We start from the raw sequence: 56,544 nt of genomic DNA, 5'->3' as shown, positions 1-56,544 counted from the left end.
CTTCAGAATACCGGCATATGTTTTCAATTGTTCAATAGCGCCAATTCTGTAAGTGTCTGTAGTGATAAAACCAATCGTTTTGCCTTTGTTCAGCGCAGCATCTGCAGCCAGTTTAGCAAGTGTTGTTGTTTTTCCGACCCCGGTAGGTCCAACTAAGCAAATGAATTTCTTTTTATAAGAAATTCCTCCGTAGGAAAGATGGCTGATACGCTGTAAAAGCTCCTGCCTTACATTGTCACTGCTCATTCCACGATATGCGTCTATTCCCAGTGCCTCTTGAAGCAGTGCTGCAGCTTTTGGAGCTTCTCCGGCTCCGAGCAGAATATCATCAGCAGGGCAGTTTTCTGAATTCTCCTCTATTTCTAATGATTTTATTGATTTTAAAAGACCTTTGACCTGCTGTACTTCATGAAGCAGCTCCATATGTGCTGTATGTTGTGAGTCAGCTGGCGGCGAGTCTATCGAAATTTTTTGCTTTGAATCTGCAAAGGAAGGTGCTTCCTTGTCCAGAGCGGCCACTACCTCTAAGTTTTTCTTCATGAAAAACCCCAGAAACCCGCCCCTATAAACATCCTTGGAATGCAGAATGACGGCATCGTCTCCAAGTTCTGAACGGATTTTCCGCATAGCGTCTGCCATGGAAGGAGCAATAAATTTTTTTACTCTCATGATATATTCACCACCCCGACGCTTTGAATTTCAATAGTAGATTCCAGCTCGTTATATGAAAGAACGGGAAGCTGGGGAAAATATCTTTCAACCAGCTGCCGGACGTACATTCTGACAGCAGGAGAACAGAGAAGAATCGGCGACTGTTCCTGAAGCGAAACCTGCTCAATTTCCCTTGCAACAGATTCAATAATTGACTGAGATACATCAGGGTCAAGAGACAGATAGTTTCCGTGTTCAGTCTGCTGAATACCTTCTGCGATCATTTTTTCAACTTTGCCCGACACTGTAACCACCTTCATGGAAGAACCGTCCTGTGTGTATTGATCCGTAATTTGCTTTGCAAGCGCCTGTCTTGCATATTCAGCTAATACATCTGAGTCTGTTGTCATCTTTCCGTAATCTGCCAGCGTTTCAAAGATGATAGGCAGATTCCTGATTGAAACTCTTTCTTTGAGGAGTTTAGCCATAACCTTCTGTATATCACCGACAGAAAGAGGGGCAGGCGTTACCTCTTCCACCAATATTGGATAGCTCTCTTTCAGATGGTCAATCAGCTGTTTTGTCTCCTGCCTGCCCAGCAATTCATGGGCGCTGTTCTTGATGCATTCTGTAATGTGTGTAGAAACAACCGACGGCGGATCAACTACTGTATAGCCGGACATTTCTGCTGAATCTTTCATATCCTCGCCAATCCATTTTGCCGGAAGGCCGAACGAGGGCTCAATTGTATCTATTCCTTCAATAGAATCATCCTCGATGCCTGGTGACATCGCGAGATAATGGTCCAGAAGAATTTCACCTCTGGCAGCCTCGCTGCCTTTAATTTTCAGCCTGTATTCATTGGGCTGAAGCTGAATATTGTCTCTAATTCTGACTACTGGAATGACTAAGCCGAGTTCAAGAGCAAGCTGCCGCCTGATCATCACGATCCGATCCAGTAAATCTCCCCCCTGATTGGTATCTGCAAGGGGTATCAAGCCATAACCGAATTCAAATTCAATTGGATCTATGCCAAGCAGGTTCACTACACTTTCAGGACTCTTCATCTCATCCACAACAACTTCTTCTTCCAGCGCTTCTTCTGTTTCAATTTCCCTGTTTTTATTTTTCGAGATGATATAGCCCCCCGCACCCAGCAATGCTGCAATCGGCAATGTTAAAAGGGGCCCGATCGGCGTACCGATGCCGAGAAGCAGTATCGTTCCGCCTGCAACATACAGCATGCTCGGATAAGCAAACAGCTGTGAAGTAATGTCAGATCCTAAGTTGCCATCAGAGGCAGCTCTGGTGACCACAATGCCTGTTGCTGTAGAGATAAGCAAAGCAGGAATCTGGCTGACAATTCCATCTCCGACAGTCAGCAGGGTATACAGGGAAGCAGAATCTCCGAAACTTAACCCCTGCTGCATCATTCCAATTACAATGCCAAAGATCATGTTGATTAAAACAATGATAATTCCAGCGATGGCATCACCCTTAACAAATTTGCTTGCGCCATCCATTGCACCGTAAAAATCAGCCTCTCTTGAGACCTTCTCCCTTCTTTCACGGGCTTGCTGCTCAGAGATCATCCCAGCGTTCAAGTCAGCATCAATACTCATTTGTTTACCTGGCATGGCATCAAGTGTAAATCGCGCTGCAACTTCAGATACACGTTCGGCACCCTTTGTAATAACTACAAACTGGATAATAATTAATATAAGAAAAACGACGAATCCAACTAAAACATTGCCTCCGACTACGAAGGTTCCGAATGTTTCAACAACCTTGCCTGCTTCTCCATTAGAAAGAATGCTTCTCGTTGTTGATACATTCAGACCAAGGCGGAACAATGTCAAAAGCAGCAGCAGAGACGGAAAGATAGAAAATTGAAGAGGCTCCTGCATGTTCATGGATGTTAACAGTACCATCAGAGCGAGCGAAATATTGGTAATGAGCAGCAGGCTCAAAAGCCATGACGGCAGGGGTATAACAAGCATTGCAACGATAGATACAACACTTAACAGTACGGTAAAATCTCTTGCTGACATAAATTTTCCTCTCCTTACAGCTTTACATCTTAAAGTCTCTCTGCTTTTTGGTCCATGCTGTATACATAGGCCAGAATTTCGGCAACTGCTTTAAAATATTCCTCAGGTATGGCCGATCCTATTTCAACTTGATCATACATGGCGCGTGCCAGGGGCCGGTTTTCTACCATAGCAACAGAGTGTTCATTTGCAGTTTGTTTTATCTTTTGAGCAACAAAATCTACTCCTTTAGCTACCACATAAGGAGCATCCATTTTAGCGTCATCATATTTTAGAGCAATCGCAAAGTGAGTAGGATTTGTGATAATGACATCAGCTTTCGGCACATCCTGCATCATCCTTCTCATCGCAACTTCTCTTTGCTTTTGCTTAATTTTTGATTTTATCAGGGGATCGCCCTCTGTTTTTTTGTATTCATCTTTTATATCCTGTTTAGACATTCTGATATTTTTTTCAAAATCATATTTTTGATATAAATAATCCAGCAGTGACAAAAACAACAATGCTGCGGAAGCAAACAACCCCATTTGGACAGTTAGCTTGCCTAAAAAGACGGCAGCCTGAGAAACCTTTAAATGCGGCAGTCTTAGTATTTGATCCAGCTGAAACCAGATCACACCGAAAGTGACTGCTCCTACAAATGTGATTTTTAACAGAGACTTGCAAAGTTCAACAATTGCCCTGATGGAAAATATTCTTTTAAAGCCTTTAATAGGATCGATTTTTTCAAGCTTTGGCTGAATGGCCTGTGTTGAAAATAAGAAGCCAACCTGAAGATAATTCGCTAGAACACCTGCTGCCAGGGCAACAGCCATAATGGGCGCAATCAAAATTGCAGCTTCAAATGCCATGGTGACAAAAATGGTGTGAAGGCTTGCAGAACTGAAATCTATGAGCAGATAATCTTGAAAAGTCATTTTTAAAATACCGAGAGATCTGTCCCTCAAATGGGTGCCGATAAATAAAAAGGATAAAAATACAAGCAGCAGAATAATAGCAGTGTTCACATCAGCACTTTTAGCCACCTGGCCTTTTTTTCTGGAATCCAGCCTCTTTTTCGGTGTGGCTTTTTCTGTTTTTTCACCTGCAAAATATTGAAGATTCAGCCTTAACAGTCTAGGTTGGACCATTATCAGCACCTCCGAGTAATTCCATCAATGCCCTCATGGTATAAAGCATCGTTTCAAAGAGCTGCTGCATCAGCATAAACAGCGCAGCCATAACGAGAATGAGCATGATAAAACTGACTGCGATTTTGAGCGGAATTCCTACTACAAAGATATTCAGCTGCGGAACCGTCCGGGCTACTATACCAAGGGCGATATCAACAAGGAATAAGGATCCTACAACTGGGATGCTCATCTGAAAAGCAATCACAAACATCTTGTTAAAAGAAGTCACTGCAAAGTGAATGACGTTTTCGTTCCCAAGCGGAAGAAACGGCTGATCCAAAGGAATGAATTGAAAGCTGTAAAACACACCGTCCAAAAGCAGATGATGGGCATTCAGGCTCAGCATCAGCAGAAAAGCAAATGTGTAAAGAAATTGTCCTATCAATGGACTTTGCACGCCGGTCTGCGGATCAATGACATTTGCGATCGCAAATCCCATTTGAAAATCAATAAATCCTCCCGCAATCTGAATCGCAGATAAGATAATGTAAGCCATGAGTCCGATCAGCAAGCCTGCCAGTACCTCTTTTAAAACAAGCATGAAATAGCTGCCATTTATGTTTACAGCCGGCACATCAATTGAAATAAATACAATCCATGACAGGAAAAAAGCGAATCCTGCTTTATGTGAAGCTGGAATATTTCGATAAGAGAATAAAGGCAGCGTTATAAAAAATGCTGAAATTCGTGCAAGCACCAACAAAAATGCAGGATAGTTCTGTAAGATATCCGCCATTATTTATCCTATAAACCTATTAAGGTTTCCAAATATATCCTGAGCGTAGGAAAGCATTGTTGATAGCATCCACGGCCCAAAAAATACCAAACCGACAAGTACAGCAATAATTTTTGGAATAAACGCCAATGTTTGTTCCTGTATTTGAGTTGTAGCCTGAAAAATACTGACTGCCAAACCGACCACCAGGGCCAGCACAAGGAGCGGACCGCAAATAATCAACGTTGTGTAGATGGCTTTTTCAGCTACAGATATGACAAACTCAGAATTCATTTACTCACCCTCTAAAAGCTTTGCAGCAATGATTTAATAACAAGATACCAGCCGTCTACCAGCACAAACAGCAGAATCTTAAAAGGAAGGGAGATCATAACAGGCGGAAGCATCATCATTCCCATCGACATCAGTACACTGGCTACAACCATATCAATGACAAGAAAAGGTATAAAAATCATAAATCCAATTTGAAATGCAGTTTTTATTTCACTGATAGCGAATGCTGGAACCAATGCAGTGAGCGGAATGTCTTCAATTGTCTGAGGCCTTTCAATCCCCGCATAATTTAAAAATAGCGCCAGATCTTTCTGCCTGGTGTGTTTACTCATAAATTGCTTAAAGGGAAGTTCAGCTCTGCTGTATGCTTCTTCCAACGTGATCTCCTCATTAAAAAGCGGAGTTAACGCCTGCTCATTCACCTGGCTCAACGTAGGAGTCATCACGAAGAAAGTAAGAAACAGCGCGATTCCTATCAAAACCTGGTTGGGAGGCATCTGCTGAGTTGCAAGGCTCGTCCGCACAAAAGACAGTACAATAATGATTCTTGTAAAACATGTCATCAGAATAAGAATGCTTGGAGCCAATGACAAAACCGTTAATAACAGCAGAAGTTTAATGGAAGTGCTGACATTCTCAGGTGTGCTGTTATTAAAGAATTCCACAAATTCATTCATGGCTGTCTTTCCCTTCTTTACGATAGCCTTTTAATCTCTCTGCCTTTTGTTCTTGAAAACTGGATAGCTGACTTTTAAAGTTAGCAGAAAACGACTCACTTTCTCTAAGAGTTTCTTTTTTTGCAAATAGTGTTGCCCTGACGGTTTCCGCAGCCTTGGAAGCATCCAATCCTCCGCTGTTTCTTCCTTCCAGTATGAATTGCACTTCTTCTTCACTGTCTATTTCTTTCAGCAGCTGAATGGATTCACCAACACCCAGGATGAGTACTTTTCCGCCTGCCCTGACCAGCTGAACAGATTTATTTTGTCCTAAGCTAGTTCCGCCAAGGTTTTCCAGATATCCTTTCGAACCCTGAAAAGCCTGGCGTCTGCCTACTGTTTTTAGCAGAAAGTAAATGATAAAAAGAACAAAGCCTGTTGCAGCGATCATTTTAAAGAAATCAAAGGCAGTGATGGATTGATTTTCCTGAATAACACCCTCATCTCCTGCAGGATCTGTTTGGGGCTCATCAGGAGAAAGAGGATCTGTCTGCACGCTTTTTAAATAGTCATCTACGCTGTTGTTATTTTGTCCTGCCGCCGCATAATCAGTGTGTATTGGGATAAAAAGCAGGAGTAAGAGGACTATGAAAAAAAACCAAGACCTGTATGTCTGTAAGTACAACGAATATACACCCTTTAACTTAATGTTTTGTTTATTGCTTCAAGGACGCGGTCTGCCTGGAATGGTTTTACAATAAAATCCCGGGCTCCTGCCTGAATGGCATCAATGACCATAGACTGCTGTCCCATTGCTGAGCACATGATAACCTTTGCTCCCGGGTTAATAGCTTTGATTTCTTTTAACGCAGCAATGCCGTCCATTTCCGGCATGGTGATATCCATTGTGACAAGATCCGGCTGAGTTTCTTTATACTTTTCAACTGCCTGTTTTCCATCAGCTGCCTCACCCACTACATCAAATCCATTTTTCGATAAAATATCTTTAATCATCATTCTCATAAACGCTGCATCATCTACTATTAAAATTTTATGCGCCATCATATTCACTCCTATAATTATCTCAATTTATTTAAACGTTCTTTTTGGCTTACAATGTCCGTTACTCTTACACCAAAGTTTTCATCAATGACAACAACTTCTCCCACCGCTACAATCTTACTGTTGACGAGAATATCCACCGGCTCTCCTGCAAGCTTATCAAGTTCAATAATGGAACCCGAAGACAGCTCGAGAATCTCTTTGATCGATCTTTTTGTTCTGCCCAGTTCAACAGTAACCTGAAGAGGAATATCAAGCAGCATCTCAAGATTGCCAGTTTCCACGGGGTGCCCCTGCTGATTGCTGAACGCAGCAAACTCGACTGGCTTTACTTCATATTCTTGTGGAGAGGGAGCACTTGTCTTTACTTGTGCAGGAGCTGATTTTGGTTCTTCGTATATCGGCATTTCAGCTGCCGGTTCAGCAGCCGCTATTTCTGACTGAGGGTTCAGCAGCTCAGAAATTAAATCTCTTGCAAACTGCAGTGGCAGCAATTGCATAATATTTGAATCAATCAGCTGGCCAATTTTAAGCCTGAAAGAAACCTGAATATAAAGCGTTTCATCTTTGTCTTCCGAAACACCCTGCTGATTTGCATCCAGAAGCTCAATAGTTGGAGGAGATATATCCACCCTCTTATTAAAAACAGTGGACATCGAAGTGGCTGCAGATCCCATCATTTGATTCATTGCTTCCTGCACAGCGCTAAGCTGTATTTCATCAAGCATTTCACCGGGATTTTTACCGTCTCCGCCAATCATCAAATCTGCTATGATGGCAGCATCATGCTGTTTAATAATTAAAAGGTTGCTTCCTGTAAAGCCCTCCGTATAATCGACTTCAATCCCCACATACGGATAAGGAAATTCTTCGGCAAGATCGCATTTTAAAATTACAGATACTGTTGGTGTTGTGATTTCTACTTTCTGATTCAGTAATGAAGATAATGCTGTTGCCGAGCTTCCGAAAGAGATATTGCCGATTTCTCCGATTGCATCTTCCTCCATAGGAGACAAATAGTCCCCAATTTGAAGTGCTCCAGTTTCCTCAGAAGCAGGAGCACCTCTTAGTAAAGCGTCTATTTCATCTTGAGATAACATTCCATTACTCACCATCTTCTTCACCCCTTGCTAAGTGGTCTATTACCTGGACCGCTATTTTTCTGTTAAGTATTCCGGGCTGTGCCGTAAACTTTGCTCTTTGCCCCACTTTCAGCACAAGCGGACTTTCAACCGAAGAATCCAGCTGAATCACATCGCCAATTTGCATCTGCATAAAATCCTGAATGGTTACCTCTGCCGAACCCAGTTCGGCAATCACAGGCACTTGAGCAAGGTGTATGCTCTGCTGCAGCAATTTCTGTTCACTGGGCTTAGGATCCTTCCGATCAGACTGCATCCAGTAATGTGCGGATAGCTTTGGAATAATAGGTTCTAATACCACGTAAGGAATGCATAAATTGATCATTCCGCTTGTGCCGCCGATTTGCGTGTTCAGGGAAATCACGATAACTGTTTCATTAGGTGAAACCATTTGGATAAATTGCGGATTCACCTCAAAATTAGCCATTTCTGTTTCAATATCAACAATCGTGCTCCACGCTTCTTTATAATTTTCCAGTGACTTTTCAAAAAGGTTTGACATAATCTTTGTTTCGATTTCAGTTAAACCGTCGGCCTTTCCCCCGCCAAAACCATGGCCTCCCATCAGCCGGTCCATCATGGCAAATGCGATGTGAGGGTTAATCTCCATCAGGACATTTCCTTCAAGAGGCTGCACCTGAAATACATTAAGCACCGTCATTTTCGGTATAGATCTGACAAATTCTTCGTAGGGCAGCTGATCGACAGATGCCACATTGATATGAATATAGGTACGCAGCTGTGCTGAATAAAAGGTTGTCAACAGCCTCGCAAAGTTATCATGTATTCTAGTTAAGCTCCTGATTTGGTCTTTGGAGAACCTGAGAGCCCGCTTAAAGTCATAAACCTTTACCTTTCTTTCTGCTTCTTCTTTTTTAAGCTCCTCAGCATCCATCTCTCCTGTTGACAGGGCAGACAGTAAAGCGTCTATTTCATTCTGGGATAATATTTCTCCGGACAAGCCGTCACCTCCCTTTTTTCACTATTCTGTTTATTGAAGAATGAAGGAAGTTACATATACTTGCTTCACCTTGCCGTCCTTCATCAATTCATTCACTTTAGCTGTTATCAGCTTTTTAAATTCTTCTCTGCCTTCCTTGCCTTCCAGTTCATCAGCTGAAACACCGGAAAGTTCGCTGATCACAATATCTTTCACCTGAAATTCGCGTTTTTGAAGCTCTTCCCTTGCTTTCTTTGAATCTGTTTCGAACTTCAATGTTAATCTGACAATGTTATCACTTGAAAGATTAGTAGTAATCTCAGGGAGATCCACAGAGTACTCTATTACTTTATCAATGGAAGGTGCAGCAGAAGCCGTTTCTGTATTCATATATTTCATTACTACTACGATTGCCGTAACTCCTATAAGCGAAATGGAGGTTACAATGACCAGCATGATAGATAATAGCTTTTTATTCATTTTCCGCAGCCTCCACTTCAGCTATTAATCTTAGTACCTGAATTTGCTGATAATACTCGGTAATCAGCATTCGAACAGTTTTTTCATCTTCCTTCACAATGAACTTTTTCCCGTTCAACAAAGTGATGGTAGTATCCGGAAATGCTTCTACCTGCTCTATAAAAGCAGCATTGAGCTGAAATTCTTTACCATTTAATTTTGTAACATATATCATTTTCAGGGGCTTAAGCCCTTACCCCTCCCTGCTTATCGCTTAAGATTAACCAATTCTTGAAGAATTTCATCAGAAGTGGATATAATCTTCGTGTTAGACTGAAATCCCCGCTGAGCAACAATCATGTCTGTGAATTCTTCTGATAAGTCTACATTTGACATTTCCAGCGCTCCTGAAGCAATCGTTGCTGCTCCATTAGATCCAGGTATAAGCAGTTCACTCAACTGTATTCCATCGTTATTTTGATCAATTCTCCCTGAATTGACAGATTCACGAAATAAATTTCCGCCTGCTTTTTCTAATCCACCCGGATTTGAAAAAGTTGCAATTCTAATTTGGCCGGCTACCTGCAGGTTACCATTCTCACTTACAAAAGTAACTTTTCCATCCTGGCCGATGCTGAAGCTCTTAGCCGTAAGCGGAACTTGAATTAAGCCTGCCTGTCCGCTGAGGGTGTCAGTCCACTGAGGATTAGCCCCTTGTGTTTTAGTTCCAGTTTCCCCGATCAAGTAGTAGCCTTCAGCAGTAACGAGGTAACCCTTATCATCCATATAGAAATTACCTGCTCTTGTATAATTCAAGTCCACTGCATCATTGATGTTGCCTGCTATTCTGTTATTGCCAAATGCAGTGCCTGCGTCGAGGCTGACGCTGCCCGGATTTTTTATCGTCGCCACTGGGAAGAATCCATCACCAGCCAACGCCAGATCCAATGTTCGCCCTGTTGTTTGCAGGGAGCCTGTTGTATGAATGGTATCTATTGTTGAAAGCGTTGATCCGAGTCCAACCTGCTGTGGATTTACACCGCTGTTCGTCAGCGAGGGACCGCTCGCACCTGCAACTTGCTGACTCATTAAATCTTTGAATGTTGTTCTTCCTTTTTTAAATCCGTACGTATTGACGTTTGCGATATTGTTCCCGATCACATCCAGCTTTGTTTGGAAGTTCTTCATTCCGCTGATTCCTGAATACATTGATCTTAACATTGTGTTCATCTCCTTATTTTTTCAGCCTGTAAATTAATTTTTATTGCTCTTAAACTATTATTCAGCCCAGGTTACTTAGTAGTTTCGCTGCCTGGGCTGCTGCTCAGCTTTTTGACAGAAAGCGCATCTATTCTTGTTCCATCAGACAATTCCAAAACAGCAGAGCCCGATTGCATAAGGACTGCCGCTACAGTTCCGTTATTTTTCAAGTTCTGCTGCGCAGGATCATCCCACTCCACTTCTTTGCCGATAAGATCAGCATATTGCAGCAGGCTGTTTCCTTTTTGAAACTGAAGAAATTGCTCCAGTGATCTATTCATGTTTGTCATTTGCTCCAAAGAAGAAAAGTTGGCCATCTGAGAAATAAATTCCTTGTCTTCCATTGGCTTTAAAGGGTCCTGATTGCGCAGCTGTGTAATCAGTATTTTTAAGAAATCGTCTTTGCCCAGAGTTGAGCTGCCGGTATTTCTCTGGGAGGCAGTACTCGAGAGCATCAAGCTGGGATCAATAGAAATGTCAGTCATCATTCTCCTCCTATGTACTTTTATCCAGGAACTCAGTCAGCATGGTTGAAAAATCAGCAGGGTCATCTTCCTCTTGAGATTCCATCAAGTTTGAAGCGTTTCTTTCCCTTTTATCTTCTTCTTGCTCCTCTTTTTGCAGCTGGTATTCATTTGATTCAGTACCTATCTGCTCAAACCTGTCAATTTGAAGCTGTGATTGCGGCAAAAGAGCTTTCAAGTGGTGAAGACTTTTCTCCAGCAATTCCTGTGCTTTGCTCGTTGAAGAGATAATTTTTATAATCGTTTCTCCATGAGATTGAGAGACTTTGATGGTTAGATGACCTAAGTGAACAGGATTGAGTTTGATGGTTAAAGTCCCTGTATGTGCAAAACTGTTTCTCGTTTTTTTAAGAGCTTCATAGATTTGATTGGCAAATTCTTGTCTTGATTCTGGAGCTCTATCCAGTTTTATCAGTGCTGTCTGCTCTGCTTTTTCAGCTGCTGGAACAAGACTGGAGATATTCATTTCAATATGGCTTTGCCTGAGATTATCTACGGAACGAAGCTTTTGAACAACCGACGGATCCTTTATAATTGCATAACCGAAATCACTTTTGCTCTTGGCGTTTTCTGCCGGTTCACCCTCAAGCTTTTTTAATAGTTCCGAGATGATTTCTGAATAGCTTTTTTGTGGCTGCGGTTTTTCATTTAAGGAAATTTCGCTCCTATTATCATTGGATTCTTTTATAGAATACTGTTTCACTTTCCATTCATGAGGGTATAATATCTCCAGTCCTTTTGCAGCATTATTAAGTATGGAGGGATTTGGATCTTCTTTTGCCAAAAATAAAAATACCAACAGTACTGCTGCAAGCTCTTCTTCAGTCTCTAATTCTCCAGAGTGGAGCAGTATTTCGTCTACAGTTGCTGACTGCTGAAGAAGTTCCGTCAGTGTTTCTCTTAATAAGTGCGGCATAGCATTTAGCGCTTCAGCCATTTCGTTGTTAAACTCTGTTAGAAAATTTTCGTTGATATACCCTTTATACACTGGCAGCTGCTCTGCTATACCTTCCATAGTATCTAAAAAATTCTTTTTGTTTTCAGTTGTATCAGTGTAATCAGACTCTGCATTTTCTGTATGTTCATCAAGTTCCTGAATTTGTTCGGTGAGATTCCGATTCAGCAAAGAAGAAAACAATTCTTTGGTATTCTGAACTTCACTACCCTCTCCTGCCTGTATACTTGGTTCTGCATGTGCGCCGAGCAAAAACATATTAAGTTCTATCCTGTTCACCCCCTCAACGAATTGTGTTACTCATTACTGTTAGTGAGCAATGCAGTGAATTTAGCTGCTTCTTCTGTACTCATTTTCCCCAGTACTCCTGCAAGCTGGGTGTCACTCATCGAGTTTAGAATCCTCAGTGCTTCATCATTATTCAACTGTGGCAGAATTTCAGCCGCCTTTTTGCTGGACATTTTACTGTATACTTTGGAAATATCCTTGCTTTGTCCCTCTTTTTCCTCTTCTTTTTGCAAAAGGAGCTGTTCTAACGATGAATTCTCCTGCTTTAGCCTGGCGACTTCTTTCTCGCCTTTCTGCTTGTCATTCTCTAAGATTTGCAGATCCAATTTCAAAGCTGAAACTTCCTCAGACAACCGGTCATTTTCACTCTGCAGTTTTACCTGCTTCTTTTCCAATGCATCAGCAGAATTGTCCCCCGCGGCATCATTTCCCTCGCCACTGGTCAACAGCGGAATTTCCTTAAATGTTTTCCCGGCTTTCCCAGCCACATCAAAACCTGCTACCGAAAGAATGATGAGGACGAGTACTCCTGTGAAGAGCATTGGAATGATAATGACAAAAAACAGCCATTGCAATTTCCCATATTCTTTTTCATTGTTTTCCATCTCCATCACCTAACTTTGATTTGCAACATAAGCCTGAATAGAAAGATCATCCATTTGTTTGCTGTCCATAGCTTTCTGCTCCGCTATATACTGCTGATACTGTCTGTCCTTTATTGTAGAATATTTTTTTAATTCAATGCTTCTTTCTATCAAAGCTGACTGCTTCTCATTCATCCTGCTCCTGCTTGCCATGACCAGGCTTTGATAATGCTGAATTGTTTTTTCAAGATTAACAGCAAAGTTTTGATAGTGTCGAAATTCCTGAATCGGCAGGCCCTTGAGAATTTTTCTTTCCTTTTCTTCTTCCAATACTTCTTTCTTTTTTAAGTATCCATACAGCTGTTCTGCAGCTTGTTCAAATTCCTTTACTGACTGGTTATAGTCTGCCAAAGCTGAATTTTTTTCTTTTTCTCTAAAATCCATTACTTTTTGTAGTTTAAAAACATGTGTCATCAAAAATCACCTGTTCCGATTAATTCTTTCAGCTGAGAGATACTGTTTTCAAAAGTTATTTTTTCATCTGTCTCCTGCTTTAAAAAACGGAGAATTTTGGGATAGTACTGTACAGCTAAATCTATATCTGGAGAAGCTCCCCTTTTATAGGCTCCTATATTAATGAGATCTTCTGCTTCAAGATAGGCAGTCAGAAGCTCTCTCAGCCTTGAAGCGGATTTCCTATGCTCAGAATCTGCAATGTGGTTCATCACCCTGCTGATGCTTTTGTTCACATTGATTGCAGGAAACTGCCCTTTGTGGGCAAGCTGCCTGTCCAGGACAATATGGCCGTCAAGTATTCCTCTTACAGTATCAGCAATAGGTTCGTTCATATCGTCGCCGTCCACCAGTACTGTATAAAAAGAAGTGATCGTACCCTTCTTATTTGTACCGGTTCTTTCAAGCAGCTTAGGAAGAATGGCGAAAACGGACGGGGTATATCCTTTAGTGGTAGGCGGCTCTCCGACTGCCAGCCCTATTTCCCTTTGCGCCATAGCAACTCTTGTGACAGAATCCATCATGAACATGACGTTTGCTCCTTTATCCCTGAAGAATTCTGCTATTGCTGTAGCGGTATAAGCAGCCTTTAATCTCATCAGAGCGGGCTGATCTGAAGTTGCAGCTACAATAATTGAATTGCGAAGTCCTCTTGGGCCCAAGTCTCTGTCTACAAATTCTTTTATTTCCCTGCCCCGTTCTCCTACCAGCGCTATCACATTAATATCCGCATTGGTGTTTCTTGCAATCATCCCCATAAGGGTGCTTTTACCAACACCGCTTCCTGCAAAAATACCGACACGCTGCCCTTTTCCGACTGTCAGCAATGAATCTATAACTCTTACGCCGACCTCCATCGGTTCTTCAATAGTGGGCCGTTCCATCGGATTTGGAGGTGGAGGGTCAGATGGCACAGGCGTTAGTCCTGCAGGAAGACCTTCCATGTTCATTGGTTCCCCGAATGCGTTCAGCACTTTACCGATTAATTCAGGCCCGGCTTTTACAGTCATAGGTTCGGATGTTGATTCAACTATGCTGCCTGGTGAGATTTCCGTCACAGGAGAAAAAGGCATTAGCAAAATATTTTCATCCTTAAAACCAACAACCTCTGCTGGAATTCTTCTATCCATTTTTACGCCGGGATAAATATAGCAAAGCTCGCCTATAGAACTTTTTGGACCTCTTGACTCAATCATCAATCCAATTACCCTCGCCACTTTTCCATATCGCTTAAAGGAATCAAGCTGGTCAATCAGGTCGATCATCTTGCTAGTTTCCATTCTATTTCTCCTTTAAGAGCTGAAACAGCTGTATTTTTAATTCATTCAGCTGGGTATCTATACCGGCATCTATTTTCCCATATGGCGATTCTACGATGCATCCTCCAGGAGAAATACTGTCATCCAGGTAAACAAACAGCTCAGCATCACTCATTAATGATGATTTAAGTTCTGAGACGGAAGAAGAAACCAGCTCATAATCATGCAGACTCACGTATACCTTGATCTTTTCACTCTCCCTTACTTCCTTTAATGCGTTTGCTACCAGTGAAAGAAACAGCTTCGGTTCTTCTGAAAGCTGATGGGCCAGAATTTTTCGTGCCGTCTTCAGTCCAAGAGCAAGAATCGTATCTTCCGCTTCTTCAATTCTTTTCAAATAATGAACTTGAGAAAGTTCAGCAAGGCTGTTTATTTCCTGCAGTTTATCTTCATAATCCTCTATAGCTTGTTTCTTTCCTTGATCATAGCCGGCTGCATATCCTTCTTCACGGGCCTGTGAAACGAGAATCTCTCTTTGGGATAGCCATTCTTCCTTTTCCGCTGAAATGTGGAGGTAAGCTTCTTCCATAACCCGCGAAGCTTCTTCCTTCATCCTCTTCGTTTCTTCCTTGACAAGGAACAAAGCAGCTTCAGCATCTTCCATTCTGCTGTTTTCTTCATCAATATGATTGGCAGATGATATTTTCTTCAAAGGTAACATCTTTGCATCATAATCCTTGTTGAGTGCCAGATGGGATTTTATCAGCCTAGACAATAATATCGTCTCCTCCGCCGCGGGCAACAACGATTTCCCCTGCATCCTCAAGCCTTCTGATAATGCTCACAATTCGGGATTGAGCTTCCTCAACATCTCTAAGCCTGACAGGTCCCATAAATTCCATTTCTTCTTTAAAAGTTTCAACCATTCGCTGAGACATATTTTTAAAGACAATCTCTTTTACTTCTTCGCTTGCTACCTTAAGTGAAAGCATCAGATCCTCATTTTCCACATCTCTGATTACCCTCTGAATAGCACGGTTGTCCAATGTAACAATATCTTCAAATACAAACATCCGCTTTTTAATTTCTTCAGCAAGTGAAGGATCCTGTATTTCCAGAACATCTAAAATGGTTTTTTCAGTACTTCGGTCAACGCTGTTCAGCACTTCAACTACTGATTCTACCCCGCCGGTCTGCGTATAATCCTGTGTAAAGGTCGAAGACAGCTTTCTTTCAAGCACTTGTTCAACCTCACTTATTACTTCAGGTGACGTGCGGTCCATAAGAGCTATTCTTCTTGCTATATCAGCTTGAACTTCCTGAGGAAGTTCAGAAAGAATTTGCCCTGACTGAACAGGATCCAGGTAAGAAAGAATAAGCGCAATGGTTTGCGGGTGCTCGCTCTGGATAAAATTAAGAATCTGGGAAGGATCCGCTTTTCTGGCAAAATCAAATGGTTTCACCTGAAGCGTGGTTGTAAGCCTGTGAATGATATTGTTTGCTTTTTCCTCCCCCAAAGCCTGTTCCAGAATCTGCTTTGCGTATGCGATACCGCCTTGCGAAATAAAATCCTGTGCTATGGCGATTTGATGAAATTCTTCTATAATCTCTTCCTTTTTAGAAGCGTCAACAGATCTGACGCCAGATATCTCTAATGTTAGTTTTTCTATCTCTTCTTCTGATAAATGTTTGTAAATAGATGCGGACACTTCAGGTCCTAAGGAAATTAATAGAATAGCTGCTTTTTGTCTGCCTGTTATTCTAGTTCCTCTATCTGTTCTAGCCATCTATGCATCACCCCTGGTCTTCTGTTATCCACGATCTGAGCAGCTTCGCAAATTCTTCCGGTTTTTCTCTTGCCAGCTTTTCAAGCTGCTTCTTTCTCGCTGTTCCTTCATTTTCTGTTTCGTCATTTACATCTGGTACTGAAACCAGTTTTCTTTCTTCAAACTCTTCTTCAATTTCATATTCATCTTCTGACCTGCGGTTTCTTACCAGCAGGGTAATCAGGATAATAATAATAATGAATAGTGCTCCCCCGACAGCAAAAATCCAGCCAGGTATAGATGATCCTGCTTCTCCTTCTAAAGCTTGCTTGCCATCGAATGGCTGAACTGAAACAACGATTTTATCAGCAATTTCTTGATCTCCAACGGGCTCAGCACCACTTTCTTTGTAGATAGAAGTTTTTACAATGGTTGAAAGAATTTGCTGTATATCATCTATTCTCTGCTGAGGAAATGCCTGCCCATTTTCATTATTAGGAGGCTCCACCATTACTTGAATACCGATATCTCGAATTTTATAAGGACTTTCAACAATTTCTTTTTTCACTCTATTCACTTCATTATTAATTCTTTCTTCAATTCTTTCATAGTCCCCGCCGTCTCCGGTTTCTGCTTGGGTGTAACCTGGAATGTCAGTTTCATTTGCTCCGGGAACTCCGCCAGCAGCTCTCCCTCCGCTGCCGCTAAAGGTTTCGGTTACTCTTTCTGCACTGATTGCGATACCTTCCATATTTTCTTCATCAACCGGCTCAACTAGGTTTTCTTCTCTGTTTTCTTGGGTAAAGTCTATATCAGTGCTAACTGAAACAACTACTTTATCCTGACCCATCATTGTGCCGAGCATTTTTTGCACTTCTCTTTGAATATCTCTTTCTATTTGTTTTTTAATTTCATACTGATTTGAAAAATCAGCCACAAGCGGTATATTATTTTTTAAGTCGAAGTACTGGAAATTTTGGTCCATGATTACGATATTATCAGTAGGCAGATTAGGAATACTTTTTGCTGCCAGGTGATACAGTCCATTCACCTTGGACTGATCAAGCTGATTTCCAGGTTTCATGTGAATCACGATGGATGCTGAGGACAATTCACCTGCGTCTCCTACAAAAACAGACTGCTTTGGAAGGTTAATCATTACCTTCGCATCCTGGACGCCATCAATACCTTTAATGAGGTTAGCTAGTTCTGTTTGTGTAGCTTTCAGCTTCAGGACATCAAATTCATTGTCTGTCATACCGAAGCCGACATTCTGTCCGAAGAATGAATAGTCTATATTCCCGCTATCCGGAATTCCCTGCGCTGCCAGTTCCACCTTTAAGGAGTCGGTAAGCTCTTCAGGCACTCTAATAGTGGTTCCATTATCAGTAATTTCTGACTTAATCCCTTTTGAATCCAGTGTTTCCTTTATTTGGCCTGTTTCTTGAACGGACAGATTTTTATATAAAGGAACGAACTTTGTATTAGAAACTGCTATAGATATACCCGCTATTAGGATAAAAAGCAGCAGTACTCCTCCTCCGATGAGACCTTTTTGTACTGGAGGTCTTTCTGACCAAAAATGTGAAGTTTTGTTTTTTAACTCTATCAGTTTTTGATTCATATTGGCGCTTCCCCCGGTTAAGATGGTATTCTTTTTCAGCTATCATTAACCGATTCTACAATTGTTACATTTGCATTCTCGATATTTCCTGATATGCTTCTACAGCTTTGTTTCTTATTTCAATCGTTGTAAGCATCATAACGCTGGCTTTTTCTGCGGCTATCATCACATCATGCAGCTCAACTTTTCTCCCGGAAGCCAACGCTTCTGTCATTGAATCTGAAGCTCCCTGTGCCTTGTTTACTTCATTTAATGACTGCTTAAGCAGTTCAGAAAAGGAAACATTGTTTGTTTGTACCTTTGACAGGGATTCCATCTTACCGACAGGGCTCATCAGTGAAGGGGAAATTTTATCAATCATTCTACATACCTACTTTCCTAGCTCTAAAGACTTGAGCAGCATAGATTTTGATGCATTAAAAACTGTTACGTTTGCTTCATACGACCTGGTGCTGCCCATTAAGTCCACCATTTCCTTGAGCGGATCTACATTCGGCATATTGACGAATCCGTCCGGCCCTGCATCAGGGTGCCCTGGATCAAAAACTTTTTTAAATGGTGCAGAATCTTCTTTTACTGCAGAAACCACAACCCCGGCTGCAGGATTTGCCTGACCGCCTCTTGCATGATGCAGCATAGAAGAAAAGCTTTGTCCCTTCGGCTCCAAAACCGCCATTTTTCGCCTGTATGGCTCCCATTGGCCTTCCTCATTGATTACTCCCCGGGTTGTTTCAACATTTGCCATATTGGATGAAATAATATCCATTCTTAATCTTTGTGCTGTCAAGGCCGAAGCAGTTGTATTTAAGCTTGAGAAGATACTCATTTCTATTTGCCTCCTCTAACAACTGTTTTTAACGAATTGAATTTTCCATTTAACCGGTCCATCACTGCGCTGTGAAAAATTTGATTTTCAGCAAGCAGAGCCATTTCTTTATCAATGTCAACATTATTGCCGTTATGGTTGTAGTTTGAGGCTAAAGCCCCATCAGTGACTTTCCGCCTATCGCCGCCTGAAAACTGTATGTGTTTATGATCTGTCACATGAGCCTGCAGAGTTTTTGTCTCTTTTTTTAAAAAGGAACTGAAGCTGGCATGTTGCGTTTTATAATTTGGCGTGTCTACATTGGCAATGTTGTTGGCAATCATTTTTTGATTTTGTGAGGAATATTGGATTCCTTTTTCTAGTACATCAAATGTTCCTGAGAAAATTTTCATATTTACCCCCAAAAATACCATAGTTAGTACGAATTACTATAAGTGTCGAAATTTGTTTAAAAGCTTAATGTAATTGTAAGAAATATAAGAAATAAAGTCTATGTAACAGATGTAAAAAAAAGTCGTAATTTCTGGTCCTCTCTAACTGATTATATAGTTATAAATAAATGGGATTTTATTACTTATAATAGTTCTTATGAATCATATAAATTTCTTAACATGTATCAATTTAAGTAAAATGTATGAAAAAAAGGCACTTCAGTAGGTCTGAAGTGCCTTTTTTTATTCTAATTATTTTTAGTTTGACTTTAATTTTTCAAGCTCATATAGGAATTTAGTATTTAGCACCTTGATATATGTGCCTTTCATCCCAAGAGAACGGGATTCAATTACACCGGCGCTTTCCAGTTTTCTCAAAGCATTTACGATGACAGAACGTGTAATGCCTACTCTGTCTGCTATTTTACTGGCAACAAGCAGCCCTTCATTTCCATTCAGCTCTTCAAATATATGCTCAATCGCTTCCAGTTCACTATAGGATAATGAACTGATTGCCATTTGCACAACCGCTTTACTGCGAGCTTCTTCTTCAATTTCTTCGGATTTTTCGCGGAGAATTTCCATTCCTACAACTGTTGCACCATACTCAGCCAGAATCAAATCATCATCTTGGAACTGCTCCTGAAGTCTCGCAAGAATCAGTGTACCAAGACGTTCACCGCCTCCAATGATCGGTACAATAGTAGTCAGGCCATTTTCAAACAGCTCTCTGTTTTCCACTGGAAAAGCAGTATACTCACTGTAGACGTCAAGATTTGATGACGTTTCTGAAATGTTAAACAAATTTTTTGTATATTCTTCAGGAAACTGGCGGTCTTCCAGCATCTTGATCATGCGCTCATTTTCAATTTGCTGATTAATTGCATAACCAAGCAGTTTTCCTCTTCTGCTCACTACAAAAATGTTAGCTTCAATAACTTCAGATAATGTTTCAGACATTTCTTTAAAATTTACCGGTTTTCCCGCTGCTTTTTGCAGCATGGAGTTAATGATTCTTGTTCTTTCTAATAATGCCATTTTCATGCTTCCTCCTAAAAATCCTTATAAAATAAATTGGCTTAAATCCTTGTTTTTCGCTATTTTGCCCAGCTTATCTTCTACATACTGCGGCGTGATATCCACCCGTTCCATATTAATATCAGGGGCTTCAAACAGCAAATCTTCTAGAAGCCGTTCCATAATGGTATGTAGCCTTCTTGCTCCAATATTATCAGTATCCTGGTTCACTTGAAAAGCTACTTCTGCAATTCTACGAATAGCATCGTCAGAAAATTCAAGATGTATACCTTCTGTTTCCAATAAACCCTTGTACTGCTTTAATAAAGCATTGTCCGGTTCCACAAGGATGCGGATGAAATCATCAACGCTCAGTTTTGTTAGTTCCACACGGATTGGAAGTCTCCCCTGAAGTTCAGGGATCAGATCAGAAGGCTTGGCGATATGAAAAGCGCCCGCGGCAATAAACAAAACATGGTCTGTTTTTACGGATCCATATTTTGTCACAACAGTGGAGCCTTCTATAATCGGAAGGATGTCTCTTTGTACTCCTTCTCTCGATACGTCAGCATTGCTGCCACCCTGGCTTTTCCTGGCAATTTTATCAATTTCATCTATAAAGATAATACCGGTCTGTTCAGCTCTTATAACCGCTTCCTGAGCTACTTCGTCCAGGTCAATAAGCTTTTGAGCCTCTTCATTCGTCAGTACCTTGCGTGCTTCTCTTACCGTTAATTTGCGTTTTTTCTTCTTCTTCGGCATTAGACTTCCCAATGCATCCTGCATGTTCATTCCCATTTGTTCCATACCCGAACCCTGAAGCATATCAAACATAGAAGCCTGCTGCTCCTCAACCTCTACTGTTACGTAATGATCTTCCAATTCCCCTAGTGCAAGCTGATGAGCAGCTTTGCGTCTTTTTTCCTCAAGATTTGTTTCTTCTGAGGACTGTTCAGGCTCTTGCTGCTGATTTCCTCCAAACAGCATTTCAAACGGGTTTTTCATATTAGTTTGTTTTTTTGCACCAGGAACCAAAAGTTCTACAAGCCTCCTGTTTGCATTTTCCTCTGCCGTTCCGCGCACTTCCACCATTTTTTCTTCTTTAACAAGCCTGACGGAAGTTTCCGCAAGATCTCTGACCATTGATTCTACATCCCGGCCTACGTACCCTACCTCGGTGAACTTTGTTGCCTCAACTTTAATAAAAGGAGCACCGACGAGCTTTGCGATTCTTCTTGCTATTTCTGTTTTACCTACTCCTGTGGGCCCGATCATCAAGATGTTTTTCGGAACTACTTCATCCCGAAGATCTTCCTTCAGCCTGCTTCTGCGATACCGGTTCCTTAAAGCCACTGCGACAGCCTTTTTAGCATCTTTCTGTCCGACGATGTACTGATCAAGACGTTCTACAATTTGGCGAGGTGTAAGCTGCTGATTCATGAATTCCCCTCCTCTTATAATTCTTCCACAATGATATTTTGGTTTGTATATACACAGATCTCTCCTGCAATGTTAAGAGCAGCTTCTGCTATTTCTCTTGCGGTCAGATGGTCAGCTGCAAATCTTTTCAAGGATCTTCCTGCAGCCAGGGCAAAGTTACCGCCGGACCCTATCGCAAGTATTCCATCGTCAGGCTCGATCACTTCTCCTGTTCCAGAGATAAGCAGCATCTGTTCCCTGTCCATGACGATCAGCATTGCTTCTAACTTTCTCAGAACTTTATCGCTCCGCCATTCTTTTGCAATTTCAACCGCCGCTCTCTGAAGGTTGCCATTATACTCCTCCAGTTTGGTCTCAAACAATTCAAAAAGCGTAAAAGCATCCGCCACAGAGCCGGCAAATCCTGCAAGCACCTTTCCGTTGAATATTTTACGGACTTTCCGCGCCGTATGTTTCATGACAACTGCATTTCCAAAGGTTACCTGTCCGTCTCCGGACATGGCAGCTTTGCCGTTATGATGAACCGCGAAAATTGTTGTTGCATGAAATTGTTGTTGTGACATCGTAATCAGCCTCCTGTAATTTCCTCTATGCGCGAGGGTGGTGAGACATGTAAGTTTTGCGCAATTGTTCTTTGGAAACGTGTGTATACACTTGTGTGGAAGAGAGATGGGCATGGCCCAGCAATTCCTGTACGCTCCTTAAATCTGCCCCTTCGTTAAGTAAATGCGTTGCGAAAGTATGTCTGAACATATGAGGATGAATATGAAAAATCGTTGATGTTTGTGTAATCATTTTATCCAGGATATATCGGACCCCGCGTTCCGTCAGGGGTGTCCCTTTGGCATTTAGAAACAAAAACTCATTCCGCGCTGATGACTTTTTTTCAAGCTCAGCCCGCCCTGCCGACAGATATTCCTGCAGTGCCGCATTAGCATAGCTTCCAAAAGGGACATATCTCTGCTTATTTCCTTTTCCCGTTACGAGCAGAATGTCCGTGGATAAATCAACATCAGAAATCTTAAGCTGACAGCATTCGCTTACCCGTATCCCGGTTGCATAAAGAACTTCAAGCAGTGCCTGATTTCTTTTTCCTGCAGGGGTTGAAGTATCCGAAGCAGAAAAAAGAGCGTCTATGTCGCTTTCATAGAAAAATGAAGGAATTCTTTGTTCCTTTTTAGGCAGCGATGCCAGAGCAAACGGATTTTCTTCCGTGTACTTTTCTCTCACAAGAAATTTAAAAAAACTTCTAAGAGAAGAAATTTTTCTGGAGATGTACTTTCTCGAGTAGTTTTTTGTATGTAATCCGGTTAAGAATAACCTTGTATCCTGATAAGTCACTTCTGAAATTTCTGTTATTCCCTCTTCTGTCATGAAGGCCAGCAAATCCTCAATATCGCGGACATAATTCACAATAGTATATTGTGAATAATTTTTCTCGATTTGTAAATATTCCACAAATAAATTTAAAAAATTCTTAACATTTTCCACTTTAACACCTCACAAGGGCTACTAAATGGTATCACAACATCAGCAGCCCTTGCAATTACTTTCCCTATAAACTTTTCGAAATTTTTTGAATACTTTCTATTGCTCGATTTGCGTACTGCTCATAGCGTTCTTTTTTGTTTTTAACCCTTTCAGGAAGCTCAGGGAAAAGCCCAAAGTTCACGTTCATCGGCTGAAAGTTTTCCGGATTGGCTGTTGTTATATACTTTGCCATGCTCCCCATAGCCGTTTCCGGAGGAAGAGTAATGAGTTCTTTTCCGAGAACATAATGAGCCGCATTAATTCCAGCCAGCAGGCCGGAAGCCGCTGATTCTACATATCCTTCAACTCCGGTCATCTGCCCGGCAAAGAAGAGATCTTCCCTGTCTTTGTATTGATACGTTGCTTTTAGCAGTCTTGGAGAATTGATGAACGTATTTCGGTGCATCACGCCGTATCTGACAATTTCAGCATTTTCCAAGCCTGGTATTAATTGAAGAACTTCTTTTTGCGGACCCCATTTTAAATGTGTTTGAAATCCAACAAGGTTGTAAAGTGTGCCGGCTGCATCATCCTGTCTTAGCTGAACCACCGCAAAAGGACGTTTTCCAGTTTTAGGGTCTTCCAGGCCTACCGGCTTCATTGGTCCGAACAGCATTGTTTTCCTGCCGCGCTTGGCCATTACTTCTATTGGCATGCACCCTTCAAAAAAGATTTCTTTTTCAAACTCTTTTAAAGGAACAGTTTCCGCACTTGTCAGTGCATCATAAAAAACGTCAAATTCTTCTTCCGTCATCGGGCAGTTCAAATACGCTGCTTCTCCTTTATCATACCTGGACTTTAAATATACTTTATCCATATCTATGCTGTCTTTTTCTATAATCGGAGCAGCTGCATCATAAAAATAGAGATAATCCTCACCAGTCAGAGTTCTGAGCTGTTCTGACAGATGTTTCGATGTAAGGGGGCCAGTCGCAATAATTGTTGGTCCTTCAAGTATCTTCGTTGCTTCTTCGGTAATGACCGTGACATTGGGATGGTTTTTTACCCGTTCCGTTACAAGCCCGGCAAATTCGTGTCTATCAACTGCAAGTGCTCCTCCTGCGGGAACAGAGCAATCATCCGCAGATTGAATAATGACTGAATCCAATGTTCTCATTTCTTCTTTGAGGACACCAACCGCGTTAGTAAGGTTATTTGCCCTGAGAGAGTTGGAGCAGACAAGCTCTGCAAATTTATCAGTATGGTGAGCAGGTGTCTGGACAACCGGCCTCATTTCATAAAGGTTTACTTCTACACCTCTTTTAGCAAGCTGCCAGGCTGCTTCGCTTCCTGCAAGTCCAGCTCCTATTACATTTACTTTTACACCATTTGTTGTCATATCATAATCCTCCAATTTCTGCTTCAAACTAAAAAAGAAGGTGAGCCAGGCCTGCTCACCAGAAAATTACTTTTGCTGACTTTCTTTATAATCGCAATTTATACACTGAACCTGAACGCCTTTTTTCAGTTTTTTCTCGACAAGCATATGATCGCATTTCGGACAGTTTCTTGCTATCGGCTTATCCCAGGAAAGGAAGTCGCATTCAGGGTATTGATCGCAGCCATAGAAGATCCGTCGTTTTTTTGATTTTCTTTCCACTATATTGCCTTTTTCACATTTCGGGCATGTAACACCAATATCTTTTACAATAGGTTTGGTGTTGCGGCAGTCAGGAAAGTTCGAGCATGCCATGAATTTTCCGTAACGTCCCATTTTGAATACCATTGGGTTTGAGCAGAGCTCACAGTCAACGCCAGCTGGTTCATCCTTAATCTCAACAGATTCCATCTCGTTTTCTGCTCTGATAATTCTTTTTTCAAACTCTTTATAAAATTCCCTGATAATGCTGACCCACTGCATTTTCCCATCTTCAACTTCATCAAGGCTGTTTTCCATATCCACTGTAAATTCAACGTTGATAATTTCCGGGAAAAATTCCATCACCAGTTCAAGGACGATCTCTCCAAGTTCTGTTGGAATGAACCGCTTATTATCAAGGGCCACATACCCTCTTTTTTGGATGGTATCCAAAGTTGGAGCATATGTGGAAGGGCGCCCGATCCCAAGCTCTTCCAGCGTCCTTACCAGTCGTGCTTCCGTATAGCGCGGCGGCGGCTGGGTGAAATGCTGAGAAGGTTCAATATCTTTGGAAACAACCCTATCTCCTTCTTTCAAGTCGGGAAGCATACGGTCTTTTTCCTCTACCTGATCGTCATTTCCTTCTACGTACACTTTCATAAATCCGGAAAATTTTATTTTTGAACCGGTAGATCTGAACAAAACTCCGTTATTTTCAAGATCCACGCTCATGGTATCGAGGATGGCCGGAGCCATTTGGCTGGCTACAAACCTCTCCCAGATGAGCTTGTATAATCTAAGCTGATCCCTGCTTAAAAATTCTTTTAATGAACCTGGATCTCTAAGAGTAGAAGTAGGCCGGATTGCTTCATGAGCATCCTGGGACTTTGCGTTCTTTTTTTCCGCCTTTTTGTCCTGTGCGAGAAACTCTTTTCCGTAAGTCTCCTGAATATATCCTGCAGCCTCATTTTGGGCAGTCTCGGAAATACGGGTGGAATCTGTTCTCATATACGTTATAAGTCCAATTGTTCCATCTTTGCCTAAATCCATTCCCTCATAAAGCTGCTGTGCAATCATCATGGTCTTTTTCGCCCGGAAATTCAGCTTTCTTGCCGCTTCCTGCTGCAGGGTGGAGGTAATAAAAGGGACTGCAGGATTGCGTTTTCGTTCCTTTTTCGTTACATTGGCCACCGTAAACTTGCTGCCTTTTATCGAATTTGTTACCTGCTTCACATCTTCTTCTGAATGAAGCTCTGTCCTTTTACCGCCAACTCCGTAGAAGGCTCCCTCGAACTTTTCGTTGCCTTTTAGAAAATCAGCATCAATTTTCCAATATTCTTCCGGTAAAAATTCTTTAATTTCTTTTTCTCGATCAATTACTAATCGTAAAGCAACTGACTGAACCCGGCCGGCACTAAGGCCTTTCTTAACTTTTTTCCAGAGAATCGGGCTGATTTTATAGCCTACAAGCCTGTCCAGCACCCTTCTTGCCTGCTGAGCATCAACAAGATCCATGTTAATGGCACGCGGATGTTTGAAGGACTCTTGGATTGCATCTTTTGTTATTTCATTAAAAACAACTCTGCAGTCGGAATGTACATCAAGCTCCAGTGTGTTGGCCAGATGCCACGCAATTGCTTCCCCTTCTCTGTCGGGGTCAGCTGCGAGGTAAACTTTCTTCGCTTTTTTTGCCGCTGTTTTTAATTCTTTCAGAACCGGACCTTTACCGCGTATTGTAATATATTTTGGTTCAAAGTCGCTTTCAACATTTACCCCAATTTGACTCTTTGGCAAATCCCGTACATGTCCCATAGATGCTTTCACTTTATATTTCTTCCCTAGATAACGTTCAATCGTCTTCGCTTTGGCAGGCGACTCAACGATTACCAAGTAATCTGACATTTTTAGTCCCCCTCGGAGGTATTCTCTCTCTTTTATTGTAAAAATTCCCGTAATTTATACATACAAATTTTTTTTTATTAGAAATAGCATTGAAAAATTTACTGCTGTATCCGTTTTATTAAATCTCCACTATTATTAAATATTAAATCAGGGTTTGTCAAACAGTATTTATTACGCATTCAGTTTCCTACAGTGTGTAACATACCATAATGATGGGCATCAGGCATACAAATATGATAGCTCTTCAGTGATATCTTCTGCTGTCATGACCAGTTTTGCACCCTGCTGAATCAAGCGGTTAGTGCCTTTTGCGGTATCCTGAAGTATGTTTCCCGGAACGGCAAATACTTCTCTCCCTTCGTTCAGGGCAGCACTGGCAGTAATCAGCGACCCGCTCTTTTCCTTGGCCTCTACCACTAATGTTCCCATGCTCAAACCGCTGATAATTCTGTTTCTGAGAGGAAATTGCCACTTTTTAGGCCTGGTATCAGGGGGATATTCTGACAGTATCAGATGCTCCTTTGCCATGATGGCTGCAAGTTCTTTATTACTACTGGGATAAATGTGTCTGTGCCCTCCTGCAATGACCCCAATTGTCTTTCCTGACTGCCGGATTGCCTCTTGATGTGCCAGTGCATCAATTCCTTCAGCAAGACCGCTGATCATAACCCAGCCGTCCTTCAGCAAAGGAGAGAGAAGACTGCTAATCATATTCTTTCCATATGAGGAAGGTGTTCTGGTTCCCACCACACTCAAAGAACGGATACCCAGAAGGTCCGTGTTTCCTTTGCAGTAAAGGAGAGCGGGAGGGTCATAGATTTCTTTCAGCAAAGGCGGATATTTGTCATCTAAAATCGTAATAAGCTCGATATTTTGCTGTTTACATTGCTGAAGGAGATTGTCTGCAGGGTGTTGGGAGATTTCTTTGAGGAGGTGACTCAGCCTGCTGTTATCAAGCGGAGAGGCAGGCCCTGAATCTTGAAGAAGAGAGAGTGTTGGATTCTTTATGAATAGCTGAGAAATGGTTTTTGAGCTCACTTTTCCTGAAGCACACATTTTAATTAAATTTAACCTTGTTTCTTCCATATATAATACTCCTTTTTTAGGTTTAATTCTAATAGAAAGGACCGCTGTAAGCGGCCCTGAATTGTTTAATGAGTTTTACACTTATCAAGCATATTTTTTTCCTTTAAAACACTGATGAGCGTTTCACCAATTACAGATGGTGTATCTGCTACTTGTATACCGCATTCATTCATCGTTTTAATCTTTTCCGCAGCAGTACCCTTACCGCCTGAGATTATGGCTCCAGCATGGCCCATACGCTTCCCTGGAGGTGCAGTCTGTCCGCCGATAAAGCCTACTACAGGCTTTTTCATATTGTCGCGGACCCACTCTGCAGCTTCTTCTTCCGCTGTACCGCCGATTTCCCCAATCATGATTACAGCATAAGTGTCGTCATCTTCATTGAATGCTTTTAACACATCAATAAAATTGGTTCCATTAACCGGATCTCCGCCGATTCCAACAGCAGTAGACTGGCCGATGCCGGCTTGTGTCAGCTGATGGACTGCTTCATAGGTTAATGTTCCTGAACGGGATACAACCCCTACATGGCCTTTTGTATGAATATATCCAGGCATAATCCCGATTTTGCACTCATCCGGCGTAATGACACCCGGGCAGTTTGGTCCAACCAGGCGAGTCTTTTTGCCTTCCATAAAGCGCTTTACCTTCACCATATCCAGAACAGGAATATGCTCAGTAATACAGATAACCATGTCCAGTTCTGCATCAACAGCCTCAATAATCGCGTCCGCAGCAAACGGGGCAGGCACGTAGATGACAGATGCATTCGCACCGGTTTCCTTTACTGCATCCTCCACTGTATTAAATACCGGGACTCCTTCAGCTTCCGTACCGCCTTTGCCGGGAGTGACGCCTCCGACAATCTTGGTTCCGTACTCAAGCATCTGCTTTGTATGGAATAGAGCGGTTGAACCAGTTATCCCTTGTACAATGACTTTTGTGTCCTTATTAATGAATACACTCATTCCGATCCCCTGCCTTCCTTATCCTACTAATGAAACGATTTTTTGAGCGCCGTCTGCCATTGAATCTGCCGATGTGATATTCAGCCCGGACTCATTAAGAATTTTCTTGCCGATTTCCACGTTCGTACCTTCAAGCCGCACAACAAGCGGTACTTCAAGTCCGACCTGCTTCGTTGCTTCTACCACACCTTCAGCAATTACATCACACTTCATAATGCCTCCGAAAATGTTAACAAAAATACCTTTCACATTTTGGTCTGAAAGAATGATTTTAAAGGCCTCGGTTACTTTTTCAGCAGTCGCACCGCCCCCAACATCCAGGAAGTTGGCAGGGTCGCCGCCATAATATTTGATAATATCCATCGTAGCCATAGCAAGACCTGCACCGTTTACCATACAGCCGATATTACCTTCGAGAGAAATATAGCTTAAATCATATTTTGAAGCTTCAATTTCCTTAGCATCCTCTTCATCCAAATCTCTCAGCTCCAAAATATTCTTGCGTCGGTAAAGAGCATTGGAATCAAAGTTCAGTTTTGCATCAAGTGCAATCACATTGGAATCGCCAGTGATGACAAGAGGATTAATTTCCGCAATTGAGCAGTCATTTTCAACAAAAGCATTGTAAAGGCCGTTCATAAACTTTACTGTTTTGCCGATAAGCTCTCTTGGAATATTAATATTGAAAGCTATTCTTCTCGCCTGATAGCCTTGAAGACCAATGGCCGGATCAATATACTCCTTAAAGATTTTTTCAGGAGTTTCCTCTGCCACTTCTTCAATTTCAGTTCCGCCTTCTTCAGAAGCCATTAACACAATTTTTGAAGTAGCACGATCAAGCACAAGTCCAACATAGTATTCTTTTTTGATATCGCAGCCTTCTTCAATAAGCAGGCGTTTAACCTCTTTGCCTTCAGGTCCTGTTTGATGAGTTACCAGCACTTTGCCGAGTATTTCTTCCGCATATGTACGAACCTCATCTATATTCTTTGCAACTTTTACCCCGCCAGCTTTTCCTCGTCCTCCGGCATGGATTTGCGCTTTTACTACCGCTATTTCTGTTCCCAGTTCCTTAGCGGCTTCCACAGCTTCTTCCACAGTAAAAGCAACTTTGCCATTCGGCACGTTAACCCCATATTTTCTGAGGATTTCTTTACCCTGGTACTCATGTATATTCATTTCCCATCCTCCTAACATATGTACAACTAAAATAGACTGCGCTTTCATTTTATATAATAGTTGTTTCATTGTCTAGCATTCCACACAAAATAGTAGAATCCTTCATAAAATTCTAAATTTTTATAGCAATATATTTTTTTAATAATATAAAAATATTACTTTCTATTGCTATTTTTCTTTTATATTGCTGTCTACTCGGTGGACAAATGCAAAAATTTCCGCAACGGCTTCATACAGTTCTTCTGGTATTTGCTGATGAATTTCCAGGGTGCTCAGCAGGGAAACAAGCGCAGGATCTTCATGCACTGCTACTCCGTGTTTATTTGCTTCCGACAATATGTTATCTGCAATCAGGCCGTTCCCCTTTGCAGTTATCCTTGGAGCAGAGTTCACTGATTCGTCATAGGACAAAGCTACCGCTTTATGACGTTTTTCAACTTGGTTCATATTTTCAAATCAACTCCTCTATAAAAAGGGCGTGATACCTTAGTTAAGCTATGTAAGAGTCCTGCTTCCAATTCTTTTCCTCTGCCAGAAGTTTTTACCGAAGTCAGCACATAGCCAAGCTCCTGCAGACCCTGCTTCAGTTCTTCTTTATAATTGCTGTAATCAGGCTCGGCAGATGCTCCATGATGTATAAAAATAGAGACTGCTTTGTTTTGAATTTGAACATCTATCATGGTTTCTTTCAGCGAAGGCAGATTCACCAGAAAAAGAATTCTGCAGTAGGAAGGATCTATCTGTTTGTTGTCCTTCCTGCTTCCTGTCCATTGAATGGTTGCATCTCCTTGAAAGCCCTGATAAGAAAGGGGTATCTGCAAAAGACTGTATTGCAGATGACCATTTTCCTGAGAAAGAAGGGCCTGACCTGCCAGCTTAAATAACAGATGATCTGCCAGATTTCCTGCTCCTGTGCCCAGCTGCTCTTTTGCGAATGCATGCAGCAGCATCTTTACATGCTCTGCATCTCTTTGCACATACTCCTGCTTTCCAAGCATTTTCAGCCACTGCGCTTCTTCATGCATGCCCAGATGATATCCGGCTGCTTTTATTCTTTTTCCAAGAGACAGATCTCCATAACCATCCTCTGATAGCAACCTGTCAGTAAGCTCCAGCAGTTTATTTGCATTATTTGAACGGAGTGGCATCTCTAAGAGCTCTTCCCTTAACATTTTCAGCGATGAAAACAGGGACTGTTCGTTTGCTGCATGATAAAGCGAACTTAGCGTTCCTGCAGAAACAGGCAGACTTCTGTTCAAAACTGTAAGTGCTGCTTCTTCCGCTTTGGGCCTGTCTGCTTTTGGCATTTCATTCAGCCAGTTCAAAATTGCTTTCAGTTCGTCTGCTGTAGCCGGCAGACCTCTATTAACTACACCATCTACAAAGCTCCTGTGGGCTTTCAGCAGCTCCTGAGGGATATTCTTCAGTATATCAGGTAAAAGAGCTCCAGCACCCTCTGTCTTTAAAGCTGAGAGGACTGGCACTCCTGTGCGTCTGCCTTCTTTAACAGTGAACCAGTAGAAACTCCCCTTTTCCAATGAAATATCGAGAGCAGCCAGGAGGCGCTTGTCAGCTATCCCTAAAAGAGCCTGCCGGCCGGGAAACAGCTCCAAAACCTTTGCTCTGATGAGCTGCCCTTCCTTTAATTGAATTGAGTTGTTTCTCAATACAGCTGCGCTAGGCTGAGCAGCGAGCTTGTGAAGCAGTGAAATACCGTTCATGATTATACTCCTTTATTTCATGCATGCTTCCTTAACAGGAGAAAAACTTTTTCTGTGGCAGGGAGACGGACCGTGCATATCCAGTGCTTTTAGATGTTCTTTTGTCCCATAACCCATGTTTTGGTGAAAACCGTAATGAGGATACTGCTCTGAAAGTTCCTTCATCAGCCTGTCCCGCACAACTTTTGCGACAATGGAACTTGCTGCAATAGAAATGCTTAGTGAATCTCCTTTTATCATACTCCTTTGTTCAATAGGGAGGTCCAGCGACATGGCATCAACTAGGAGATAATCAGGCTCAACCTTCAAACCGCTGACAGCTGACTCCATCGCGAGCTTGGAAGCCTGATAAATATTGACCTTATCGATTATATCAGCCTCAACGATTGTAATATGTATATCGATGGCTTTTGCATATATTTCTTGAAAGTAAGTCTCCCTTTGGATGCTTGTCAGCTTTTTGCTGTCATTCACTCCGGGCAGCCAAAAATCTTCCGGCAGAATGACTGCTGCAGCCACTACAGGACCGGCTAACGGGCCTCTGCCAACTTCATCTATCCCGGCAATTTTTTTGAAGCCTTTTGCTCTGCATTCTTTTTCCATTGCCTGCATAGTTTGAAAAGCTGCAGCGCGTTTTTTTTCTGCTTCATAGTTTCTCAGCCACTTTTGCACTAGCAGCTGAACGCTTTTCCTGCTGTCTTCCTGCCACTCTTTCAGCCTGGGATCATGAATATGATGGATTGTTTTTATTTCTTTTTGAATATCACTGACTGTTAATTTCATTCCGCTATTTACTCCTCTACTCTACTATCGGCAAGCCGCAAAAAAAATAAAGACTCGCTCTATACGGCGGGCCTTTACTCTTTTCATTATATCTCATGCAGCCTGTCAAATGTAAGCTTTCCAAGTTTTTCGGACCGGATTTCCCGCAGAACCAGCTCTGACGTTTTGTCATAATCAATATAGCCGCCCGCCATCATACAGCCTCTTTTTTTGCCTATTTCGTCAAAGAGATCTCCAATTTCTTCCGGAATCTCCTCAAGACCGTACCGTTCCTGTAGCTGGCCGGGATAATACTCTGTCAAAAATTTAAGAGCAAACACAGCAATCTCCTGCAAATTCAATATGGCATCTTTAATTGCTCCCGTTGCGGCCAGCTTATATCCTACCAGTTCATCTTCAAACTTGGGCCAAAGAATTCCCGGTGTATCAAGCAGTTCCAATTCCTTGCCGACTTTCACCCATTGCTGTGCAGTCGTTACGCCCGGCCTGTCACCCGTCTTTGTTATATTCTTTTTAGCCAGCCTGTTGATCAGAGTGGATTTTCCGACATTAGGGATGCCGACAATTAAAGCTCTGATCGGCCTATGACGAACTCCCTTTGCTGCCAGCCGTTCAAACTTCTCTTTAAGTATCTCTTTTGAAACCGCGACAATCTGTTTCATTCCAGTTCCGGTTTGTGAATCAACAGCAATTGAAGGAATTCCGTTGTCCTTGAAATGCTTCATCCATTCTTCTGTGAGCTTTTTATCTGCCAAATCTGCCTTATTCAGCAAAACAAGTCTGGGCTTGTTCTGAACAATCTCATCGATCATTGGATTGCGCGATGATAAAGGAAGTCTTGCATCCACAAGCTCATATACAATATCAATTAATTTTAACTTTTCCGTTACCTGGCGCCTGGCTTTTGCCATATGCCCCGGAAACCACTGAATCGTCAAATGCTTCACCTACTTCATTCAATCAGTCAACGACCCTCATTACCTCAAAAGGCCAGTAAACCAAATTGGTCTTTCCCATTACATCCCCAATAGGGACTGTTCCGATATGCCGGCTGTCTTTGCTGTATCTGCGATTGTCGCCCATGACAAACACATGGCCTTCTGGAATTGTACTCTGCCCGATAATATCTTCGAGAGTAAAGGGTTCTGTGAGAGGAGGGTCAATCAGCTGGCGTTTAAATTGATCCAGATAAGGCTCATCATATTCCATGCCATTAATATAAAGCACGTCGTTCTTATATTCAATATGATCTCCCGGAAGCCCTATTATTCGCTTAATATAATCTTTCTCTTCTGTTGCGTGAAAAACAACAATATCAAACCGTTCAGGACTGTCTACTTTATAGCCTATTTTATTCACAATCATTCTGTCCTGATCTTCGAGAGTCGGCATCATTGATTCACCGTCTACGATAATAGGCGTAAAGAGAAACGTTCTTACAAGCACCGCGATTAAGAATGCAACAGCTAGCGCTTTTACCCATTCAAGAAATTCACTTTTATTCTTTTTTTCTCTCCTCAAATCAGAATCACCTTCTCCGCATACATGTCTGTTCTAAAGACTTTCAATTCTATTTTATACGATAACATGACGTGTTCAAAGTTTTTGCTCTGTACACCTGTCAGGCCATCATGTATTTAAGGATACCGCAGGCTGGAGCACGAGGCAGAGAGTGCTTTGCGGCCCTTTTGCGGATAGTAGAGAAGCTATGAAAAAAGAGCCTGTTTTTGTAAACAAGCTCTTCCTGTTCTATCTTATCGAATTTCTTTAATACGGGCTTTTTTACCGCGAAGTTCACGTAAGTAGTAAAGTTTAGCACGGCGTACTTTACCGCGGCGAATAACTTCAAGCTTAGCAATCTTCGGCGTGTGTACAGGGAATGTACGTTCAACACCTACACCGTAAGAGATCTTACGAACTGTAAATGTTTCGCTGATTCCACCACCACGACGCTTAATCACAACACCTTCAAAAATCTGAACACGCTCACGAGTTCCCTCAACAACTTTTACGTGTACACGTACAGTGTCACCAGGACGGAACGCTGGTAAATCAGATCTTAACTGATCTTTTGTGATATCTTCAATTAGTTTTTGCATCGTATTCAACTCCTTCCAACAGATGCTCATTCCAAGTCATACAATCCATGCAGCGGAACATCGTTTTAAAACAAAGACAATCTGCCTAAGTCACAAGATTTATCATATCATAAGGATCAGTTGAAAACAATAGCTAAGTTGTACTTTCAAACTCTTTCAGCCACATTTTTTGCTGATCAGTCAATGCTGTTTTCTCAATCAAATCCGGGCGCCTCTCCCACGTTCTTTTCAGTGACTCTCTGGCCCGCCAATCATCTATTTTCCGGTGATTTCCGGAAAGAAGGATGTCTGGCACTTTTAAGCCGTTGTAGTCCGCAGGCCTGGTATACTGCGGGTGCTCAAGCATACCTGAACTAAATGAATCGAGAATAGGTGATTGCTCATTTCCCAATACCCCCGGCAGAAGCCGGACTACGCTGTCAGCAATGACCATGGATGGCAGTTCTCCGCCTGTTAAAACAAAGTCACCTATTGATATTTCATCTGTAACAAGATGCTGCCGGATTCTTTCATCATATCCTTCATAATGGCCGCAGATAAAAACAAGATGCCGGGTGTCTGCCAGCTCTTCTGCTTTTTTTTGATCAAAGGTTTTCCCCTGTGGACAAACGAGAATGATTTTAGGTTCCGAGTCTGATTCCTTTTTGATTGCATTTACTGCATCAAACACCGGCTGTGGCTTGAGAACCATTCCGGCTCCCCCGCCATATGGATAATCATCTACTGTTTGATGCTTATTATCCGAATACTCTCTGAAGTTAATAACACGAAACTCTGCCGCCTCTTTTTCCTGTGCTTTTTTCATGATGGAGGAATTCAGCACCCCGTGAAACATCTCAGGAAAGAGTGTTAAAAAGTCTATTCGCATGTTAATCCAGCAGTCCTTCCATATTCCTAATGGAAATGCGTTTATTGGCAATATCAATTTCTTCAACAATGTCGTCTATATAAGGGATAAGGGCATCTTTTTTCCCTGTCCGCTGAATGACCCATACATCATTGGCACCCGGTGTAAGAATTTCGCGAATTTTACCAATTTCTTCGCCTTCTGCAGTGTACACAGTACAAGCGATAATTTCATGAAAATAAAATTCTCCCTCATCCAGCTCTCCTTGCTGGTCCTCAGGAACCTTTAAAATTGCACCTTTGAACTGCTCAACTTGTCCAATTGAAGTGTAGCCCTCAAAGGTAAGCAGGTGAAAGTTTTTATGCAGCCTGTGAGCTGCAACGGTTACTTCCTCAGGATCTTTCTTGCTTTCTGTAAAGATATACAGCTTATTTCCAATTGCATAACGCTCTTCAGGAAAATCCGTTCTTGAAATTACCCTGATTTCACCCCTGACACCATGAGTGTTAACAATTTTGCCTACATTAAACCATTTTTCTGTCATATTCTCACCTCAGCGAATCTCTATTACAATGCCGTCTTTTATAACCACTGTTTTCTCACTGTTCATTTCATTCCAATTGTCCCCTACATTTACTTCTATAATCGCCTGTTTTTCCTGCTCAATTAATTCGCTTCCAATAGGGAGGATGGAGAGCTGCTGTATTTGAAAGTCAATAATTTCAATCTTTTCTTTTTTTCTTTCACGTTCTAATTCAAACTGCCGCTTCAAAGAAGGAGACTGCCTGCCTTCCGCCTTCTTAAGCTGAAAATGAAGCTGTTCATATTCTTTTTGAAGCTGTTCCTTTTTATGTATAAATGAATGCAGCAGCTTTTCTTTTGAGTTTTCAGTTAAAATTTGCTTGATTGTGACCTTTTGAAGTATGTTCATTTGCAATCTCCTTGTTTACGATTTTACAATGGACAAACACTTCCACAGGATTCTGGAACCCATCATGGCAAATTAACAGCAGCGGAATCTTCTGAAAACAGCCTATTAAAAAAAGGCGGGGTTAAATCCCCCACCTTTTACTGAAGCTTCTCGAGCTTTCAGGCAAAGAATTCATAGAAGCTGCTGTTTATGCAATTCCCCGTTTTCTTTGCTAATCGTTAATCTCAAGATGCACGCGCTTAGATGATTGTGTTCCAGCGGCATATACAACTGTGCGGATCGCTTTTGCTATCCGGCCTCCTTTTCCTATCACCTTGCCGATATCATCTTCATGTACAGAAAGCTTATAAATCTGCTGCCTGTCATTTTCTTCACAGATGATGGAAACGGCATCGGGATGATCAACCAGAGGCTTAACGATTGTTTCAATTAATTCTTTCATAGGAATCCCTATTACTTACTGTTTTTAGCGTTATGGAATTTTTCCATGATGCCTTGGTTAGAGAACAAGTTGCGTACTGTGTCAGATGGCTTTGCACCGTCTTTCAGCCATTTCAATGCAAGTTCCTCATCAATTTTTACCTCAGCAGGCTGAGTTACAGGGTTGTAAGTTCCAACTGTTTCAATGAAACGTCCATCACGTGGTGAACGGGAATCTGCAACAACGATACGATAGAAAGGAGATTTATTAGCTCCCATGCGTTTTAAACGAATTTTTACTGCCATTTTAAATAGCACCTCCGAAAATAGTTCAACAAGATAGTATAATATCAATGTTGTCTTGGTTTGTAAAGTGTTTTTTCTTAACAGATCATTTTTCTTACATAAACGGGAACTTTAACCCGCCTTTTTTCTTGCCTTTTGACATGCTGGTCATCTGCTTCATCATCTTTTTCATATCTTCAAACTGCTTTAAAAGACGATTGACTTCCTGTACGGACGTACCGCTTCCACGGGCAATCCGTTTTCTGCGGCTTGCGTTGATTGTTTCCGGATGCAGCTTTTCCTCTTTGGTCATTGACCTGATAATTGCCTCTACATGACCAATCTGCTTCTCATCCACCTGAACGTTCTTCAAGCCTTTTATCTTGTTTGCACCAGGCATCATATTCAGCAGTTCATCGAGAGGCCCCATATTCCGGACCTGTCCCAGCTGTTCCAGGAAATCATCAAACGTAAAACTGGCTGTTCTCATTTTTTGCTCAAGCTCTTTTGCCTTTTCAGTATCAACATTCGCCTGAGCCTTTTCAATCAGTGTGAGAACATCCCCCATTCCAAGTATGCGCGATGCCATTCTCTCGGGATGGAAGGGTTCAAATGCATCCAGTTTCTCGCCGAGCCCCACAAACTTGATCGGTGTATCTGTCACAGCCCTGATTGAAAGAGCTGCTCCTCCACGTGTGTCCCCATCAAGTTTGGTTAACACAACTCCGGTCAGACCAAGCTGTTCGTTAAAGCTTTTTGCAACATTTACAGCATCCTGTCCTGTCATTGCATCAACTACGAGGAATATCTCATCAGGCTTGGACAATTCCTTCACCTGGGCAAGCTCGTCCATCAGTGTCTCATCAATATGCAGGCGGCCTGCGGTATCAATGAGGACATAGTCATGATGCTCCTGTTTTGCATGCTCCAGCGCCTTTCTGGCAATCTCAACGGGACTCACCTGGTCTCCAAGCGAAAACACAGGCATTCCCAGCTGCTTTCCGAGCGTCTCAAGCTGCTGAATGGCAGCAGGTCTGTAAATATCGGCTGCAACAAGCAGCGGTTTTCGATTGTGCTTCTTCCTGAGAAGATTAGCAAGCTTACCCGTAGTGGTCGTTTTCCCCGCACCCTGCAGGCCGACCATCATGATGACGGTTGGAGGCCTGGTGCTGACCGCTATTTTGCTCTGTTCCCCGCCCATTAAAGCAGTCAGTTCTTCTTGAACCACTTTTATAACCTGCTGTCCGGGAGTCAGGCTCTTCATGACTTCCTGGCCAACAGACCGCTCACTGACTTTTTTTACAAAGTCCTTTACGACTTTAAAGTTAACATCAGCTTCAAGCAAAGCCAGGCGGACTTCACGCATCATCTCTTTTACATCAGCTTCGTTTACCTTGCCTTTGCCGCGGATTTTTGCGATGGTACCCTGCAGTCGGTCGGCTAAACCTTCAAATGCCATAGCTGCCGCCTCCTAATCTAGTTTCTCAAGAGCTTCAAGCAAAACAAGCATTCTGCCTTCCAGTTCTGTTTCAGCCGCAATGTGCTTCAATTGCTCGACAAGGCGCTGCCGCTCTTGAAATTTTTGAAATAAAAGAAGCTTTTCTTCATATAGCTCTAACATCGCCTCTGTCCGTTTGATATTATCGTAAACGGCCTGGCGGCTGACATTATACTCATCGGCAATTTCACCAAGGGAGTAATCATCCAAATAGTAAAGAGACATGTAGCTTTTCTGCTTAGGTGTTAAAAGACCTCCATAAAAATCAAACAGATAATTCATTCTATTTGTTCTTTCGAGTATCACCTTCGTCTCCCCCCTTTGTTAAGTGAATTACCTTTACATCTATAAAGTCTACTGAACAGGGGTGCGTTTGTCAAGTTTTTTCCTTAACAGACACAGAGACACCTAGCATAACACTGTATGCATCCCTGACGCAGAAAGGGAAAGGATATCCTTCCCCTCCCTTAGGCTGATTTTAGCCTCGTACATAGTTTACAGATTTTCTTCCGCCGCTTCCTCTTCCACAAGATCCGCAAACAACCCGTAAACATATTGCTCAGCAATGAATTCCTGCAGATCATCCATTTTTTCACCCAGTCCGACGAGCTTGACGGGTATTTCCAGTTCGTTGCGGATAGCAAGGACGATTCCACCCTTGGCTGTACCATCTAATTTTGTTAAAACAATTCCGCTCACCTCTGTAGCAGAGGAAAACTGCTTGGCCTGGCTCATTGCATTCTGCCCTGTTGTGGCATCGAGAACGAGAAGCACTTCGTGAGGGGCGCCGGGCAATTCCCTTTCAATCACTTTTTTCACCTTTTCAAGCTCTTTCATCAAATTCACTTTATTCTGAAGGCGGCCGGCTGTATCACACAGGAGAACATCCGCTTTGCGTGCTTTAGCAGCCTGAATAGCATCAAACATCACTGCAGCAGGATCAGAACCAGCGGACTGTTTAATAACGTCGGCACCCACTCGATTTCCCCACACTTCAAGCTGCTCAATAGCTCCTGCCCGGAAGGTATCCCCGGCAGCGAGCATCACGGATTTTCCTTCGTTTTTAAATTTATGTGCAAGCTTGCCGATGGTTGTTGTCTTACCGACTCCATTGACACCTACAAACAAAATTACATTTAGTCTTCCGTCTTCTACATTCAGCTGTGGGGAAGCTTCATCTTCACCTTGATAAATTTCAACCAGTTTTTCCGAAATAACAGATCTGACTTCTCTCGTGTCCTGAATATTTCTGCGCCTGACCTCATCTTTTAGTTCATCAATAAGTTCCATTACAGTGTTAACGCCCACATCGGCGCTAATCAGAATTTCTTCCAGCTCCTCAAAAAAATCTTCATCTACTTTTCGGTAGCGGAAAACGAGGTCATTTACACGATCAGAAAAAGATGTGCGGGTTTTTGTTAATCCTTCCTTGAATCTTTCTGATACAGTTTCAGTTTGTTTTGTAATGGATTCTTTTAATTTTTTAAAGAAACTCATTTCTTTCTCCTTTCAGCTATGTCGCTATCAATTCTTTCGTTTCTTCCAGCCTGACCGAGACTAGCTTGGACACGCCGGATTCCTGCATAGTGACTCCATACAGCACATCCGCCTCTTCCATTGTTCCCTTTCGGTGAGTGATAACAATGAACTGGGTGTCTTTGCTGAATTTCTTAAGATATTGTGCAAAACGGTGAACATTTGCTTCGTCAAGCGCTGCTTCCACTTCATCAAGAACACAGAAAGGAACAGGCCGGACTTTCAAAATGGAAAACAGAAGGGCAATCGCTGTTAATGCCCGTTCTCCTCCGGATAAAAGCCCCAAGTTCTGCAGTTTTTTCCCTGGAGGCTGAGCGATAATATCAACACCGGTATGAAGAATATCTGAAGGATCGGTCAGCTTCAGTTCTGCTCTTCCTCCCCCGAACATCGCCTGAAAGACGCTTTCAAAGTGGGAGCGGATTTGCGTGAAGGTGGTCATAAACCGCTTCTTCATTTCTTCATCCATTTCTCCAATCACATCATACAGCGTTTGTTTTGCAAGGAGCAAATCCTCTCTTTGCTCAGAAAGAAAATTAAACCTCTCTGAAACTCGGTCATACTCGTCAATAGCACCCAGATTCACTGTGCCGAGCTCTTCTATTGCCAGCTTAATTAACTTCACGCTTCTTCTTGCATCATCAGGTTGAACTTTCAGACTGTGTTTCTCTTTAGCTGCTTCAAAGGTTAATAGATATTCCTGACGAAGATGTTGTAATAGATTATCAAGTTCCACGTCCACTCTTGCCAGTTTTAATTCTTCATCCTTCAGCCAGTTCACCGTTTGCCTGTGCAGCCGTTTTTCCTCTTTTAAGCCTGCCTCCTGATGATCAAGGGAGGCTTGAAGTCCCAGACGTTCTTCTCTTCTTGACGTTATTAATTCCATTGTTTTGGATTTATCTTTCTGCTTTTGCTCTGCTGCTTCTTCAAGGTTTTCCTCACCAGATTTGCTTGTAGTCATTTCACCGTTAATGTAAGCAAGATCTTCAGAGGCTGCAGAAAGTTTCATAGCTGCTTCCTTTTCTGAATCAGCAAGTCTGACAACAGTTGCTCTTTGATTAAAAAGAGTTTGTTCCTTAGAAGCCAGCAGAACTTTGATATCCGTGATGTTCTGCTGAAGTTCCTGCCTTGAGGTTTGCTGCTGATTTTTTTTTGCAGTCAGCTCCTGAATTTCACGGTCTCCAGCCAGAATGCGGAGGTTAATATCTTCAAGCTCTGCAGCAAGCTCCTCTTTTCTTAAGGAGGCCTTCTCAAAATCTTCTTGAAACGAGGCTCTTTCAGCATCGTAAATTGACAGATGGTCATTTACATTTCTTTCGCTGAGCAGCAGCTCTCTCATTTCACCTTGAAGGGACTGCTCCTGCATACGGAGATTTTCTCCTCTTGTTCTCATTTCGTCCAGCTTTGCTTCCAGCAGTGAAATAGAACTCTTTAGAGATTTTACAGCGTCCTCGAGAGAAGCTGTCTTGCTTTCCATATCGGTTAGTTTAGATTTCACATCTTCCAGTTCCCGGCTTCGGCTGAGCAAAGAGTTGTTTTTCTGCTTAACAGCTCCTCCGGTCATTGAACCGCCCGGATTTACTACATCACCTTCCAGCGTGACAAATCTAATCTTGTAGCCTGTTAATCTGGCAAGCTCGTTAGCCCCCTTAAGATCTTTTGTAATAATGACAGCACCAAGCAGATTGCCGATCACATTCCGGTAACGCTCATTGTAATTTGTCAGCTCAGAAGCCACGCCGATAAAGGCAGGGTGAGATTTTATTGACGAGTATTCATGGCTTGCTATGCTGCGGCTTTTGATAACATTCATAGGAAGCATCGTTGCTCTTCCGAAGGCATTTTTTTTCAAGTAAGCTATGCTCTTTCGCCCGCATTCTTCATTCTCCACCACAATATGCTGTGCTGCACCGCCTAAAGCTGTTTCAATTGCAGCTTCATATTCCTTGTCCATTGTCACAAGCTCTGCAATGGCGCCGTGTATGCCCTCCAGCGACTCTCTGGCCTTAAGAATTTCCTTTACCCCTTGGAAAAATCCGGCGTAGTCCTCCTGCATGTTTTCGAGCACTTCTTTTCTCGATCGCATCTGCTGCAGAAACTGATATGCTTTATACAGTGCTGACTCCTGCTTTTGATAATTCTCTCTGTTTCTTTCAAGCTTTTGCTGTGTAGATCGGAAATCTTGTATATGTTCAGCCAGCTGTTCCCCTGCTGTTTCCAGTTTTGATGAAAGTCCGGCCTTTTTGTGTTCTAATTCCTGCCGCTCCACCAAATATCTCTGATTGTTATTTTTCAGCCGGTTTTTTTTCATATCCTGCTGCTGCAGCTGTTCTTCCAGGTATGAAGATTCATTTCGCTTAGACACCTGTTCATTCAAAAGATCAAAATAGACATTTTTCATCTCTTCTATCTTTTCTTCCAAGTTGGCATCATAGGTTTTCATTTCAGCCTGTTTTGAAGAGAGGTTTTTTCTCAGTTCGGCCACTTGATTCTTAAGTGCTTTAAAAACTTTCTCTTCCTGGCTTTTTTCTTGCTGCAGTCTTTTATTAAGCTCTCCAAGATCTTCAATGCTTTTTTCCAGTGAAGCTTTGTTGGAGTTGGCATTCTTTTTTCTTTCCTTGAGAACTTCCTTTTTTCCTTCAAGCTTTTCGAGCTCTTCACTGACAATCAGAAGAACCTGCTGCAGTTCATCAATCGATTCATCCAGCGCAGCTACTTTGTCCCGAGTCTCTTCAAGAACGCCCTCTTTATTCCCAATGTCTGATAACATCAGAAGCTCTTTTTGTTTCCCAGCCTCTACGGTCTGAGTGAGATGTTCCCAATATTTATGGGCCTCTTCTATTTCATAAACAATCAGCGCAGCTTCTACTTCTTCCAGCTCAGCCTTTTTTTCCAAATAATCCTTAGCTGCAGAAGACTGTATTTTTAAAGGCTCTATCTGGCCTTCAAGTTCATGGAGAATATCCTGTACCCGGTTAAGGTTTTCCTGTGTTTCAGCAAGCTTGTACTCTGCCTTTTTCTTTCTCGTTTTATATTTAAGAACTCCGGCTGCCTCTTCAAAAATACTGCGGCGCTCTTCTGCTTTGCTGCTTAAAATTTCTTCCACTTTCCCCTGGCTGATTATGGAGAAAGCTTCTTTTCCAAGTCCTGAGTCCATGAATAAATCTATGATGTCTTTTAAACGGCAGCTTTGATTATTTATGGAGTATTCACTTTCACCTGAACGGTATACTCTTCGTGAAATGCTCACTTCATTGAAGTCAATCGGCAGGAACTGTTCTCTGTTATCAAGCGTCAGCGTTACTTCGGCAATATTAACTCCTTTTCTCGAATCGCTTCCCGCGAAAATGATGTCTTCCATTTTCGCTCCCCGCAAAGAACGGGCAGACTGTTCTCCAAGCACCCAGCGGATGGCATCGGTAATGTTACTTTTTCCGCTTCCATTCGGCCCCACCACAGCCGTTACACCATTTACAAATTCAACACTCACACGTTCTGCGAACGATTTGAAACCAACTATATCCAAACGTTTGAGGAACATAAGCGCCCTCCTATCCATCTAATATCTGCAAAAATTGATTGCTGTTTTCTCAAAAATGCTCACTGGCTTCCGGGCCAATATTTGCAGCCTTTTTCCTATCATATTTTAACATATCAAACATAAAGAGAAATCCCCCATTTACGGGGGATTTCTCTTTATTTAGGCTGCAGTTTTGAAAGGGCCTCTTGAGCAGCATGCTGCTCGGCTTCCTTTTTAGATCTGCCCGTGCCTGTTCCAAGAATTTCGCCGGCCAATGACACTGTCGCAATAAATTCACGATTATGGGCAGGGCCTTTTTCCTGCAGTATTTTATATTCCAATGCTCCTTTATTATCACGCTGAACAAGTTCCTGAAGCTGGCTTTTAAAATCCATCACATGAGAAAAAGCACCATCATTAATTTTAGGAAAAACAACCTTTTCAAGGAACTGTACAACTGGAGTTAATCCCTGATCCAAATAGAGAGCTCCTATGAAAGCTTCGAACACATCAGCCAATAAAGCAGGACGCGCTCTCCCTCCAGTCATTTCCTCACCCTTTCCTAAAAGAACAAGGTAGCCAAATGACAGTTCATTTGCAAAGGAAACCAGAGAAGGCTCGCAAACAATCGCGGCGCGCAGCTTGGTCAGATCTCCTTCACTCATGGTAGGATATTTGCTGAACAAAAATTGGGAAACTGTCAGTTCTAATACCGCATCTCCTAAAAATTCAAGCCTTTCATTATCCTCATAAGGCTTTTTGCGATGCTCATTCACATAAGATGAATGGGTAAAAGCTTGGAACAGCAGCTTTTCATTATTAAAGGAAATTCCAATTAACTCTTGAAATTTTTTAAATTCATCTTTTTTATAGTACAAACGCTTGTCTTTGTAATTGCTATGTTTTGACATAGGCACCCTCCATCTAAAAACACTGGTGAATCCAAAAGGGCATTAAAAGGGGTAAAGCCCCGCAAAGCTGCGGGACTTCTACTGCCTGTTAAGCTTGGCTCTTTATGTAGTTCACAGCGTCACCCACTGTTGAAATGTTCTCTGCTTCCTCATCGGAAATTTCCATATCAAACTCATCTTCGAGTTCCATTACAAGTTCAACCACATCAAGGGAATCCGCACCAAGATCATCTTTAAAAGAAGATTCCAATTTAACTTGGGCCTCGTCCACTCCTAAGCGGTCAACGATTATCTTTGTTACGCGGTCCAATACTTCTGCCATTGCATTCACCTCCCCTCAAGTATTATAGATGATTCTTTCCGAAAAAACCAGTTGAAGCAGGAGTTTTTACATAACCATTCCGCCGTCGACATGGAAGGTCTGCCCAGTAATATAAGAACCCTCTCCCGATGCAAGAAAAGCTGTCAAATTCGCTACATCTTCAGGCTCTCCCAGGCGTGCAAGAGGGATTTGCCTGAGCATTTCCTCCTTGACCTCAGGTGGCAGCTTTTCTGTCATATCTGTAGAGATAAAGCCGGGTGCTACGGCATTTACAGTGATATTTCTGCTGGCGAGCTCTTTTGCAGAGGTTTTTGTCAGTCCGATTACTCCCGCTTTAGCAGCGACATAATTTGCCTGTCCGGGATTTCCGCTGACACCGACAATGGAAGCAATATTAATAATCCGGCCGTACCTCTGTTTCATCATTTGCCGGGTGACTGCTTTTGTTACAAGGAAAACACCCTTCAGGTTAATGTTTATTACATCATCCCATTCATTTTCCTTCATCCTCATCAGCAGATTATCCTTCGTAATTCCCGCATTATTAACGGCAATATCTAATTTCCCAAAATGCTCGATCGTTTGCTTTACCATATCCTGTACTTCTTCTGCTTTAGAGACATCACACCGTATTGCAATTGCTCTGCGGCCAAGGGCTGTTATTTCGCGAACAGTTTCATTTGCTTTTTCTTCGCTTCCTGCATAATTTACAGCGACATCCGCACCCCGCTTAGCAAGTTCCAGCGCTATTGACCGTCCTATACCCCTGGATGCACCTGTAACCAGTGCCACACTCCCATTCAACATTTACACTTCCTCCTTAAGCTTATCCATCGCAAGCGCAAAAGAATCTTTGTTATGTATGGATAGTACCTCGGTTTCTCTGTCTATTTTCTTCACCAGCCCTGACAGCACTTTCCCAGGACCGATTTCAACAAATGTCGTAACGCCCTCATTCAGCATGTACTTTATTGATTCTTCCCAGCGTACAGGGGAATACAGCTGTTTGATAAGAGAATCCACAATATCACTCGAGCTGATGACCGGCTGTGCCGAAACATTAGAAATTACTTTAACAGAAGCATCGTGAAAGCTGATTGTATTCAGCACCTTTTGAAACTCCTCAGCTGCCGGCTTCATCAGGCTTGAATGAAACGGCCCGCTGACTACGAGCGGAATGGTTCTCTTTGCACCCTTTTCTTTTGCAAGGCTGCATGCTGCATTTACACCTTCAGCTGTTCCGGATATCACGATTTGACCCGGGCAATTCAAATTAGCAAGCTGGACAACTTTTCCCTGCGAAGTGACAGTTTGAGTCACTTCCTGAAGGTCAGATGCTGAAAGACCCAGTACAGCAGCCATCGCCCCCTGTCCCGCAGGAACTGCTTGATCCATCAACTCTCCCCGCTTTCTGACAGCATAAACAGCATCTTCAAATGATAATACCCCTGCTGCGACAAGGGCGCTGTATTCTCCCAGCGAGTGACCGGCAGTAAAATCCGGCTGTATGCCTGCTTTTTTTACCTCTTGAAGAATTGCAGTACTGGCAGTCAGCAAAGCTGGCTGTGCATGGTATGTCAAAGTCAGGGTATCTTGAGGCCCATCAAACATCAGCGAAGATAGGGAATAGCCCAGTCTTTCGTCTGCTTTGTCAAAAATCCCTTTTGAAACGTCTCCCTCGCGATAGAACTCCTGTCCCATTCCCACTGCCTGGGAGCCCTGGCCTGGAAATAAAAATCCAATACCGCTCATCTTTCTCCCCTCTTTCTATCGATTATTTAGGCACTTCCTCATTTCGTTCAACTGCATGTGCTATCGTTTCTGCAACAGAATTGGCTGCCATATCCCTTGTCTGGCGAATCGCATTATAAATGGCATTTGCATCTGAGGAACCGTGAGCTTTAATTACCGGCGCCTTTAGCCCAAATAAAGCAGCACCTCCGTACTCGGAATAATCCATCTGATTTTTTATTTCTTTCAGCTGAGGCTTTAATACCGCTGCTGCAAGCTTTGATTTCATACTGCTGGTTAAAGCACCTTTCAGCATTGAGAATACAGAAAGAGCTGTTCCCTCTATTGTTTTTAAAGCTACATTACCGGTAAATCCGTCTGTTACTACAACATCTGCTGCTCCTTCAAGAAGATCTCTTGACTCCACATTTCCAATAAAATTGATATCTTCCGTTTCTGATAGGAGCTGAAAGGCCTGTCTTGTTAACTCATTGCCCTTTTTCTCCTCAGTTCCCACATTTAAAAGCCCTACTCTCGGCTTAGTTATTCCCCTTACTTTTTCAGCATAGATAGAACCCATTACAGCATATTGCTGCAGATGTTCAGCCCTCGCATCCACATTTGCACCAACATCAAGCAGAAGAAATCCTTTTCCATCTATTGTTGGCAGAGTCGGCGACAGGGCGGGCCTCTCTATTCCTTGTATTCTCCCAACTATGAACAAGCCTGCAGTCATCAAGGCTCCTGTGTTTCCTGCTGATATACAGGCTGCAGCTCTTCCTTCCTTTACTTCATTTGCCATGAGGACCATGGAAGCCTGCTTCTTTCTTCTCACTGCTCTTACAGGCTCATCTTCAGCTTCTATTACTTCTTCCGTATGTATAACTGATATTCTCTCATTATTTGTTAAGTATTGGTTTATGATACTCTCGTTGCCAACCAGTGTAATCTCCAGGTCTGGAAAAGCCCCTGCAGCTTTCATTGTTCCCTCAATTACAGCCTGGGGAGCATTGTCTCCGCCCATTGCATCTATAGCGATTTTCATATGTATTTCATCCTTTATTTGTATTTGATCTGAACATCATAAATTCTCCGGAAAACACAAGTTCTTTCCCCACATAGCTGTTCACATCCACCACAGTTCTGCCATTTTCCAAGCTGATTTCAGCAACCTTCGCTTTTGAAACTACCCGTTCCCCCTGCTTAACCTGCCTTGTAAATTTGATATAAGCTTTGCTGGTAAGAGCGAGCTCATCATCTATAACAGCTACTGCAAGCGAGTTTGCCTGAGCAAACAAATGGTGCCCTCTCGCAATTTTATTTCTGCTGAAAACATGTTCTTCCTTCACTTCAAAAATGGAGATTGCCGAAGTATCAAGCTCCAGGTCAATGACGTCACCGATGACTTCATCAAGCGGCAGGGACTTTACTTCATCTTCCATGTTTTTCTCGGCAACATGCTTAATGCGTTCTCTTAATTCCGGAATGGACAGCTCCAGCCGGTCGAGCCTGATTGTTTGTATGCTCACTTGAAACTTCTCTGCAAGCTCTTCGTCCGTGATAAATGGCGTCCCGGTAATTGTCTCTTTCAGGAGCCGCTGTCTTTCCTTCTTATTTTTTCTCATATTCTGCAAACACCATCCGTACTATTAAGACTAGGTACTAAAAGTAGTATATAATGACATAGGGCAGAATGCAACAAATTCTGCCCCCCGCCAACCTATTAATCTAGCTTTTCTCCTTGAAGGACACCTGTTTCCAGTGACTGTCTGAGGGCCTCATACTGAGGATCCTGCCAGAAAGCTTCTGACTCTACAAGCATGGCAGCATCCGTCCTGGCAACCTCCAGCGCCCGGTAATCATGCACCATATCAGCAACCTTAAACTCAGGAAGGCCGCTTTGCTTTTTGCCAAAAAAATCGCCCGGCCCCCGCAGTTCTAGATCTCGTTCAGAAAGCACGAATCCATCATTGGTTTCAGTCATGATCCCCATTCTTTCCTTACCGGCTTCCGACTTGGGATCCGCCAGAAGAATGCAGTATGACTGCTCACTTCCTCTTCCAACCCTGCCCCGCAGCTGATGAAGCTGTGACAATCCAAATCTCTCGGCATCATAAATCACCATAACCGTTGCATTAGGCACATTCACACCTACCTCTACAACAGTAGTAGAGACGAGAATTTGTACTGCATTTGCACTGAAAGACCTCATTACTTCGTCCTTTTCTGCCGGAGACAGCTTTCCATGCATCAGCCCTGTTTTCCATTTACCCTGAAAATGATGATGAAGCATACTGTGCACATCAACTGCATTTTGATAATCAAGCTTTTCCGATTCTTCAATCAGAGGGCAAATGACATAAGCTTGTCTTCCGCTTTCTAATTCTTTGTCTATAAACTGAAGAATACGGTCAAGCATATCGTGTTTAACCCAGTATGTTTCTATTTTCTTTCTTCCTGCTGGAAGTTCGTCGATAACCGAAACATCCATTTCACCAAAAGCTGTAATAGCAAGTGTCCTTGGGATAGGTGTTGCAGTCATAAATAGGACATCAGGATGCTCCCCTTTTTCCCTGAGCACACGCCGCTGCTCCACTCCAAACCTGTGCTGCTCATCTGTGATCACAAGCCCGAGCTTGGAAAAATTAACTTCCGGCTGAATCAGTGCGTGCGTTCCTACCAGTATATCAATTTCCCCGGCCTGAAGGCGCTGCAGAAGTTCCCTGCGCTTTTTACCTTTTACAGAGCTGGTCAACAAAGCAATCCTTACAGGATATTGCTGAAACAACTCAGCAAGTGAATCAGCATGCTGCTCAGCCAGAATTTCAGTCGGCACCATCAGCGTTCCCTGGTTCCCTGCCAGAATTGAGGCATAAAGAGCAATTGCGGCAACAACGGTTTTCCCCGATCCTACATCACCCTGCAGCAGCCGGTTCATTCTGAATGGATGTTTCATATCAGCCAGAATTTCCCCTATCACCCTATTTTGAGCGCCCGTCAATGGGAATGGCAGCTGTCCGGTGAAAGCATTCAAAGCTTCTTCAGAAAAAACCTGGCTGCTTCCAGAAGTTTGTTCCCGCTGTATTTTTCTGAGCATCTGCATTCTCAGCTGAAACAGTAAAAATTCTTCATAAACGAAGCGTCTTCTAGCCTGTTTCAGATCTTCGTGGCTTAAGGGAAAATGCATGATTTGAAGGGCTTCGCTCCTGCCCATTAGTTTATACTGAGACAGCAGCCCGTCAGGAAGAATCTCCGGCACCTCTTTGCCGTAAGCAGAAACAGCCGCAGTTACATAGCGCTTGAATGCTTTTGGAGTAACTGTCCCTTTTACTGAATAAACAGGATCAATTTCCTGCTGCTTTTGCTGTGGACCAAAAGTGAGCTCAGACACTGTAATTGTCTGGCGGTTTTTATCCCACTTTCCGCTGACTGTAACAATACTCTGAATATCCAGCTTTTGTTTATAATAAGGCCGGTTAAAGCAAACAGCGGAAATCAAATATCTTCCAGTGAGAACACGAAATGTCAATCTTGATTTCTTTTTTCCGTAATACACAAGAGAAGGCTCGCTATGAACCTTCCCTTCCACTGTCACCTGTTCATTATGCTTTACCTCTGCAAGATCCCTCCGGCGGTGATCTTCATAGCGGAAAGGAAAGCACCATAACAGGTCATGTATGGTTTGAACACCCATATCGTTGAGGGCCAGCTCTGTTTCGCCGCCTACACCCTTCACGACCGATACTTGCTGTTGTAATTTATTGTTCACCTTTGCTGAGCGATATGCCAAAGATCTTCGCTTCCAGCTCACGACCTGTTGGCGTAGCCGCTAAACCTCCCTGCGCCGTTTCTTTTAATGCGGTGGGCATAGACTGCCCTATCCGGAACATCGCATCAATCACTTCATCACACGGAATTCTGCTGGTTACACCAGCTAATGCCATATCAGCTGCAACCATCGCGTTGGCAGCACCCATTGCATTTCTTTTCACACAAGGCACCTCTACAAGGCCTGCAACCGGGTCACAAACCAGCCCCAGCATGTTTTTAAGGGTAATCGCCATAGCCTCAGCTGCCTGGCTTGGCGTTCCGCCTGCCAATTCAACAATCGCTGCCGCAGCCATCCCGCTGGCACTTCCCACTTCAGCCTGACATCCTCCGGCAGCACCTGAAATAGAGGCATTGTTAGCCACAACAAAGCCGAATGCTCCTGATGTGAATAAAAATTCGACCATTTCTTCCCTGGACGGATTCAATGTATCCCTTACCGCAAACAAAGTGCCGGGCACTACACCCGCTGAGCCGGCAGTGGGAGTTGCGCAGATCGTTCCCATTGCGGCGTTAACTTCGTTTGTTGCGACCGCTTTGCTGACAGCATCCAAAATGGGTTTTCCGGAAAGAAAATTCCCCTTTTGAATATAAGTTTGAAGCAGCACAGCATCTCCGCCTGTGAGGCCTGAATGGGATTTTACACCCGCAAGCCCCTTCTCGACGGCATCCTCCATAACACGAAGATTTTTGTCCATCTGGGCAAAAATCTCCTCCTTTGTTCTGCCTGTTACTTCTGCTTCCTGTTCGAGCATGACCTGTGCAATTTTAATTCCTCTGCTTTCTGCAAGATCCACAAGCTCTGCAACATTTCGAAACATGTTATCCTCCCCTTTTACACTAATCAGCTATCTTGGTCACCTGCAGAATATTAGGCAGTGTTTTCAGCTCATCTAGTATATTTGTTCCTATATTCTGATCTACTTCAATGGTCATAAGAGCAAGCTTTCCTTTTTCTTTTCTTGCCACTTCCATATGTCCTATATTAATTGCGTACTTGGCAAGTACATTCGCCACTGCCGCAATCGCACCAAATCTATCGTTGTGAACAACAAGGATAGCAGGATGATTGCCTGACAGCTTCAGTTCAAAACCATTCAACTCTGTTATTTCTATTTTGCCCCCGCCTATAGAGATACCTACAAGCTCCAGCTGTCCCTGATCATCACCAATTATCACCCTTGCCGTATTGGGATGGTCTGTGACCGCATCTTCTTCCACAAACGATATCTTCATGCCCTTTTCCTTTGCAATGGAAAGGGACGTTTTTATTCTTTCATCAAATGTATCAAAATCCATAATGCCGCCGACAATTGCAATATCTGTGCCATGTCCGCGGTATGTCTTGGCGAAAGAGCCGTAAAATGAAATAGCAGCCCACTTTGGTTCCCTCCCAAACAAACTCCTTGCTACCCTGCCAATCCTGGCTGCGCCTGCAGTATGTGAACTGGAAGGACCAATCATGACCGGACCAATTATATCAAATACACTTCTATACTTCACACAATTTCCCCCTCTCTGCCTTGCCATCAAAACCCAAACTAACCCAATCTTATTTTAGCAGAGTATCAAGAAAAGCGGAAGGCGCCTGCTCAGCCCTGACAAGCATAAGACGAGCACCTCTAAAAGGCGCACTTTGCCTTTTTGAGGTGATTGGCTTATGACCTCGAAGGGCTGGCGCCTGGAGCTGGACAATAAGAAAAGCGGAAGGCGCCTGCTCAGCGGCGACAAGCATAAGATGGCTTGGACGGAAGGGCGCTCTTTGCCCTTATGGCAAAGACAGCTTATGACCTCGAGCCGTTGGCGCCTGAAGCTGGACAAAAAGAAAAGCGGAAGGCGCCTGCTCAGCCCTGACAAGCATAAGACGAGCCGGAATGAAGGTTGTTCTTTTACCTTCAGGCCGGATTGGCTTATGACCTCGAAGGGCTGGCGCCTGGAGCTGGACAATAACGAAAAGCGGAACCGGCTTGCTCAGGCCTGACAAGCATAAGATGGCTTGGACGGAAGGTCGTTCTTTGACCTTTTGGCCAAGACAGCTTATGACCTCGAAGGCCTAGCCGGTGGAGCTGGACAATGTAGAAAAGCGCACCGCATAAACGAAATCATGCTAAGAGCGCCACATCCTATGGCAACGCATGACTGTCCGACTTCCTGTCGGCAAAAAGAAAAGGAAGGGCACAGCCCCTCCTTTTCCCGATTACTCTATTGAGAAGATGTAAGAATATAAAGGTTGTTTGCCTTTGTGAGTTTCCACTTCTACATCTTCAAAATTTTCTTCTATATAACTTAAAAGCCCTTGCAGCTCTTCATCTGAAACATCTTCACCCTGGAGAATCGTCAGTATTTCGTCGTCTTCAGAAAGCATGTTCTCCAGAAGCTTTACAGCTGCGCCAAGCTGCTCTTTGTCTTTAATGACAATTTTGCCATTGTTAATTCCCATAAAATCATCTTTTTCGATATCGAGCCCATCGATTTGTGTATCTCTTACTGCATAAGTGATTTGTCCCGTTTTTACGTGCGAGAGTGCCTCACTCATTAACCCTTCGTTTTCACCTATGTCTCCAGAAGGATTAAAAGCTAATAGAGCAGCCATTCCCTGTGGAACTGTTTTGGTTGGAACAACAACTACATTTTCATCTACAACCGAAGCGGCCTGCTGAGCGGCCATAATAATATTGGAGTTATTCGGAAGGATGATAATGTTTTTTGCATGAACATCTCGAATAGCCTGGACAATATCTTCCGTACTCGGATTCATCGTCTGGCCACCTTCAATCACTGAATGGGCTCCGATGCTCCTGAAAAGTTCTGCAATCCCTGAACCCATTGTTACAGTAATAATGCCATATTCCTTCTTCTCACGCTTCTCAGGTGATTCCTGAGGGCTTGAGCTTCTGGATTCATCCAGCATAGCAGAATGCTGCTCACGCATATTTTCAATCTTCATATTAATTAAACTGCCGTATTTTTGAGCGTATGTAAGTACCTTACCAGGCTCTTCCGCATGTATATGCACCTTAACGACCTCTTCATCTGAGATCACCAAAAGAGAATCGCCGTATTCACTAATTTCATTGCGGAAAGCATCCTCGGCAAATGTTAGTTTATCTTCTTCGAATTTCACCATAAATTCAGTACAGTAGCCGAACTCAATTTCCGCTGTGCTGACGCTGCTTAAGCTTCTGTGATGTTCAGCACTGACAAGGTCATTTAATGAAGGCATAGAAACCGGTGCTCCAGGAACTTTTTCCCCTTTCAGTTCAGCCAGAAAACCTTCATAAACATAAACAAGACCCTGACCGCCGCTGTCTACGACTCCTACTTCCTTTAAAACAGGCAGCAGATCCGGTGTTCTGTCCAAAGAAGCCTTCGCTTCCTTTAAAGTCAGCTCCATCACCTTTATAATATTTTCCTCGTTCTGAGCAGCTTCTACTGCTTTTCGTGCAGCATCCTTTGCAACAGTCAGTATCGTGCCTTCAACAGGCTTCATAACCGCTTTGTAGGCCGTATTGACACCTGCCTGAAAAGCATTTGCAAACTCTTTGCTGTTAATCGTTTCTTTGCTTTCAATCGATTTTGCAAAGCCTCTGAACAACTGTGACAGGATAACTCCTGAGTTGCCCCTCGCTCCCATTAACAGTCCTCTTGAAAGAGCCGTTCCTACCTTCCCAATGTGTCCAGACACATTGTTTTTCACCTCTTTTGCTCCAGAAGTGATAGACAGGTTCATATTCGTTCCTGTATCTCCATCCGGAACCGGAAACACGTTAAGCGAATCCACATATTTAGCATTGTTGGATAAATGATTGGCACCCTGCAAAATCATCTCCGCAAAACGATTTCCATTCAACCTTGTAATAGACACTGACTTTTCCTCCTTACTACGGGTTCGTAACACGAACTCCCTGTACAAAAATATTTACAGAATCTACTGCTAGTCCCACTGTTTTATCCAGTGTATATTTCACTTTTGTCTGAACATTATGAGCAACTTCAGAAATTTTTGTACCGTAGCTGACGATAATATACATATCAATGTGAATAGCATCCTCTTCCTGTCGTACAATAACACCCTTGCTGAAATTCTCTCTCCGCAGGATTTCCGTAATTCCATCTTTAATTTGGTTTTTAGAAGCCATTCCAACAATGCCATAACAATCTATTGCAGCACCGCCGGCTACAGTTGCGATGACATCATTCGAAATATCAATTTGTCCGTACTTTGTTTTTAGTTCGATGGACATGCTGAATCCCCCTTTTGTATGAATTCCGTAGGCTATAGACATTTTACTATAGTACTGTTTATTTTAAAAGCCTGCACAGCCATATCTCATGACATTTACACCTATATTATTATACATCATAACCAGAACATGTATGTCAAGGATAATTTCTTGAAAGCTAACTATTGAAATCTACAGGCAGTTGTGATAAATTATTAAAGTATCTCATGACGAAACGCACATGAACCTATAAATTGTTAACGGTTTTGTAGTTAGGAGGGAATAAAATGGCACGTAAATGCGCAATCACTGGCAGAAAGACTCGTTCTGGAAATGCTCGTTCTCACGCAATGAACGCTAACAAACGCACTTGGGGTGCAAACCTTCAAAAAGTTCGTATTTTAGTTGACGGTAAACCAAAACGCGTATATGTATCAACTCGCGCTTTGAAATCCGGTAAAGTTGAACGCGTTTAATCTTACAACTCTGCTCTTGCAAGAGCTAGAAAAAAGCACCGGAACTCCGGTGCTTTTTTCTTATTCTTTTTTAAAGGAACCTAGCATTGCCTTGATAATTCCCCCCAGAAACTTCGGCAGCTTGATCGTATAAAATTTCATCATTACCCTCCTCAACCCATCAATCATTGAAGTCGTTCGGGCCTTGGAAAGAAGCCCCGGTACGACGGATACTGCAAATATTGATTTCAGCCAAGCTATTAATCTCTGCTTCTTACCATCATTAATATGCCATTAGTAAATGAAAAAGTACCTTTTGATGCAACAAGTTCATTACTAATACATAGTGTTGAGCCCATGCTTATATGACAATTTTTAAGTGGATATTTAAATCCTTCAAGGGTCAGGTTTTCCACTTCAGCTGAAATAGGAACGAAAGAAATATACGGAAAGTTTTCCAGCAGCTCTGCTTCATATGAGCCCGGTACATGAACAGAAACTTCATTTAAAGTATCTATTAAAGTAATGTCAGCCCCAACATACAAATCCGAAGATAGCAGCTGCACATTTGCAAACAGATGATCCAGTCTTCCTCCAGTTGCCCCGAATATGTAGATTCTGTCCGGGTTTTGATTCACAGCCCACTGAAGAGCGAGCTCCGTATCTGTTGTATCTTTCTCAGCAGGAAAAACGGATAAATGGGGAACATAATTATGTAAATACTCTCTTTCAGCCTCGGTAATGGAATCAAAATCTCCAAATCCCCGTACAGGGATAATTCCATTTTCCAAAAGATAAAGCACACCACGATCTACTCCGATCCAGATTGCTTCTTCATCAATATAAGTCTCAAGCGGGGGTAATAAGGAAGATGGCCCTCCCGCCATAATATATATGTTTGTCAATCATGGTCCCTCCCGCCATAATATATATGTTTGTCAATCATGGTCCCTCCCATCTCCTTAGATATATTCTATCTAGTTTACATAATAATGTTATGTATCAATTCGTTATAATGTAACATTTAATAATGAACAGTGATATATCATATTACCGCCTTCCTCTCTTATAGAGTGAGAAAAGCGGCACCTTTCCTATACGATCAGAGAATGAACTGGCTTAATTGTCATAATCGTAGCGGAACCCATCCTCATCTTGTGCTGTCTTAAATTTAGTCAGCAAGAGTTGATACTGTTCTATTTCTGCATAATCTGAACTGTTCAGAATGGCACTTGTAAGAGCGTGTTCCAGTATCGCTTTTTCGTTATTGTTAACATCCATCATGTTCCACTCCTTTTCCTCTCTATTGTGCAGCATATCCTTCTTTTTATGAAGCGTATGCCAAGTATAATATTGGGATTTTTCATAAAGAAAAAAGGATCGCCATGACACTGCATGATAAGGTTAATCCTTATCATTTGTATGAACTAAGGAAAGAATTGAACTACCCGCCACTTAACTGCTCTTGCGAGCTGTTTGAAGTGGGGGATTCCTAAGAACACCAGCGTAACCGCTAGTTATGGATTAGGCTATCCCGTTGCACCGACGGTTAGAAGCCTTA

Annotated in this window: 64 protein-coding genes (1 of these 64 only partly in view); 2 read left to right on the top strand and 62 right to left on the bottom strand. The window is 42.6% G+C overall.

Going from position 1 to position 56,544, the window contains the following annotated elements; all coding sequences use genetic code 11:
- The 57 genes from flhF to sdaAB form a co-directional block, all read right to left on the bottom strand.
- A protein-coding gene (gene flhF, locus GJU40_RS00320) for a flagellar biosynthesis GTPase FlhF (RefSeq protein ID WP_154305720.1) crosses the window boundary here: on the bottom strand, window positions 1-669 show its 5' portion. It extends 417 nt beyond the left edge of the window; only the first 669 of its 1,086 coding nucleotides appear in the window; it begins with the start codon at window positions 667-669; its stop codon lies off the left edge, out of view.
- On the bottom strand, window positions 666-2,702 hold the full coding sequence (flhA, locus tag GJU40_RS00315) for a flagellar biosynthesis protein FlhA (RefSeq protein ID WP_154305718.1): 2,037 nt from the start codon (window positions 2,700-2,702) through the stop codon (window positions 666-668). Before flhA ends, flhF begins: the two co-directional genes overlap by 4 nt.
- 29 nt (window positions 2,703-2,731) lie before the next feature.
- Window positions 2,732-3,832 (bottom strand): flagellar biosynthesis protein FlhB, encoded by a 1,101-nt coding sequence (gene flhB / locus GJU40_RS00310; RefSeq protein WP_154305716.1) that lies wholly within the window; start codon window positions 3,830-3,832, stop codon window positions 2,732-2,734.
- Entirely contained in the window at window positions 3,819-4,610 is a 792-nt protein-coding gene (gene fliR / locus GJU40_RS00305; protein ID WP_154305714.1) for a flagellar biosynthetic protein FliR, read from the bottom strand. The genes flhB and fliR overlap by 14 nt, the downstream gene beginning before the upstream one ends.
- 3 nt (window positions 4,611-4,613) lie before the next feature.
- A complete protein-coding gene (fliQ, locus tag GJU40_RS00300; protein ID WP_154305713.1) occupies window positions 4,614-4,883 on the bottom strand; it encodes a flagellar biosynthesis protein FliQ in 270 nt (89 codons plus the stop codon).
- Window positions 4,884-4,894: 11 nt separating this feature from the next.
- Complete coding sequence (gene fliP, locus GJU40_RS00295) at window positions 4,895-5,560, bottom strand: flagellar type III secretion system pore protein FliP (protein WP_154305711.1); 666 nt, start codon at window positions 5,558-5,560, stop codon at window positions 4,895-4,897.
- Window positions 5,553-6,224 (bottom strand): flagellar biosynthetic protein FliO, encoded by a 672-nt coding sequence (locus tag GJU40_RS00290; RefSeq protein ID WP_170289283.1) that lies wholly within the window; start codon window positions 6,222-6,224, stop codon window positions 5,553-5,555. The genes fliP and GJU40_RS00290 overlap by 8 nt, the downstream gene beginning before the upstream one ends.
- A 14-nt stretch (window positions 6,225-6,238) precedes the next feature.
- The gene (gene cheY, locus GJU40_RS00285; RefSeq protein ID WP_154305922.1) at window positions 6,239-6,601 is read right to left on the bottom strand and encodes a chemotaxis protein CheY; all 363 of its coding nucleotides are present in this window, start codon (window positions 6,599-6,601) and stop codon (window positions 6,239-6,241) included.
- A gap of 17 nt (window positions 6,602-6,618) precedes the next feature.
- Window positions 6,619-7,716, bottom strand: a complete 1,098-nt coding sequence (gene fliY / locus GJU40_RS00280; protein WP_154305707.1) for a flagellar motor switch phosphatase FliY — start codon at window positions 7,714-7,716, stop codon at window positions 6,619-6,621.
- Entirely contained in the window at window positions 7,706-8,704 is a 999-nt protein-coding gene (gene fliM, locus GJU40_RS00275; RefSeq protein ID WP_154305705.1) for a flagellar motor switch protein FliM, read from the bottom strand. Before fliM ends, fliY begins: the two co-directional genes overlap by 11 nt.
- A 30-nt stretch (window positions 8,705-8,734) precedes the next feature.
- Window positions 8,735-9,163 (bottom strand): flagellar basal body-associated protein FliL, encoded by a 429-nt coding sequence (gene fliL, locus GJU40_RS00270; RefSeq protein ID WP_154305703.1) that lies wholly within the window; start codon window positions 9,161-9,163, stop codon window positions 8,735-8,737.
- Window positions 9,156-9,377, bottom strand: a complete 222-nt coding sequence (locus GJU40_RS00265; protein ID WP_154305701.1) for a flagellar FlbD family protein — start codon at window positions 9,375-9,377, stop codon at window positions 9,156-9,158. The genes fliL and GJU40_RS00265 overlap by 8 nt, the downstream gene beginning before the upstream one ends.
- 32 nt (window positions 9,378-9,409) lie before the next feature.
- On the bottom strand, window positions 9,410-10,363 hold the full coding sequence (gene flgG / locus GJU40_RS00260) for a flagellar basal body rod protein FlgG (RefSeq protein WP_154305699.1): 954 nt from the start codon (window positions 10,361-10,363) through the stop codon (window positions 9,410-9,412).
- Window positions 10,364-10,434: 71 nt separating this feature from the next.
- A complete protein-coding gene (gene flgD / locus GJU40_RS00255; RefSeq protein WP_343031314.1) occupies window positions 10,435-10,890 on the bottom strand; it encodes a flagellar hook assembly protein FlgD in 456 nt (151 codons plus the stop codon).
- Between the two features lie 7 nt (window positions 10,891-10,897).
- Complete coding sequence (locus tag GJU40_RS21320) at window positions 10,898-12,160, bottom strand: flagellar hook-length control protein FliK (RefSeq protein ID WP_212029766.1); 1,263 nt, start codon at window positions 12,158-12,160, stop codon at window positions 10,898-10,900.
- 17 nt (window positions 12,161-12,177) lie between these two features.
- A complete protein-coding gene (locus GJU40_RS00245; protein WP_170289282.1) occupies window positions 12,178-12,774 on the bottom strand; it encodes a MotE family protein in 597 nt (198 codons plus the stop codon).
- A 9-nt stretch (window positions 12,775-12,783) separates the two neighbouring features.
- Window positions 12,784-13,227: a flagellar export protein FliJ gene (fliJ, locus tag GJU40_RS00240; RefSeq protein WP_154305693.1), complete on the bottom strand. Its 444-nt coding sequence runs from the start codon at window positions 13,225-13,227 to the stop codon at window positions 12,784-12,786.
- On the bottom strand, window positions 13,227-14,546 hold the full coding sequence (gene fliI, locus GJU40_RS00235; RefSeq protein WP_154305691.1) for a flagellar protein export ATPase FliI: 1,320 nt from the start codon (window positions 14,544-14,546) through the stop codon (window positions 13,227-13,229). The genes fliJ and fliI overlap by 1 nt, the downstream gene beginning before the upstream one ends.
- A gap of 1 nt (window position 14,547) precedes the next feature.
- On the bottom strand, window positions 14,548-15,300 hold the full coding sequence (fliH, locus tag GJU40_RS00230; protein WP_170289281.1) for a flagellar assembly protein FliH: 753 nt from the start codon (window positions 15,298-15,300) through the stop codon (window positions 14,548-14,550).
- Window positions 15,293-16,312 (bottom strand): flagellar motor switch protein FliG, encoded by a 1,020-nt coding sequence (gene fliG / locus GJU40_RS00225; protein WP_154305687.1) that lies wholly within the window; start codon window positions 16,310-16,312, stop codon window positions 15,293-15,295. Before fliG ends, fliH begins: the two co-directional genes overlap by 8 nt.
- A 7-nt stretch (window positions 16,313-16,319) precedes the next feature.
- Entirely contained in the window at window positions 16,320-17,915 is a 1,596-nt protein-coding gene (fliF, locus tag GJU40_RS00220) for a flagellar basal-body MS-ring/collar protein FliF (protein WP_154305685.1), read from the bottom strand.
- Window positions 17,916-17,979: 64 nt separating this feature from the next.
- On the bottom strand, window positions 17,980-18,249 hold the full coding sequence (gene fliE / locus GJU40_RS00215) for a flagellar hook-basal body complex protein FliE (protein ID WP_246188237.1): 270 nt from the start codon (window positions 18,247-18,249) through the stop codon (window positions 17,980-17,982).
- A gap of 36 nt (window positions 18,250-18,285) precedes the next feature.
- Window positions 18,286-18,741 (bottom strand): flagellar basal body rod protein FlgC, encoded by a 456-nt coding sequence (gene flgC / locus GJU40_RS00210; protein WP_154305681.1) that lies wholly within the window; start codon window positions 18,739-18,741, stop codon window positions 18,286-18,288.
- A 2-nt stretch (window positions 18,742-18,743) separates the two neighbouring features.
- Complete coding sequence (flgB, locus tag GJU40_RS00205) at window positions 18,744-19,133, bottom strand: flagellar basal body rod protein FlgB (protein ID WP_154305679.1); 390 nt, start codon at window positions 19,131-19,133, stop codon at window positions 18,744-18,746.
- A gap of 297 nt (window positions 19,134-19,430) precedes the next feature.
- On the bottom strand, window positions 19,431-20,210 hold the full coding sequence (gene codY / locus GJU40_RS00200; RefSeq protein WP_154305677.1) for a GTP-sensing pleiotropic transcriptional regulator CodY: 780 nt from the start codon (window positions 20,208-20,210) through the stop codon (window positions 19,431-19,433).
- Between the two features lie 24 nt (window positions 20,211-20,234).
- Window positions 20,235-21,629: an ATP-dependent protease ATPase subunit HslU gene (gene hslU, locus GJU40_RS00195; protein WP_154305675.1), complete on the bottom strand. Its 1,395-nt coding sequence runs from the start codon at window positions 21,627-21,629 to the stop codon at window positions 20,235-20,237.
- A 14-nt stretch (window positions 21,630-21,643) separates the two neighbouring features.
- Window positions 21,644-22,192: an ATP-dependent protease subunit HslV gene (gene hslV, locus GJU40_RS00190; RefSeq protein ID WP_154305673.1), complete on the bottom strand. Its 549-nt coding sequence runs from the start codon at window positions 22,190-22,192 to the stop codon at window positions 21,644-21,646.
- Window positions 22,193-22,217: 25 nt separating this feature from the next.
- A complete protein-coding gene (gene xerC, locus GJU40_RS00185; RefSeq protein WP_343031313.1) occupies window positions 22,218-23,120 on the bottom strand; it encodes a tyrosine recombinase XerC in 903 nt (300 codons plus the stop codon).
- Between the two features lie 64 nt (window positions 23,121-23,184).
- A complete protein-coding gene (gene trmFO, locus GJU40_RS00180) occupies window positions 23,185-24,498 on the bottom strand; it encodes an FADH(2)-oxidizing methylenetetrahydrofolate--tRNA-(uracil(54)-C(5))-methyltransferase TrmFO (protein ID WP_154305671.1) in 1,314 nt (437 codons plus the stop codon).
- Window positions 24,499-24,564: 66 nt separating this feature from the next.
- Window positions 24,565-26,640 (bottom strand): type I DNA topoisomerase, encoded by a 2,076-nt coding sequence (topA, locus tag GJU40_RS00175; protein ID WP_154305670.1) that lies wholly within the window; start codon window positions 26,638-26,640, stop codon window positions 24,565-24,567.
- Between the two features lie 219 nt (window positions 26,641-26,859).
- Complete coding sequence (gene dprA / locus GJU40_RS00170) at window positions 26,860-27,726, bottom strand: DNA-processing protein DprA (protein WP_154305668.1); 867 nt, start codon at window positions 27,724-27,726, stop codon at window positions 26,860-26,862.
- A 65-nt stretch (window positions 27,727-27,791) separates the two neighbouring features.
- Entirely contained in the window at window positions 27,792-28,694 is a 903-nt protein-coding gene (gene sucD / locus GJU40_RS00165) for a succinate--CoA ligase subunit alpha (protein ID WP_154305666.1), read from the bottom strand.
- 18 nt (window positions 28,695-28,712) lie between these two features.
- Window positions 28,713-29,873, bottom strand: a complete 1,161-nt coding sequence (sucC, locus tag GJU40_RS00160) for an ADP-forming succinate--CoA ligase subunit beta (RefSeq protein ID WP_154305664.1) — start codon at window positions 29,871-29,873, stop codon at window positions 28,713-28,715.
- 168 nt (window positions 29,874-30,041) lie between these two features.
- Window positions 30,042-30,320 (bottom strand): EscU/YscU/HrcU family type III secretion system export apparatus switch protein, encoded by a 279-nt coding sequence (locus tag GJU40_RS00155; protein ID WP_154305662.1) that lies wholly within the window; start codon window positions 30,318-30,320, stop codon window positions 30,042-30,044.
- Window positions 30,317-31,594, bottom strand: a complete 1,278-nt coding sequence (locus tag GJU40_RS00150; protein WP_154305660.1) for a hypothetical protein — start codon at window positions 31,592-31,594, stop codon at window positions 30,317-30,319. Before GJU40_RS00150 ends, GJU40_RS00155 begins: the two co-directional genes overlap by 4 nt.
- A 12-nt stretch (window positions 31,595-31,606) precedes the next feature.
- Complete coding sequence (locus GJU40_RS00145) at window positions 31,607-32,377, bottom strand: ribonuclease HII (protein WP_154305658.1); 771 nt, start codon at window positions 32,375-32,377, stop codon at window positions 31,607-31,609.
- Window positions 32,378-32,463: 86 nt separating this feature from the next.
- Window positions 32,464-33,315 carry a ribosome biogenesis GTPase YlqF gene (gene ylqF / locus GJU40_RS00140; RefSeq protein WP_154305656.1) on the bottom strand — a complete coding sequence of 284 codons (852 nt, stop codon included), beginning with the start codon at window positions 33,313-33,315 and terminating at the stop codon, window positions 32,464-32,466.
- A 22-nt stretch (window positions 33,316-33,337) separates the two neighbouring features.
- A complete protein-coding gene (gene lepB / locus GJU40_RS00135; protein ID WP_154305654.1) occupies window positions 33,338-33,898 on the bottom strand; it encodes a signal peptidase I in 561 nt (186 codons plus the stop codon).
- A 233-nt stretch (window positions 33,899-34,131) separates the two neighbouring features.
- Complete coding sequence (gene rplS, locus GJU40_RS00130; protein ID WP_154305652.1) at window positions 34,132-34,476, bottom strand: 50S ribosomal protein L19; 345 nt, start codon at window positions 34,474-34,476, stop codon at window positions 34,132-34,134.
- 133 nt (window positions 34,477-34,609) lie between these two features.
- Window positions 34,610-35,344: a tRNA (guanosine(37)-N1)-methyltransferase TrmD gene (trmD, locus tag GJU40_RS00125; RefSeq protein WP_154305920.1), complete on the bottom strand. Its 735-nt coding sequence runs from the start codon at window positions 35,342-35,344 to the stop codon at window positions 34,610-34,612.
- Between the two features lies 1 nt (window position 35,345).
- Window positions 35,346-35,867, bottom strand: coding sequence for a ribosome maturation factor RimM (rimM, locus tag GJU40_RS00120; protein ID WP_154305650.1), 522 nt, complete (start codon window positions 35,865-35,867; stop codon window positions 35,346-35,348).
- A gap of 9 nt (window positions 35,868-35,876) precedes the next feature.
- Entirely contained in the window at window positions 35,877-36,254 is a 378-nt protein-coding gene (locus GJU40_RS00115; RefSeq protein WP_154305649.1) for a YlqD family protein, read from the bottom strand.
- Between the two features lie 211 nt (window positions 36,255-36,465).
- Window positions 36,466-36,696, bottom strand: a complete 231-nt coding sequence (locus tag GJU40_RS00110) for a KH domain-containing protein (protein WP_154305647.1) — start codon at window positions 36,694-36,696, stop codon at window positions 36,466-36,468.
- A gap of 11 nt (window positions 36,697-36,707) precedes the next feature.
- Window positions 36,708-36,980 (bottom strand): 30S ribosomal protein S16, encoded by a 273-nt coding sequence (rpsP, locus tag GJU40_RS00105; protein ID WP_154305645.1) that lies wholly within the window; start codon window positions 36,978-36,980, stop codon window positions 36,708-36,710.
- Window positions 36,981-37,074: 94 nt separating this feature from the next.
- On the bottom strand, window positions 37,075-38,418 hold the full coding sequence (gene ffh / locus GJU40_RS00100; RefSeq protein WP_154305643.1) for a signal recognition particle protein: 1,344 nt from the start codon (window positions 38,416-38,418) through the stop codon (window positions 37,075-37,077).
- A gap of 12 nt (window positions 38,419-38,430) precedes the next feature.
- Complete coding sequence (locus GJU40_RS00095; protein ID WP_343031329.1) at window positions 38,431-38,760, bottom strand: putative DNA-binding protein; 330 nt, start codon at window positions 38,758-38,760, stop codon at window positions 38,431-38,433.
- Window positions 38,761-38,952: 192 nt separating this feature from the next.
- Entirely contained in the window at window positions 38,953-39,954 is a 1,002-nt protein-coding gene (ftsY, locus tag GJU40_RS00090) for a signal recognition particle-docking protein FtsY (protein ID WP_154305641.1), read from the bottom strand.
- A gap of 16 nt (window positions 39,955-39,970) precedes the next feature.
- The gene (gene smc, locus GJU40_RS00085) at window positions 39,971-43,534 is read right to left on the bottom strand and encodes a chromosome segregation protein SMC (RefSeq protein ID WP_154305639.1); all 3,564 of its coding nucleotides are present in this window, start codon (window positions 43,532-43,534) and stop codon (window positions 39,971-39,973) included.
- A gap of 155 nt (window positions 43,535-43,689) precedes the next feature.
- On the bottom strand, window positions 43,690-44,424 hold the full coding sequence (gene rnc, locus GJU40_RS00080; protein ID WP_154305637.1) for a ribonuclease III: 735 nt from the start codon (window positions 44,422-44,424) through the stop codon (window positions 43,690-43,692).
- An 88-nt stretch (window positions 44,425-44,512) separates the two neighbouring features.
- Entirely contained in the window at window positions 44,513-44,746 is a 234-nt protein-coding gene (gene acpP / locus GJU40_RS00075; protein WP_154305635.1) for an acyl carrier protein, read from the bottom strand.
- A 66-nt stretch (window positions 44,747-44,812) separates the two neighbouring features.
- Window positions 44,813-45,553: a 3-oxoacyl-[acyl-carrier-protein] reductase gene (gene fabG, locus GJU40_RS00070; protein WP_154305634.1), complete on the bottom strand. Its 741-nt coding sequence runs from the start codon at window positions 45,551-45,553 to the stop codon at window positions 44,813-44,815.
- The gene (gene fabD, locus GJU40_RS00065) at window positions 45,554-46,498 is read right to left on the bottom strand and encodes an ACP S-malonyltransferase (protein ID WP_154305632.1); all 945 of its coding nucleotides are present in this window, start codon (window positions 46,496-46,498) and stop codon (window positions 45,554-45,556) included.
- Window positions 46,499-46,520: 22 nt separating this feature from the next.
- The gene (plsX, locus tag GJU40_RS00060; protein ID WP_154305630.1) at window positions 46,521-47,522 is read right to left on the bottom strand and encodes a phosphate acyltransferase PlsX; all 1,002 of its coding nucleotides are present in this window, start codon (window positions 47,520-47,522) and stop codon (window positions 46,521-46,523) included.
- A 7-nt stretch (window positions 47,523-47,529) separates the two neighbouring features.
- Window positions 47,530-48,102 carry a transcription factor FapR gene (gene fapR, locus GJU40_RS00055; protein WP_154305628.1) on the bottom strand — a complete coding sequence of 191 codons (573 nt, stop codon included), beginning with the start codon at window positions 48,100-48,102 and terminating at the stop codon, window positions 47,530-47,532.
- A 98-nt stretch (window positions 48,103-48,200) separates the two neighbouring features.
- On the bottom strand, window positions 48,201-50,246 hold the full coding sequence (gene recG / locus GJU40_RS00050; RefSeq protein ID WP_343031328.1) for an ATP-dependent DNA helicase RecG: 2,046 nt from the start codon (window positions 50,244-50,246) through the stop codon (window positions 48,201-48,203).
- A complete protein-coding gene (gene sdaAA, locus GJU40_RS00045) occupies window positions 50,236-51,126 on the bottom strand; it encodes an L-serine ammonia-lyase, iron-sulfur-dependent, subunit alpha (protein ID WP_154305624.1) in 891 nt (296 codons plus the stop codon). Before sdaAA ends, recG begins: the two co-directional genes overlap by 11 nt.
- Before the next feature lie 19 nt (window positions 51,127-51,145).
- On the bottom strand, window positions 51,146-51,808 hold the full coding sequence (gene sdaAB / locus GJU40_RS00040; protein ID WP_343031312.1) for an L-serine ammonia-lyase, iron-sulfur-dependent subunit beta: 663 nt from the start codon (window positions 51,806-51,808) through the stop codon (window positions 51,146-51,148).
- 157 nt (window positions 51,809-51,965) lie between these two features.
- Here sdaAB and GJU40_RS00035 point away from each other — a divergent pair, with 157 nt between their 5' ends.
- On the top strand, window positions 51,966-52,286 hold the full coding sequence (locus GJU40_RS00035; RefSeq protein WP_154305622.1) for a hypothetical protein: 321 nt from the start codon (window positions 51,966-51,968) through the stop codon (window positions 52,284-52,286).
- Window positions 52,287-52,502: 216 nt separating this feature from the next.
- Here the strand turns inward: GJU40_RS00035 and GJU40_RS00030 are convergent, their stop codons facing one another.
- Window positions 52,503-54,170: a DAK2 domain-containing protein gene (locus GJU40_RS00030; RefSeq protein WP_343031311.1), complete on the bottom strand. Its 1,668-nt coding sequence runs from the start codon at window positions 54,168-54,170 to the stop codon at window positions 52,503-52,505.
- A gap of 16 nt (window positions 54,171-54,186) precedes the next feature.
- Window positions 54,187-54,549 (bottom strand): Asp23/Gls24 family envelope stress response protein, encoded by a 363-nt coding sequence (locus GJU40_RS00025; RefSeq protein ID WP_154305620.1) that lies wholly within the window; start codon window positions 54,547-54,549, stop codon window positions 54,187-54,189.
- A gap of 266 nt (window positions 54,550-54,815) precedes the next feature.
- Between GJU40_RS00025 and rpmB the strand changes: the two genes are divergently transcribed.
- Entirely contained in the window at window positions 54,816-55,004 is a 189-nt protein-coding gene (gene rpmB, locus GJU40_RS00020) for a 50S ribosomal protein L28 (RefSeq protein ID WP_154305618.1), read from the top strand.
- A 60-nt stretch (window positions 55,005-55,064) separates the two neighbouring features.
- Here rpmB and spoVM read toward each other — a convergent pair whose 3' ends face one another.
- From spoVM to GJU40_RS00005, 3 genes are all read right to left on the bottom strand, one after another.
- Window positions 55,065-55,145, bottom strand: coding sequence for a stage V sporulation protein SpoVM (spoVM, locus tag GJU40_RS00015; protein WP_066417706.1), 81 nt, complete (start codon window positions 55,143-55,145; stop codon window positions 55,065-55,067).
- 98 nt (window positions 55,146-55,243) lie between these two features.
- Window positions 55,244-55,888 (bottom strand): thiamine diphosphokinase, encoded by a 645-nt coding sequence (locus GJU40_RS00010; RefSeq protein WP_246188229.1) that lies wholly within the window; start codon window positions 55,886-55,888, stop codon window positions 55,244-55,246.
- A gap of 214 nt (window positions 55,889-56,102) precedes the next feature.
- Window positions 56,103-56,267 (bottom strand): hypothetical protein, encoded by a 165-nt coding sequence (locus GJU40_RS00005; RefSeq protein ID WP_154305612.1) that lies wholly within the window; start codon window positions 56,265-56,267, stop codon window positions 56,103-56,105.
- Window positions 56,268-56,544: the final 277 nt, after the last annotated feature.

Origin of the sequence: Metabacillus lacus (assembly GCF_009674805.1) — a bacterium.
Lineage (GTDB): Bacteria > Bacillota > Bacilli > Bacillales > Bacillaceae > Metabacillus_C > Metabacillus_C lacus.
This window is presented reverse-complemented; position numbering and strand designations above follow the sequence as displayed.

What these genes read in the sequence shown, in the direction of transcription:
- rpmB (WP_154305618.1), top strand. Translation starts at nt 54,816, where the DNA reads ATGGCACGTAAATGCGCAATCACTGGCAGAAAGACTCGTTCTGGAAAT.
- hslV (WP_154305673.1), bottom strand. Translation starts at nt 22,192, where the DNA reads ATGTCACAACAACAATTTCATGCAACAACAATTTTCGCGGTTCATCAT.
- GJU40_RS00265 (WP_154305701.1), bottom strand. Translation starts at nt 9,377, where the DNA reads ATGATATATGTTACAAAATTAAATGGTAAAGAATTTCAGCTCAATGCT.
- flhA (WP_154305718.1), bottom strand. Translation starts at nt 2,702, where the DNA reads ATGTCAGCAAGAGATTTTACCGTACTGTTAAGTGTTGTATCTATCGTT.
- ftsY (WP_154305641.1), bottom strand. Translation starts at nt 39,954, where the DNA reads ATGAGTTTCTTTAAAAAATTAAAAGAATCCATTACAAAACAAACTGAA.
- fliG (WP_154305687.1), bottom strand. Translation starts at nt 16,312, where the DNA reads ATGGCTAGAACAGATAGAGGAACTAGAATAACAGGCAGACAAAAAGCA.
- sucC (WP_154305664.1), bottom strand. Translation starts at nt 29,873, where the DNA reads ATGAATATACATGAGTACCAGGGTAAAGAAATCCTCAGAAAATATGGG.
- smc (WP_154305639.1), bottom strand. Translation starts at nt 43,534, where the DNA reads ATGTTCCTCAAACGTTTGGATATAGTTGGTTTCAAATCGTTCGCAGAA.
- flhB (WP_154305716.1), bottom strand. Translation starts at nt 3,832, where the DNA reads ATGGTCCAACCTAGACTGTTAAGGCTGAATCTTCAATATTTTGCAGGT.
- GJU40_RS00025 (WP_154305620.1), bottom strand. Translation starts at nt 54,549, where the DNA reads ATGTCCATCGAACTAAAAACAAAGTACGGACAAATTGATATTTCGAAT.
- flgG (WP_154305699.1), bottom strand. Translation starts at nt 10,363, where the DNA reads ATGTTAAGATCAATGTATTCAGGAATCAGCGGAATGAAGAACTTCCAA.
- rimM (WP_154305650.1), bottom strand. Translation starts at nt 35,867, where the DNA reads ATGACAGAAAAATGGTTTAATGTAGGCAAAATTGTTAACACTCATGGT.
- GJU40_RS00145 (WP_154305658.1), bottom strand. Translation starts at nt 32,377, where the DNA reads ATGAAATTAACAGTCAGTGATATTCAAAAAGAAATAAAAACAATCCAT.
- rpsP (WP_154305645.1), bottom strand. Translation starts at nt 36,980, where the DNA reads ATGGCAGTAAAAATTCGTTTAAAACGCATGGGAGCTAATAAATCTCCT.
- flgB (WP_154305679.1), bottom strand. Translation starts at nt 19,133, where the DNA reads ATGAAAATTTTCTCAGGAACATTTGATGTACTAGAAAAAGGAATCCAA.
- hslU (WP_154305675.1), bottom strand. Translation starts at nt 21,629, where the DNA reads ATGAATCAGCAGCTTACACCTCGCCAAATTGTAGAACGTCTTGATCAG.
- fliI (WP_154305691.1), bottom strand. Translation starts at nt 14,546, where the DNA reads ATGGAAACTAGCAAGATGATCGACCTGATTGACCAGCTTGATTCCTTT.
- rplS (WP_154305652.1), bottom strand. Translation starts at nt 34,476, where the DNA reads ATGCAAAAACTAATTGAAGATATCACAAAAGATCAGTTAAGATCTGAT.
- fliR (WP_154305714.1), bottom strand. Translation starts at nt 4,610, where the DNA reads ATGGCGGATATCTTACAGAACTATCCTGCATTTTTGTTGGTGCTTGCA.
- fabG (WP_154305634.1), bottom strand. Translation starts at nt 45,553, where the DNA reads ATGTTGAATGGGAGTGTGGCACTGGTTACAGGTGCATCCAGGGGTATA.
- fliF (WP_154305685.1), bottom strand. Translation starts at nt 17,915, where the DNA reads ATGAATCAAAAACTGATAGAGTTAAAAAACAAAACTTCACATTTTTGG.
- rnc (WP_154305637.1), bottom strand. Translation starts at nt 44,424, where the DNA reads ATGTCAAAACATAGCAATTACAAAGACAAGCGTTTGTACTATAAAAAA.
- GJU40_RS00110 (WP_154305647.1), bottom strand. Translation starts at nt 36,696, where the DNA reads ATGAAAGAATTAATTGAAACAATCGTTAAGCCTCTGGTTGATCATCCC.
- topA (WP_154305670.1), bottom strand. Translation starts at nt 26,640, where the DNA reads ATGTCAGATTACTTGGTAATCGTTGAGTCGCCTGCCAAAGCGAAGACG.
- fapR (WP_154305628.1), bottom strand. Translation starts at nt 48,102, where the DNA reads ATGAGAAAAAATAAGAAGGAAAGACAGCGGCTCCTGAAAGAGACAATT.
- plsX (WP_154305630.1), bottom strand. Translation starts at nt 47,522, where the DNA reads ATGAAAATCGCTATAGATGCAATGGGCGGAGACAATGCTCCCCAGGCT.
- spoVM (WP_066417706.1), bottom strand. Translation starts at nt 55,145, where the DNA reads ATGAAATTTTATACGATCAAGCTGCCGAAGTTTCTGGGGGGAATTATC.
- sdaAA (WP_154305624.1), bottom strand. Translation starts at nt 51,126, where the DNA reads ATGTTTCGAAATGTTGCAGAGCTTGTGGATCTTGCAGAAAGCAGAGGA.
- acpP (WP_154305635.1), bottom strand. Translation starts at nt 44,746, where the DNA reads ATGGCAGAAGTATTGGACCGCGTAACAAAGATAATCGTTGACCGCTTA.
- flgC (WP_154305681.1), bottom strand. Translation starts at nt 18,741, where the DNA reads ATGAGTATCTTCTCAAGCTTAAATACAACTGCTTCGGCCTTGACAGCA.
- sucD (WP_154305666.1), bottom strand. Translation starts at nt 28,694, where the DNA reads ATGAGTGTATTCATTAATAAGGACACAAAAGTCATTGTACAAGGGATA.
- dprA (WP_154305668.1), bottom strand. Translation starts at nt 27,726, where the DNA reads ATGGAAGAAACAAGGTTAAATTTAATTAAAATGTGTGCTTCAGGAAAA.
- GJU40_RS00155 (WP_154305662.1), bottom strand. Translation starts at nt 30,320, where the DNA reads ATGAACCAAGTTGAAAAACGTCATAAAGCGGTAGCTTTGTCCTATGAC.
- GJU40_RS00245 (WP_170289282.1), bottom strand. Translation starts at nt 12,774, where the DNA reads ATGGAAAACAATGAAAAAGAATATGGGAAATTGCAATGGCTGTTTTTT.
- fliQ (WP_154305713.1), bottom strand. Translation starts at nt 4,883, where the DNA reads ATGAATTCTGAGTTTGTCATATCTGTAGCTGAAAAAGCCATCTACACA.
- GJU40_RS00150 (WP_154305660.1), bottom strand. Translation starts at nt 31,594, where the DNA reads ATGAACGGTATTTCACTGCTTCACAAGCTCGCTGCTCAGCCTAGCGCA.
- fliY (WP_154305707.1), bottom strand. Translation starts at nt 7,716, where the DNA reads ATGGTGAGTAATGGAATGTTATCTCAAGATGAAATAGACGCTTTACTA.
- trmD (WP_154305920.1), bottom strand. Translation starts at nt 35,344, where the DNA reads ATGCGAATAGACTTTTTAACACTCTTTCCTGAGATGTTTCACGGGGTG.
- GJU40_RS00035 (WP_154305622.1), top strand. Translation starts at nt 51,966, where the DNA reads ATGACCTCGAAGGGCTGGCGCCTGGAGCTGGACAATAAGAAAAGCGGA.
- fliJ (WP_154305693.1), bottom strand. Translation starts at nt 13,227, where the DNA reads ATGACACATGTTTTTAAACTACAAAAAGTAATGGATTTTAGAGAAAAA.
- codY (WP_154305677.1), bottom strand. Translation starts at nt 20,210, where the DNA reads ATGGCATTATTAGAAAGAACAAGAATCATTAACTCCATGCTGCAAAAA.
- fabD (WP_154305632.1), bottom strand. Translation starts at nt 46,498, where the DNA reads ATGAGCGGTATTGGATTTTTATTTCCAGGCCAGGGCTCCCAGGCAGTG.
- trmFO (WP_154305671.1), bottom strand. Translation starts at nt 24,498, where the DNA reads ATGACAACAAATGGTGTAAAAGTAAATGTAATAGGAGCTGGACTTGCA.
- cheY (WP_154305922.1), bottom strand. Translation starts at nt 6,601, where the DNA reads ATGGCGCATAAAATTTTAATAGTAGATGATGCAGCGTTTATGAGAATG.
- fliL (WP_154305703.1), bottom strand. Translation starts at nt 9,163, where the DNA reads ATGAATAAAAAGCTATTATCTATCATGCTGGTCATTGTAACCTCCATT.
- fliE (WP_246188237.1), bottom strand. Translation starts at nt 18,249, where the DNA reads ATGAGCCCTGTCGGTAAGATGGAATCCCTGTCAAAGGTACAAACAAAC.
- GJU40_RS00115 (WP_154305649.1), bottom strand. Translation starts at nt 36,254, where the DNA reads ATGAACATACTTCAAAAGGTCACAATCAAGCAAATTTTAACTGAAAAC.
- GJU40_RS00005 (WP_154305612.1), bottom strand. Translation starts at nt 56,267, where the DNA reads ATGATGGATGTTAACAATAACGAAAAAGCGATACTGGAACACGCTCTT.
- ffh (WP_154305643.1), bottom strand. Translation starts at nt 38,418, where the DNA reads ATGGCATTTGAAGGTTTAGCCGACCGACTGCAGGGTACCATCGCAAAA.
- fliP (WP_154305711.1), bottom strand. Translation starts at nt 5,560, where the DNA reads ATGAATGAATTTGTGGAATTCTTTAATAACAGCACACCTGAGAATGTC.
- flgD (WP_343031314.1), bottom strand. Translation starts at nt 10,890, where the DNA reads ATGATGACTGACATTTCTATTGATCCCAGCTTGATGCTCTCGAGTACT.